This window comes from Sorangium sp. So ce321, assembly GCF_051530195.1.
GTDB lineage: Bacteria > Myxococcota_A > Polyangia > Polyangiales > Polyangiaceae > Sorangium.
The window spans coordinates 5,965,398-6,023,068 of record NZ_CP150329.1 but is presented as its reverse complement, the minus strand read 5'-3'; the positions used below and the strand labels follow the sequence as shown (position 1 = coordinate 6,023,068).

General features: G+C 71.4%; 47 protein-coding genes (2 of these 47 cut by a window edge). 15 read left to right on the top strand and 32 right to left on the bottom strand.

The window, feature by feature from the left end; genetic code table 11:
• Positions 1–62: the 3' portion of an ATP-binding protein gene (locus tag WME89_RS22145; RefSeq protein ID WP_438011113.1), read on the top strand. 3,955 nt of this gene lie to the left of the window's left edge; only the last 62 of its 4,017 coding nucleotides appear in the window; its start codon lies beyond the left edge, outside the window; the stop codon is at positions 60–62.
• 60 nt (positions 63–122) lie between these two features.
• On the top strand, positions 123–1,115 hold the full coding sequence (locus tag WME89_RS22140; protein ID WP_438011112.1) for an alpha/beta hydrolase: 993 nt from the start codon (positions 123–125) through the stop codon (positions 1,113–1,115).
• A gap of 121 nt (positions 1,116–1,236) precedes the next feature.
• Here the strand turns inward: WME89_RS22140 and ureG are convergent, their stop codons facing one another.
• Genes ureG through WME89_RS22105 form a run of 7 tightly spaced genes read right to left on the bottom strand, consistent with a single transcriptional unit; the run spans position 1,237 to position 6,561 of the window.
• Positions 1,237–1,881 (bottom strand): urease accessory protein UreG, encoded by a 645-nt coding sequence (gene ureG, locus WME89_RS22135; protein WP_437627189.1) that lies wholly within the window; start codon positions 1,879–1,881, stop codon positions 1,237–1,239.
• Positions 1,878–2,558, bottom strand: a complete 681-nt coding sequence (locus WME89_RS22130) for an urease accessory protein UreF (protein WP_438011111.1) — start codon at positions 2,556–2,558, stop codon at positions 1,878–1,880. The genes ureG and WME89_RS22130 overlap by 4 nt, the downstream gene beginning before the upstream one ends.
• Positions 2,555–3,286: an urease accessory protein UreE gene (locus WME89_RS22125; RefSeq protein WP_438011110.1), complete on the bottom strand. Its 732-nt coding sequence runs from the start codon at positions 3,284–3,286 to the stop codon at positions 2,555–2,557. The genes WME89_RS22130 and WME89_RS22125 overlap by 4 nt, the downstream gene beginning before the upstream one ends.
• A gap of 1 nt (position 3,287) precedes the next feature.
• The gene (gene ureC, locus WME89_RS22120) at positions 3,288–5,009 is read right to left on the bottom strand and encodes an urease subunit alpha (RefSeq protein ID WP_438011109.1); all 1,722 of its coding nucleotides are present in this window, start codon (positions 5,007–5,009) and stop codon (positions 3,288–3,290) included.
• Positions 5,010–5,021: 12 nt separating this feature from the next.
• On the bottom strand, positions 5,022–5,336 hold the full coding sequence (locus WME89_RS22115) for an urease subunit beta (protein ID WP_438011108.1): 315 nt from the start codon (positions 5,334–5,336) through the stop codon (positions 5,022–5,024).
• A gap of 18 nt (positions 5,337–5,354) precedes the next feature.
• Positions 5,355–5,696: an urease subunit gamma gene (locus WME89_RS22110; protein ID WP_438011107.1), complete on the bottom strand. Its 342-nt coding sequence runs from the start codon at positions 5,694–5,696 to the stop codon at positions 5,355–5,357.
• A 10-nt stretch (positions 5,697–5,706) separates the two neighbouring features.
• Complete coding sequence (locus WME89_RS22105; protein WP_438011106.1) at positions 5,707–6,561, bottom strand: urease accessory protein UreD; 855 nt, start codon at positions 6,559–6,561, stop codon at positions 5,707–5,709.
• A 413-nt stretch (positions 6,562–6,974) separates the two neighbouring features.
• On the opposite strand from WME89_RS22105, the gene WME89_RS22100 reads away from it, so the two are divergent.
• Positions 6,975–9,005 carry a lipoxygenase family protein gene (locus tag WME89_RS22100; RefSeq protein ID WP_438011105.1) on the top strand — a complete coding sequence of 677 codons (2,031 nt, stop codon included), beginning with the start codon at positions 6,975–6,977 and terminating at the stop codon, positions 9,003–9,005.
• A 44-nt stretch (positions 9,006–9,049) separates the two neighbouring features.
• Positions 9,050–10,432 (top strand): cytochrome P450, encoded by a 1,383-nt coding sequence (locus WME89_RS22095; protein ID WP_438011104.1) that lies wholly within the window; start codon positions 9,050–9,052, stop codon positions 10,430–10,432.
• Here WME89_RS22095 and WME89_RS22090 read toward each other — a convergent pair.
• From WME89_RS22090 to WME89_RS22075, 4 genes are all read right to left on the bottom strand, one after another.
• A complete protein-coding gene (locus tag WME89_RS22090; protein ID WP_438011103.1) occupies positions 10,419–11,591 on the bottom strand; it encodes an alpha/beta hydrolase fold domain-containing protein in 1,173 nt (390 codons plus the stop codon). The genes WME89_RS22095 and WME89_RS22090 overlap by 14 nt on opposite strands.
• Positions 11,592–11,667: 76 nt before the next feature.
• Entirely contained in the window at positions 11,668–13,731 is a 2,064-nt protein-coding gene (locus WME89_RS22085) for a lipoxygenase family protein (RefSeq protein ID WP_438011957.1), read from the bottom strand.
• A 46-nt stretch (positions 13,732–13,777) separates the two neighbouring features.
• Entirely contained in the window at positions 13,778–14,833 is a 1,056-nt protein-coding gene (locus WME89_RS22080) for a phytanoyl-CoA dioxygenase family protein (RefSeq protein WP_438011102.1), read from the bottom strand.
• 151 nt (positions 14,834–14,984) lie between these two features.
• Positions 14,985–15,698 (bottom strand): hypothetical protein, encoded by a 714-nt coding sequence (locus WME89_RS22075; protein WP_438011101.1) that lies wholly within the window; start codon positions 15,696–15,698, stop codon positions 14,985–14,987.
• A 1,125-nt stretch (positions 15,699–16,823) separates the two neighbouring features.
• Here WME89_RS22075 and WME89_RS22070 point away from each other — a divergent pair.
• Positions 16,824–18,467, top strand: a complete 1,644-nt coding sequence (locus tag WME89_RS22070) for a cache domain-containing protein (RefSeq protein WP_438011100.1) — start codon at positions 16,824–16,826, stop codon at positions 18,465–18,467.
• A gap of 86 nt (positions 18,468–18,553) precedes the next feature.
• On the opposite strand, the gene WME89_RS22065 is transcribed toward WME89_RS22070, so the two are convergent.
• The 4 genes from WME89_RS22065 to WME89_RS22050 form a co-directional block, all read right to left on the bottom strand.
• A complete protein-coding gene (locus WME89_RS22065) occupies positions 18,554–18,712 on the bottom strand; it encodes a transposase (RefSeq protein WP_438011099.1) in 159 nt (52 codons plus the stop codon).
• Positions 18,713–18,826: 114 nt separating this feature from the next.
• Positions 18,827–20,254, bottom strand: a complete 1,428-nt coding sequence (locus WME89_RS22060; RefSeq protein ID WP_438011098.1) for a hypothetical protein — start codon at positions 20,252–20,254, stop codon at positions 18,827–18,829.
• A 22-nt stretch (positions 20,255–20,276) separates the two neighbouring features.
• On the bottom strand, positions 20,277–21,500 hold the full coding sequence (locus WME89_RS22055) for a DUF2169 domain-containing protein (RefSeq protein WP_438011097.1): 1,224 nt from the start codon (positions 21,498–21,500) through the stop codon (positions 20,277–20,279).
• 13 nt (positions 21,501–21,513) lie between these two features.
• Positions 21,514–21,732 carry a hypothetical protein gene (locus WME89_RS22050; RefSeq protein WP_436618398.1) on the bottom strand — a complete coding sequence of 73 codons (219 nt, stop codon included), beginning with the start codon at positions 21,730–21,732 and terminating at the stop codon, positions 21,514–21,516.
• A gap of 186 nt (positions 21,733–21,918) precedes the next feature.
• Between WME89_RS22050 and WME89_RS22045 the strand changes: the two genes are divergently transcribed.
• From WME89_RS22045 to WME89_RS22025, 5 genes are all read left to right on the top strand, one after another.
• Entirely contained in the window at positions 21,919–23,769 is a 1,851-nt protein-coding gene (locus WME89_RS22045) for a DUF2169 family type VI secretion system accessory protein (protein ID WP_438011096.1), read from the top strand.
• Positions 23,770–24,608: 839 nt separating this feature from the next.
• Positions 24,609–25,253 carry a hypothetical protein gene (locus tag WME89_RS22040; protein WP_438011095.1) on the top strand — a complete coding sequence of 215 codons (645 nt, stop codon included), beginning with the start codon at positions 24,609–24,611 and terminating at the stop codon, positions 25,251–25,253.
• Positions 25,254–25,370: 117 nt separating this feature from the next.
• Positions 25,371–26,012: a hypothetical protein gene (locus WME89_RS22035; protein WP_438011094.1), complete on the top strand. Its 642-nt coding sequence runs from the start codon at positions 25,371–25,373 to the stop codon at positions 26,010–26,012.
• A 269-nt stretch (positions 26,013–26,281) separates the two neighbouring features.
• A complete protein-coding gene (locus WME89_RS22030; RefSeq protein WP_438011093.1) occupies positions 26,282–26,803 on the top strand; it encodes a hypothetical protein in 522 nt (173 codons plus the stop codon).
• A 406-nt stretch (positions 26,804–27,209) separates the two neighbouring features.
• The gene (locus tag WME89_RS22025; RefSeq protein WP_438011092.1) at positions 27,210–27,971 is read left to right on the top strand and encodes a hypothetical protein; all 762 of its coding nucleotides are present in this window, start codon (positions 27,210–27,212) and stop codon (positions 27,969–27,971) included.
• A gap of 51 nt (positions 27,972–28,022) precedes the next feature.
• Here the strand turns inward: WME89_RS22025 and WME89_RS22020 are convergent, their stop codons facing one another.
• From WME89_RS22020 to WME89_RS22000, 5 genes are all read right to left on the bottom strand, one after another.
• The gene (locus WME89_RS22020) at positions 28,023–28,544 is read right to left on the bottom strand and encodes a hypothetical protein (RefSeq protein WP_438011091.1); all 522 of its coding nucleotides are present in this window, start codon (positions 28,542–28,544) and stop codon (positions 28,023–28,025) included.
• A 120-nt stretch (positions 28,545–28,664) separates the two neighbouring features.
• A complete protein-coding gene (locus WME89_RS22015; protein WP_438011090.1) occupies positions 28,665–30,497 on the bottom strand; it encodes a serine/threonine protein kinase in 1,833 nt (610 codons plus the stop codon).
• 145 nt (positions 30,498–30,642) lie between these two features.
• Positions 30,643–30,960: a Rieske (2Fe-2S) protein gene (locus WME89_RS22010; RefSeq protein ID WP_438011089.1), complete on the bottom strand. Its 318-nt coding sequence runs from the start codon at positions 30,958–30,960 to the stop codon at positions 30,643–30,645.
• 11 nt (positions 30,961–30,971) lie between these two features.
• On the bottom strand, positions 30,972–33,416 hold the full coding sequence (gene nirB, locus WME89_RS22005; RefSeq protein WP_438011088.1) for a nitrite reductase large subunit NirB: 2,445 nt from the start codon (positions 33,414–33,416) through the stop codon (positions 30,972–30,974).
• 3 nt (positions 33,417–33,419) lie between these two features.
• A complete protein-coding gene (locus WME89_RS22000) occupies positions 33,420–33,764 on the bottom strand; it encodes a molybdopterin oxidoreductase (RefSeq protein ID WP_438011087.1) in 345 nt (114 codons plus the stop codon).
• Positions 33,765–33,920: 156 nt separating this feature from the next.
• Here WME89_RS22000 and WME89_RS21995 point away from each other — a divergent pair, with 156 nt between their 5' ends.
• Together WME89_RS21995 and WME89_RS21990 are read left to right on the top strand one after the other, a co-directional pair.
• Positions 33,921–35,489: a GMC family oxidoreductase gene (locus tag WME89_RS21995; RefSeq protein ID WP_438011086.1), complete on the top strand. Its 1,569-nt coding sequence runs from the start codon at positions 33,921–33,923 to the stop codon at positions 35,487–35,489.
• 78 nt (positions 35,490–35,567) lie between these two features.
• Complete coding sequence (locus WME89_RS21990; protein WP_438011085.1) at positions 35,568–37,313, top strand: hypothetical protein; 1,746 nt, start codon at positions 35,568–35,570, stop codon at positions 37,311–37,313.
• 96 nt (positions 37,314–37,409) lie between these two features.
• Here the strand turns inward: WME89_RS21990 and WME89_RS21985 are convergent, their stop codons facing one another.
• The 3 genes from WME89_RS21985 to WME89_RS21975 all read right to left on the bottom strand — a co-directional run bounded on the left by WME89_RS21985 (position 37,410) and on the right by WME89_RS21975 (position 41,699).
• Positions 37,410–38,939, bottom strand: a complete 1,530-nt coding sequence (locus WME89_RS21985; RefSeq protein ID WP_438011084.1) for a hypothetical protein — start codon at positions 38,937–38,939, stop codon at positions 37,410–37,412.
• A gap of 37 nt (positions 38,940–38,976) precedes the next feature.
• Positions 38,977–40,392, bottom strand: a complete 1,416-nt coding sequence (locus tag WME89_RS21980; protein WP_438011083.1) for a hypothetical protein — start codon at positions 40,390–40,392, stop codon at positions 38,977–38,979.
• A gap of 206 nt (positions 40,393–40,598) precedes the next feature.
• Positions 40,599–41,699, bottom strand: a complete 1,101-nt coding sequence (locus WME89_RS21975) for a tetratricopeptide repeat protein (RefSeq protein WP_438011082.1) — start codon at positions 41,697–41,699, stop codon at positions 40,599–40,601.
• Positions 41,700–41,990: 291 nt separating this feature from the next.
• Here WME89_RS21975 and WME89_RS21970 point away from each other — a divergent pair, with 291 nt between their 5' ends.
• Complete coding sequence (locus WME89_RS21970) at positions 41,991–43,325, top strand: ferritin-like domain-containing protein (protein ID WP_438011081.1); 1,335 nt, start codon at positions 41,991–41,993, stop codon at positions 43,323–43,325.
• Between the two features lie 275 nt (positions 43,326–43,600).
• On the opposite strand, the gene WME89_RS21965 is transcribed toward WME89_RS21970, so the two are convergent.
• Positions 43,601–44,053 (bottom strand): phosphatase domain-containing putative toxin, encoded by a 453-nt coding sequence (locus tag WME89_RS21965; RefSeq protein WP_438011080.1) that lies wholly within the window; start codon positions 44,051–44,053, stop codon positions 43,601–43,603.
• Between the two features lie 558 nt (positions 44,054–44,611).
• On the opposite strand from WME89_RS21965, the gene WME89_RS21960 reads away from it, so the two are divergent.
• The gene (locus WME89_RS21960) at positions 44,612–44,911 is read left to right on the top strand and encodes a hypothetical protein (protein ID WP_438011079.1); all 300 of its coding nucleotides are present in this window, start codon (positions 44,612–44,614) and stop codon (positions 44,909–44,911) included.
• A 564-nt stretch (positions 44,912–45,475) separates the two neighbouring features.
• Here the strand turns inward: WME89_RS21960 and WME89_RS21955 are convergent.
• From WME89_RS21955 to WME89_RS21935, 5 genes are all read right to left on the bottom strand, one after another.
• On the bottom strand, positions 45,476–45,979 hold the full coding sequence (locus WME89_RS21955) for a hypothetical protein (protein WP_438011078.1): 504 nt from the start codon (positions 45,977–45,979) through the stop codon (positions 45,476–45,478).
• 121 nt (positions 45,980–46,100) lie between these two features.
• On the bottom strand, positions 46,101–46,496 hold the full coding sequence (locus WME89_RS21950) for a hypothetical protein (protein ID WP_438011077.1): 396 nt from the start codon (positions 46,494–46,496) through the stop codon (positions 46,101–46,103).
• Between the two features lie 163 nt (positions 46,497–46,659).
• Positions 46,660–48,225: a DUF1552 domain-containing protein gene (locus WME89_RS21945; protein WP_438011076.1), complete on the bottom strand. Its 1,566-nt coding sequence runs from the start codon at positions 48,223–48,225 to the stop codon at positions 46,660–46,662.
• A 61-nt stretch (positions 48,226–48,286) separates the two neighbouring features.
• Positions 48,287–49,234 carry a DUF1588 domain-containing protein gene (locus WME89_RS21940; protein ID WP_438011956.1) on the bottom strand — a complete coding sequence of 316 codons (948 nt, stop codon included), beginning with the start codon at positions 49,232–49,234 and terminating at the stop codon, positions 48,287–48,289.
• Positions 49,235–49,581: 347 nt separating this feature from the next.
• The gene (locus WME89_RS21935) at positions 49,582–50,250 is read right to left on the bottom strand and encodes a hypothetical protein (RefSeq protein WP_438011075.1); all 669 of its coding nucleotides are present in this window, start codon (positions 50,248–50,250) and stop codon (positions 49,582–49,584) included.
• Between the two features lie 615 nt (positions 50,251–50,865).
• On the opposite strand from WME89_RS21935, the gene WME89_RS21930 reads away from it, so the two are divergent.
• Positions 50,866–51,522 (top strand): hypothetical protein, encoded by a 657-nt coding sequence (locus tag WME89_RS21930; RefSeq protein ID WP_438011074.1) that lies wholly within the window; start codon positions 50,866–50,868, stop codon positions 51,520–51,522.
• 78 nt (positions 51,523–51,600) lie between these two features.
• On the opposite strand, the gene WME89_RS21925 is transcribed toward WME89_RS21930, so the two are convergent.
• From WME89_RS21925 to WME89_RS21915, 3 genes are all read right to left on the bottom strand, one after another.
• Entirely contained in the window at positions 51,601–52,656 is a 1,056-nt protein-coding gene (locus tag WME89_RS21925) for a lipase secretion chaperone (RefSeq protein WP_438011073.1), read from the bottom strand.
• A gap of 15 nt (positions 52,657–52,671) precedes the next feature.
• Positions 52,672–53,571: an esterase/lipase family protein gene (locus tag WME89_RS21920; RefSeq protein WP_438011072.1), complete on the bottom strand. Its 900-nt coding sequence runs from the start codon at positions 53,569–53,571 to the stop codon at positions 52,672–52,674.
• Between the two features lie 507 nt (positions 53,572–54,078).
• Positions 54,079–57,671 carry the 3' portion of a serine/threonine-protein kinase gene (locus WME89_RS21915; RefSeq protein WP_438011071.1) on the bottom strand. It continues 487 nt past the right edge of the window, so 3,593 of the gene's 4,080 nt are visible here — the last part of the coding sequence; its start codon lies beyond the right edge, outside the window — the gene reads right to left on this strand; it ends in the stop codon at positions 54,079–54,081.

The following is a 57,671-nucleotide window of genomic DNA, read 5'->3' as shown; positions in this document are numbered from 1 at the left end:
TCCGGATCCGCGAGCTCGGCGAGCGGCTGGCCGCGCCGGAGCGCGGCGACGCGGCTTCATGACCGAGATCGTGCGGCGCGGGTGCTTCGCGCCGTGCTCTGCCTTACCGTGTCGGCATGACCATGCGCTCTCGAACCATGAAGCAGCACCGCTCCTCGGTCATCGCGGCCACGCTCCTGGCCGCGGCGTCCGCAGGCCTCCCCGTCGCGCGCGCTGACAGCGGCCCGCTGGAGCCCGCTCCGGTGACATTCAGCGTGACGGATCCCTACGCGCGCAGCGTCGAGCGCGAGATCCACGGCTTCCGCGTCGACCCGCCCTGCGCGGCCACGTCGGTCGTGCTGCTGCAGCACGGACTCTCCTACAGCGCCGAGGCCTGGGATTTCAGCCCCGAGGAGGGCTATTCCTACGCGCGCACCCTGGCCGCCGCCGGCTACACCGTGGTGGCCATCGACCGGCTCGGCTACGGCGCGAGCACCCTGGATGACGGATACAGGGCGACGGTGGACGTGCACGCGGACATCGCTCACCAGATCGTCCAGCAGCTCCGCGGGGAGTTCGACCACGTCGCGATCGGCGGCCACAGCGCCGGCGCCGAGGTCTCGGAGCTCGAGGCAGGCCTGTTCGACGACGTCGATGCCCTGATCGCGATGGGGTACCACCAGTTCCCCTCCACGCGGTTCCTCGCCGACTTCACCACCGGCGACATCCCGCGCGCCCTCCTCGGCGATTACGAGTACTTCCTGGGCACGCCGTCCCACCGCGCCGCGATGTTCTACACCGCCGCCGCCGAGCCGTGGGTCGTCGCCGCGGACACCGCCGCCGCCAACCTGACGCCCAGCGGCGAGATCCTCACGATCACCCTCCAGCCCTCGCGCGTCCTCGCGCCGTTCGTCCGCGTCCCGGTGCTCCTGCAGCTCGCCGACGGCGATCGGCTGTTCCCCTCCGCCTTCGCCCCCCTCGCGGCGGCGAGCTTCATCCAGTCACCCTCGGTGACGCTCGATCGCGTGCCGCAGGCCGGCCACACGTACATGCTCCACCGCAGCGGCCCGGCGGCCGGCGAGCGCATCGCCGACTGGCTGCGCGGCCGGCCCGAGACGCCGAGCTGCCTGCCCTGACTCCCCGTGAGGAATGCCAGCCCGCTGGCTCGGGTGCAGGAGGGCAGCTCGGCTTGCCCAGGGGGGCAGGAGGGCAGCTCGGCTTGCCCAGGGTAGACCGCCCCCGGCGTCCGCCAGCCCCTCAGCCGCCCGCCGCGGCGCGGCCGCCAGCGTCGAGGCCGCCCTTCTTCACGATGAAGGCGGCGATCTCCTCGACGCCCTTGTTCTCCTTCAGGTTGGTGAAGAGGAACGGCCTGTCGCCCCGCATCTTCCTGGCGTCCCTGTCCATCACCTCGAGGCTCGCGCCGACCATGGGCGCGAGGTCGATCTTGTTGATGATGAGCAGGTCCGAGCGCGTGATGCCGGGGCCGCCCTTGCGCGGGATCTTGTCGCCGGCCGACACGTCGATGACGTAGAGGGTCAGGTCGGCGAGCTCCGGCGAGAAGGTCGCGGCCAGGTTGTCGCCGCCGGACTCGACGAACACGAGATCGAGCGGCGCCAGGCGCTGCGCGATCTCCTGGACGGCCCTCAGGTTGATGGAGGCGTCCTCGCGGATGGCCGTGTGGGGGCAGCCGCCCGTCTCGACGCCGACGATGCGCTCGGGGCTGAGCGCGCCGGAGCGGGTCAGGAACTCCGCGTCTTCCTTCGTGTAAATGTCGTTGGTGACCACGGCGACGCGCCACTCGTCGCGCATGCGCTTGCAGAGGCGATCGACGAGCGCCGTCTTGCCGGAGCCTACCGGCCCTCCGATTCCGACGCGGAGGGGACCATGGTTCGCTGTTGTCATGACCGGAACAACCTCGTGTGCTGGGTTTCGTGTTGCATCGACGAGAGATCGACCCCCGGCGTCGCGGCGCCGATGCGGTCGAGCGGCGTCTCGCGGGCGCGCCGGGCGGCGTCGACGATGACCGGCTCGAGGGCCGCCACGACCCGCTGGCCGTCCGTCTGGCCGAGCGGGACGAGGCGGATGCCCGCCGAGACGAGGCCGGAGCCGAAGGCGTGCAGGTACGCCGTCAGCGCCGGATCGAGCGGCACGCCGTGCGCGGCCGCGGCGAGGCCGACGGCGACGGGGAGCGGCGCCTCGCCCGCGTGGCGCTCGGCGAACGCGTCGAGGCGGGGGTGCGGCCAGGCGGCGCGGGTGATGGTGAGGAAGGAGGCGCCCTGCTGCGCGCTCTCCAGCGCGAGCTCGCGGGTGCCCCGGAGCGCCGCCCCGAGCTCGGCCACCTCGTCGAGCTCCTGGTCCCGCTCCGCGCGCCAGGCGGCCGCGAGCAGGGCCGCGTCGACCCGGCCGGAGCCCTCGCCGAGGATCGTCGCCACCCAGGCCCGGAGCTGGTCCGCCGTCGTCACCAGGCCCGCCTCGACCGCCCACTCGAGCCCGTGGCTGTAGCTGAACCCGCCGACCGGGTAGGCCGGCGACATCCAGCTCAGCAGGCGGTAGAGCGCTCCCTCACCCACGGCGATCACCCGTGTCCGTCCTCGCGATCGCGCTCATGATCGGGGGAATGCCCATGGCCGTGAGAGTGCCCATGATCGTGGGAATGCCCATGATCGTGGGAATGCCCGTGATCGTGGGAATGCCCGTGATCCTGGGAATGCCCGTGATCGTGGGAATGCCCGTGATCGTGGGAATGCCCGTGATCGTGATCCTGGGAGTCCCCATGATCGTGCTCATGGTCGTGGCCGTGAGCGTGGGAGTGTCCATGATCGTGGGAATGCCCATGCTCATGGTCGTGCGCGTGGGAATGCCCGTGCGGCGACGGCCGATCATAGGCGCCGCGCTCCGGCGTGAAGGGGGCGCGCAGCGGCGTCGCCTCGGCGCCGAGCCCCCGGACCATGTCGACGATCACGTGATCGTGCCGGATGAGGATCCGCGCGACGTCGAAGGCCGCCGGAATATGACGGTTGCCTATATGCCAGGCGATGCGGGCCAGGTCCGTGGCCTCGCGGCAGGTGACGGCGACGAGCTCCTCGTCCGCGGCGCGGACCCGGATCCAGGCGCCGTCGTCGAGCCGGAGGCCGTCCCCGTCGCCGAGCACGGTCGCCTCCGGAAGGTCGAGCAGGAACTCCCACCCCTGATCGGTCGCGAGCCGGATCCGCCGGCGGTGCCGATCGTCGTGGGCGAGCGTCACCCACGCCTCGGCGGCGGCTTCAGGATAACTCCCGCGGGGAACAACCTCGATGGCGCGTCGCATGTCAGAACAGGAAGTAGCGCTGGGCCATGGGGAGCACCTCGGCCGGCTTGCAGGTGAGCAGCTCGCCGTCGGCCTTCACCGTGTAGCGCTCCGGGTCGACCTCGATGCTCGGCGTGGCGCTGTTGTGGATCATGCTCGCCTTCGAGATCCCGGACCGGGTGTTCTCCACCGCGAGCAGCGGGCGCGACAGCCCCGCGGTCGACGCGACCCCGGCCAGGAGCGACGCCTGGCTGACGAACAGGACCGAGCTCTCGATCGCACTCCGGCCGTAGGCCGCGTACATCGGCCGGTAGTGAACGGGCTGCGGCGTCGGGATGGCGGCGTTGGGATCGCCCATCGGCGCCATGACGATCGAGCCGCCCTTGAGCACCATGTCCGGCTTGACCCCGAAGAAGGCAGGCGACCAGATCACGAGATCGGCGAGCTTGCCTACCTCGACCGAACCGATATACCGGCTGACGCCCTGGGCGATGGCCGGGTTGATCGTGTACTTGGCGACATAGCGCTTGGCGCGGAAGTTGTCGTTGTCCGACTTGTCCTCCGGCAGCTTGCCGCGGTCGCTCTTCATCTTGTGCGCGGTCTGCCAGGTCCGCAGGACCACCTCGCCGATGCGCCCCATCGCCTGGCTGTCGCTCGACATGATGGAGATGGCCCCGATGTCGTGCAGGATGTCCTCGGCCGCGATCGTCTCCTGCCGGATCCGGCTCTCGGCGAACTTCAGGTCCTCCGGGATCTCCCTGTTGAGGTGGTGGCAGACCATGAGCATGTCGAGGTGCTCGATGACCGTGTTCCGGGTATAGGGCCGGGTCGGGTTCGTGGACGCCGGGAGCACGTTGGGCACCCCGACCAGCGCGATGACGTCGGGCGCATGGCCGCCGCCGGCCCCCTCGGTGTGGAACGAGTGGATCGTCCGCCCCTTGAAGGCACGGATCGTATCCTGCAAGAAGCCGCCCTCGTTCAGCGTGTCGGAGTGGATCGCCACCTGGACGTCGTACGCGTCGGCGACGGCGAGGCAATTGTCGATGGCCGCGGGCGTGGTGCCCCAGTCTTCATGGAGCTTCAGCCCGCAAACGCCAGCCTCGATCTGCTCGATGATGCCGGCGGGCCGGCTCGTGTTCCCCTTGCCGAACAGGCCGATGTTGATCGGCAGCGCCTCGGCGGCCTGGAGCATGCGCCGGATGTGGAAGGGGCCGGGCGTACAGGTCGTCGCGGTCGTGCCCGCCGCCGGCCCGGTGCCCCCGCCGATCAGCGTGGTAAGGCCCGAGCAGAGCGCCTCGTCGACGAGCTGCGGGCAGATGAAGTGGACATGCGTGTCGATGCCGCCGGCGGTGACGATCTTCCCGGCGCCCGCGATGACCTCCGTGCCGGGGCCGATGACGATGGTCACGCCGTCCTGCACGTCGGGGTTGCCGGCCTTGCCGATGGCGGCGATCCGGCCGTCCCTGAGGCCGATGTCCGCCTTGACGATGCCCCAGTGGTCGAGGATGAGCGCGTTGACGATCACCGTGTCGACGGCGCCCTCGGCCCGCGTCCGCTGGGACTGGCCCATGCCATCGCGGATGACCTTGCCGCCGCCGAACGAGACCTCCTCCCCGTACCCCTGGAGGGCGGTGAGATCCTGCTCGACCTCGATGAGGAGATCCGTGTCGGCGAGCCGCACTTTGTCGCCCAGGGTCGGGCCGTACAGGCTCGCGTAGCTGGAATGAGAGATCGGATGAGGCATCGCCAGAGTCTCCTAGAGTGAGCCGTTGATCTTCCCCTGAAATCCCACGACGATACGGGCGCCGCCGAAGGCCACGAGCGGCACGGCGTCGTACGTCTGGCCCGGCTCGAAGCGCCTCGCGGTGCCGGCCGGGATGTCGAGCCGCATGCCGCGGGCCTCCTCGCGCTCGAAGTCGAGCGCCGCGTTGACCTCGTAGAAGTGGTAATGGCTGCCGACCTGGATCGGCCGATCGCCGGTGTTCTTGACGGTGATCGTGGTGGTGGGCCGGCCCGTGTTGAGCTGGATATCCACCTGTCCCATGGGCGTGATGATCTCTCCGGGAATCATGAGACCTCCTCCTCGTCGCTACGCCTTGTCCTGCGGCGACGCATGGATCCCGAGCCGCGGGCCGATCGGGTTGTGGACCGTGACGAGCTTCGTGCCGTCGGGGAACGTCGCCTCGACCTGCACGTCGTGGATCATCGAGGCGACGCCCTCCATCACCTCATCCTCGAAGATCACGCGCGCGCCCCGGCTCATCAGGTCCTCCACGGAATAGCCGTCGCGGGCGCCCTCCAGCACGAAGTCGGAGATGAGCGCGATCGCCTCCGGGTAGTTGAGCTTCACGCCGCGCTCCAGCCGCCGGCGCGCGACCATGGCGGCCATGGAGATCAGCAGTTTATCCTTCTCTCGGGGGGTGAGATTCATCGACTCCTCCTCAGATCGACCAGAACCGCGGCATGCGCGCCGGATGGCCCGAGCGCGCCGCCCTGAGCCACGAGACGAGATCGGTGAGATCGCGCCGCACGTGCGCCGGCTCCGCGCCGAGCGCGCGGGCCACGAGCGCCCCGCCGACGAGCGTGACGCCCGCGCGGCTCGACCCACCCGCGAGCCGCGCCCGGGCCTCGTCGACCCACGCCGCCGCGTCGTCGGCGACGAGCAGCACGAGCCCCGCCGCCGTGGCGCCCCCGAAGCCCGCAGGGGCCGCGATCTGCGCGGCGATGTCGCCGGAGAGGGAGAGCGCGTCCGCCCACGTGAGCCGCCCGCCGCGCCGGACGCGCCAGACGTCGTGCAGCGCGCCGGCCGAGAAGCGCTCGCCCCGGGCCAGCCGGCCGAACACGACGATATCGAGCGCGAGGAGGCTCCCGCCGGGCGCGACGTCGAGCTCGACGCGCCGCTCGAAGCGGGCGTTGTCGAAGAGGATCGTCTCCTGGGGTAGCCACTCGAGCGCGGCGCCCTCCTCGACGCGAAGACCGAGCGAGAGGCGGCTGGGAGCGCCGAGCGAGGGATAGATCTTCTCGGCCGCCTGGCTCGTCACCGTGGCCGTGGCGCCGCGGCCAGCTTCGACGGCGACCCGGAGGACATCGCCGCTGGCCATCCCGCCGGAGGTCGTGATGAACACCCCGAGCAGCGGCTCGTCCGGCTCTTGCCGCGGGAAGAGCATGCGACACGGCACGCGGTGCGCGAGGTGCACCGGCCTCGTGCGGCCGTGCCGCTCGAAGCGGACCTCCAGGAACCCGTTGTCCCGGCGCAGCCCGAGGAGATGTTCGGGGTGGTCGTTCGGGTCAGCCATGGAGATCCCGCGCAGAGCGTGCAAACAACCCCGTCGCCGCCGTTCGCTTCTCGTCGATGCGGCCCCGCCCTTGTACTTCAGCGCGCGCAGCGTTGTCCATAGGACTTTGGTCCCATACCGATCGTCCACCTCGGCGTGCCACGCTGCGCGCGCACCCTCGCGGCGACGCTCGACGGCTCAGGCCGCGGCGGGCCGAGGTCTCGGGGAGCGCGGCTGTCGTCAGATCGCCATACCGAGCGTTCGATGGAATCTGGACCCTCGATAAAGGCGCTTTCGCAGGCCCGCGCCGCCTTGACACGAGCGAGCGTGTTACGGTTTACTCCACGCCCGAGGGCTGTCGAACAGGGTGCGGCCGTGGATATCACGCGCGCACGCCTTCCGCTGCGACCGCCAGACCGAGGAACGGGGGATCGATGATCGTCGAGTACAAGATCGCAGTCCGCACGGGCAATCAGCTCGGCGCCGGGACGGACGCCGATATCACCGTCATGCTCGTCGGCACGCGAGGCGAGAGCGGGCCGCACCGGCTCGACAGGCGCTTCCACAACGACTTCGTGGCCGGCGCGGAGGACGTCTACGACATCGAGTCCGATGATCTCGGTGAGCTGCTCCTGCTCCGGTTCACCAACGACGGGAAGCTCGCGGGCAGCGACTGGCTCCTTGACTTCGCCCGGGTGACGGCCGGCGAGCGGAGCTGGTACTTCCCGCATTTCCGGTGGGTCCTCGGCGGCTCGAGGACGGAGGTCCTCGAAGGCACGGCGCGGCTCCCCCAGCACGCCCGGAGCGAGCGAGAGGCGGCCGCCCGCGCCGCGCAGATCGAGCGCCGCCGGGAGATCTACGCCTGGCGCCCCGCCGAGGCGACGGCCGAGCTCCCTGGCGCGCTCGACATCAGCAAGGCGCGGCCGCTCCCGAAGGACGAGCGGTACCGGGGCCTCACCGACGGGAGCTACGAGGCCATCTTCGCCAGGACGATGGCCACGCTGAAGCTGAGGATACCCACGCTGACGAGGGCCTGGAACGCGCTGGTGGACATGATCGACGTATTCAAAGGGATCGAGGTCCCGTCGGTCGCCCCGCGGTGGCAGCACGACCTCGAGTTCGCGCGGCAGGCCGTCCAGGGGGTCAGCCCGATCCACATCGAGCTCATCACCGCCCTGCCGAGGGGCCTCCCGCTCACGGACGCCGACGTCCGCGGCGTCCTCTCGCCAGGCGTCTCCGTGGCGCAGGCGCTCGCGTCGAAGCGGGTCTTCCTGCTCGACTTCGAGATCCTCGAGGACATCCCGATGTTCAGGAAGGTCGATGAGGAAGGCGCCGAGGAGCGGCGCTGGGCCCCCCCGGCGCGGTGCCTCCTGTACCGCGACGACGCCGGCCAGCTCCGGCCGATCGCGATCCAGCTCGGGCGCCACCCGGAGCGGGATCCGGTGTTCACCCCGAACGACAGCGAGCACGACTGGCTCGCGGCGAAGATCTACACGCGGTGCAGCGAGGGGAACGCGCACCAGATGGTCGGGCACGCCCTCCGGACGCACTTCGTGATGGAGCCGTTCGTCATGGCGACGATGCGGAACCTCTCGGACCAGCACCCCGTCTACAAGCTGCTGCGCCGCCACTTCCGGTACACCCTCGCCATCAACGAGGGGGCGCGCGTGACCCTGCTCGACGAGGGCGGCGTGTTCGACGACTTCATCGCGACAGGAGGTCCCGACAGGGGCCACGTCCAGCTCGGCAAGAAGGGGTTCACGCGCTGGAAGCTGACCGACAACAAGCCGCGCGTGGACTTCGAGCGCCGCGGCGTGCTCGATCCTGCGGTCCTGCCGTACTACCCCTACCGGGACGACTCCCTCGCGCTGTGGGACGCGATCGAGGAGTACGTCGGCGGCGTGCTCGACCACTTCTACAGGTCCGACGCCGACCTCGCGGCGGACGCCGAGATGCAGGCGTGGTGGGCGGACCTCACGGAGCGCGGGCTGCCCATCGACAAGCTCCCCTGCGCGGAGCTCTCGCGCGTCGCCGATCTCGTCGACCTCCTCAGCACGGTCGTCTTCACGGTCAGCGTCCAGCACTGCGCGGTCAACTACCTCCAGTACGATCACTATGCCTTCGTGCCCAACGCGCCGCTCTGCGTGCGCAGGGCGCCGCCGCGGGAGAAGGGGAAGCTCGGCCCGGCCGATCTCGCCGCCATGCTCCCCACCAAGTCCCAGACCCTCTGGCAGATCGCCATCGGGCGCGCGCTCTCGAGCTTCGGCGACGACGAGGAGTACCTGCTCCACGAGGGCGGGTGGCGCGAGGACTACTTCGTCGAGCCGGAGATGGCCGCGATCCGCGAGCGGTTCTTCGAGCGGCTGCGCGCCCAGCGCGCCGCGGTGGACGCGCGCAACGCGCGGTCCGACGTGCCCTACACGGTGCTGTCCGCCGAGCGGATCCCCTGCGGGATCACCATCTGACGGGCCGCCGCCCGCTCCGACAACCCACGTAAAGGATACAGCCCGTGCCGAACGCCCTGTCTCGAGGCCTGTTCAACGTGTTCTTCGGCGAGAAGCGCAGGGCGCTGGGGGCCCTCCCGGGGCCGGAGCCCGGCGTCCTGGGCACCGCCACGGACTTCTTCGGGTCCCCGCCCTGGGACGTCTGCGCGCGGTACGGGCGCGAGTACGGGGGGGTCACGCTGGTCTGGCTGGGCGGCAGCCCGGCGCTGGTGCTCAACGACCCCGCGCTCATCGAGCAGGTGCTCGACTCCCGGCGGACCGAGTTCGAGAAGACCTCGATCATCGAGCAGATCAGGCCGTCGACGACGGAGCACTCGGTCTTCATCGCGACGCAGAGCGGTAACTGGGCGCAGATGCGCCGGGCCGACCCGTTCGCGCAGCCGTGGACCGAGGCGTGGCTGGCCGCCCAGGTGGGGCCGATGCAGGCGGCGATCAGGGAGTCGACGGACGGCCTCCGCGCGAGGAGCAGCGGCGCGTCGATCGACCTCGTGGCCGCGCTGCGCCGCCTCACCTTCGACGCCTTCGCCGTCGCCGCGGTCGGCGAGGAGCTCCCCGACGCGCTGTTCGACGACTTCATGCTGCTCGCCACGGGCGCCGACGTGCGGATCAAGGCGAAGATCCCCTTGAGGTTCGTCAGGCTGCCGAGGGGCTTCGAGGCGGCCAAGGCCCGCTTCTACGGTCACTTCGCCGGACGGGTCAGCGCCGCGCGCCGGGCCCCGAGCCCGGACGCGACCGACCTGCTCTCGTGGACGCTGCGCGAGATGCCCGGCGTCGACGACGACGCGCTGGCGCACATCCTCGGGCTGATGTTCTTCGGCGGCGTCTTCTCGACGAGCACGACCCTCGTCGGCGCGTTCCACCAGCTGGCGAAGGTCGAAGGCGTCGACAGGCGCCTCGCGGCCGAGGCCGCCGCGCTGGCCGAGGGGGAGCTGACCCTCGAGCGGCTGCGCAGCGCGTGCTGGGTCGAGGCCGTCATGTACGAGGCGATGCGCCTCCTCCCGGCCGTCCGCCTCACGATCCGCGCGCCGATCGCCGACACAGAGCTCGCCGGCGTCACGGTGCCGGCGGGGACGACGATCATGATCTCGAACCAGCACCTGCACCGCGATCCGGCCCACTGGCCCGACGCGGACGCCTTCGAGCCTGCCCGGTGGCTCGACGGCGGCGTCGCGCGCGACCCGCTCGGGAGCGGCCATTTCTTCCCGTTCATGCGCGGCCCGCGGGCGTGCGTCGCCGGGAACTTCGCCATGGTGTGCATGCAGACGGCGCTCGCGACGATCGCCGCCCGCGCGAAGGTGCACGTCGACTCGACGGCGCCGTTCGAGGAAGACATGTTCTTCGGGGTGGTCCTCCCGAAGGGCGTCACGGGCAAGCTCATCGCGCGCTGAGGAAGGCCGCGGCGAGGAACCGCTCCACGGCCCACGTGGTGATCTGCCCGCCGGGGCCGGCGGGGTTGGCGTCGCAGCCGTGGGTCGCCCAGGGGAGCTCGAGCAGCAGGTGGGGGACGCTGGCCTCGGCCAGGCGCCGCTCGAGGCGGCGGCTCTGCTCGGCGTAGACCAGCTCGTCGCGGGTCCCGTGGATCAGCAGCGTCGGAGGTGAGCCGGGGACCACGAAATCGATGGCCGACGCAGCGTCGTAGCGCTCCTTGACCTGCGCAGGGGTCCCCCCGAGGTACTCGCGCAGGGTCTTGGGGCTGTCCAGCACCAGCGGGTTCGTGGGGTGCTCCCAGCTCCAGTTGAGGTCCGAGGGCGCGTAGAGCGCGACGGCGCCGCGGATCGCGGGATCGCCCGCGGTGTACGCGGCCAGGAGGGCCAGCTGGCCGCCAGCGGAGCGCCCGAGCAGGGCGACGCGGGAGGGATCGAGCTCCAGGCGAGCGGCGTTCTCCTGGAGCCATGTCACGGCGGCGAGCACGTCGTCGCGCTGGGCCGGGAAGGTGTGCCGGGGCGCCAGCCGGTAGTCGATCGCCGCCACCGCGAGGCCGCGGGCGGCGAGGTAGCCGTTGAGCCAGGCGAGCTGGGAGCTGTCCCCGCTGTTCCAGGAGCCCCCGTGGATCACCACCACGACGGGCAGAGGCCCGGGCACGTCGGCGCGCCGGTACAGGTCGAGGTGCAGCGCGCCTTCCTCGACCTCGCGGTAGACATACCGGGTGGGCGCCACGCGAGGCGTGGAGACCGAGAGGAGATCGCCAGGGACGATGGGCGCAGGGCGCGCCGGGGCCCCGGGGAGCTCGCGGGGCGCCGCCGCGCCGAACCGCGCGGCGAGCTCCCCCTCGACGCGCTTCGCGCACACGAGGGCTCGAGCCAGGGAGGAGAGCAGGAGGGGGACCGCGAGCGCGGTCAGGCCAAGCGCGATCCACCGCTTTGCCCCTGGCCCGGCAGGCAGCAACAGCAACGCGAGGAGCGGGATGACGGCGAGCGCGTGGCCCCACTCGGTCGCGGCGACCGCGGGCTTCCAGAGGACGCCCAGAGGCACCTTGAAGATCCCCAGCACCGCCACCCCGAAGAAAAGGCCGCCGAGGAGCAGGCGCAGGCTGTCCAGGTGATCCACGCGCGCGAGCATAGGGCGAGGGACGCGCGGTTCACAAGGCGCGCGACGCCGCGCTGGATACGAGCGGTCCTGGCGCTCAGATGTTGATTCGGGACTGCACCGTCCTCACGTCGAGGCCCAGCGCGGCGAGCTCGGCGGCGCGGGCGCGGACCAGCTCCACGAGCCGCGGGTGCACGTCGCCCTCCTCGTTGGAGAGGAGGAGACCGTAGCTGGTCCTGGACAGCATCCAGGAGATCCAGAGCATCTCGGTGGCGTCGTCGGGCGGCGGGGCGACCTCCGGGTCCTCCTCGGGCACCAGGATGTCCCCCCGCCCCCAGCGGAGCCCAAGGCAGGAGTAAAGGACGTCGCCGCCGTCATCCCACTGGAGGTTGTTGGCCCAGGAGTGCCGGAACGTCGCGAAGAAGATGATGTAACGGCAGAGCTGTTTGAGCGCTTCCCCCTCGCCGGGCTGCGGGGTGTCGGTGCGGGTGATCGCGCTGACGGCCCGCGGCGGCGGCTCGGCGGCCTTCGCGTCGAGGTCCATGCGCTCGGACCGCTGGAACCACGGCGCGCCTTTGCCGGGCACCCGCGCCCGCAGCCAGCGACACACGAAGGCGGGCACCGCGTGCGCGACGAGATCGTCCGAGAAGCGCCGCACCTCCAGCCACTGGGCGTCCACCGCGGCGCCGTGCTCGGCGAAGAAGGCGTCGACGTGCTCGCCGATCGCCCGCCAGAACAGCTGCGCGGCGCGGGCGTAGCGGTGCCCCTCGCAGACGGGCGGCGCGGGCGCGAAGCCCCGCCAGTCGTAGCTGCCCAAGAGGTGCTGCAGCCGCGCCTCGATGGCGCGCTCGGTCAGCGCGCTGGCGCGCGTGATGTAGCCGTCCGGCCCGATCAGGAACTCGTTCGCGGCGTGGTTGATGAGGACCACCTCCCGCAGGTGGGGCATGAGCAGCCAGCGCAGCGGGCTCCGCCGCAGGTTCCGGTGCGCGGCGATGGTGTACTGCTCCAGGTTCAGGTGGCACTGCGCGAGGTGATTGCCCAGCTCGGCGTCCAGCGTCGCGCTCACCCGCGCGACGCGCTTGGCGGCCTCCCAGCCGGCCCCGTCGGCCGGCGTGAAGGCGCGGCGCGTGACAGGAGAGCCGGCCGCCGTCGCCCCCGGCTCCCGCAACCCCAGGATGATGCGCACGGGCAGCAGGCGACCGTCGAGGAGCCGCAGCCGGAGATCGACGTCGGGCAGGCAGTGGATGCCGTCCTGCTCATAGGCGTTCCAGGGGAAATAGAGCCGGAAGGCGTCCGGATCGCCGGCCGCCTCGGGATCGCGGTCCAGGACCGTCGCGAACATGCCGTTGAGCAGGCGCTCGCCGAAGAAGGCGTCGCTGCGGGACGAGCCCGGCGCCTGCCGTTCCATGCGGACCGTCAGCGACTCGGGGTAGTCGGCCTGGAGCGCGCGCAGGCTGGGCGCCACGCCGACGCGGATCTGGAGCAGGTGCCGGCGCTTGATGGCCTCGATGGGCGCGACCGCCTTGAGCATCGCCAGCGCGCGCCCGGGGGCGTAGGCGGTCGGCGGGGTGCCCTCCTCGGCGACGAGGAGGCGGGGCAAGGTCGCGGAGGGGTCGTACTCCCAGTAGGGCACCCGGATGGTGCCGAAGTCGTGGTGGAGCTCGCCGTGGTTGTCCGGGCCCCGCTCCGAGCCGATGCGCCGCCACGTATCCACCGCCTGCCCGTCGCTGCGGAAGGCGTGCTGGGGCTCGAAGAAGCGAAGCTCCAGATCCGGCGTGTCCCCGAGCCCCGCGTCGGCGGGGTCGTAGCGGACGGCGAAGCGCCCGTCGGCGCCGGTGAAGCCCTCGCCCAGGAAGTCGTCCGGAGCGCCGAGGTCCCGGTCCCACAGCTCGACCTTGACGTGGTGCAGCGGGATCGGGCCCTCGGGCCCGTCGTGCTCGAACACAAGGCGCCCGACGGCGACGGCGGGCAGGGTGGCGGGATCCCGGGCGGCGCGGGGGGCGCGGACGCGCGCGGCCAGCTGCCGGCTGACGGCGGCGCGCTCGTCGCGGCCGAGGCTCGAGTACCAGCGGGCCAGCTCGTCGGCGTCGAGGAGCGGCGGTTCGAGCTCTCTGGGCCTGAGGCCCAGGGCCGATAGCAGGCGGCGCAGCGCGGCGAGCATCACGCGCGCGCGCTCGACGCCGCGCGGGCGACCGCGAGGCCCGCGTTCACCGTCGGTTGTCCGGGTGGACCATCCGCATGACGGATGGATCGTACGTGAAGAACGCGTCGAAGAGGTTCAAGAACGAGGGCTTCTCCCGGAGCAGCCGGCCGCAAACGTCGGGGGACAGGTCGGCGGGCACCCCGCCGCGCAGGAGCTGGAGGTTGAGGTCGGCGCTCGGGTTGGTCTCGTCGCGGCTCGGCGCGGGCGCGAAGTTCAGGAGCCAGGAGACGCGATCGAACAGGGAGGTATTCGCGCGGCTCCCGTGCCATACGTAGTTGTGCAGGAACAGCGCGTCGCCGGCCCGCATCGTCATCTCGAGGGACCGCTCGGGCGCGTCGAACGGGTCGATGTACATGCACGCCCGCGTCTCGTCGATATCGACGAGGGGGATCCAGAGGTGAACAGAGCCCTTGTGGCGCCTGGAGGCCTCGGAGAAGCCTTCCTTGCCGCCGTCGACGTCCCGATGGCGCCGGGTGGCGTACGATGAGCCCGCGCGCACCACCATGACCTGCTCGTACTCCAGGAACACCTCGTCTCCCAGGATGCGCTGCAGGACCGGGCCCAGCTTCTCGGCCAGCGCCTGGAGGAGGTACGGCACGCCGAGCAGCACCTTCTCCAGGTTGATCTTGTCCCGGTACGCGGCCCTCTCTTCCCGCCATACGTCCGCGATGAGGGGGCTCACGACGGCGCTCAAGGTGCTCACCACGTCCGCGGACAGGACGCCCCGGACCACGGCGAACCCGCGGCGCTCGAAGTGCTCCTGGATCTCGGTCGCGTAAAAGGCGTTGTCGACGGCGCGGATCCCCTCCCACACGTCCACGGGCCCGCCCCGATCGAGCGAGTGGGCAAAGAACCGCTCTGTCCGCTGGGTGCCATCGGCGCGTTGCACCACGTACCGGAACGGCTCGCCAGCGGCCAGCTTGCCTGCGTCGACCGTGTAGACATGCGGCAGGTCGGGGTGCGGCTCGCACTCGACCGACGCGCCACCGCTGGAGCTGGCCACCAGGCGTTCCCCGTGCTGCAGGTGCATCTCGATGAGCCGCTGGCTGTTAAGATTCATGTCAATCCTGGAATGGCTATATACGACCGTGAGATCGGGCATGTCAATGAACGCTCACCGCGTGGCGTCGAGCCTCCAGCGCCGCGCGCATCGCGGGCCCAGGCGCGCGTGGAGACCCGCGAGACCGACGTTCTTCAGCGCGACGCCGTCGTCACCCGGTCATGGACATCGTCGTGGCGAGCCGCGGGTCCGTCATGATGGTCTCCGTGACGTTCTCGAGCATCGCCAGGCAGGCGCCCACGCCGTCCTGTGCGACGACGGACCGGCCGCCCGTCTCGACGGCCACGCGCGCGTATTCCGCTTCGATGGCCGCGCGCCGCCGCGCAGGGGTCCCTGCGCCGACGCGCGCCCGGACGGCGCCAGCGCACATGTGCACGCGCGCCCCGGCGTGCCTGGCGATCTCGATGACACGGCTCGCGGCCCCGATGTCCACGCCCTGCCCCGTCGGCGTGAGGGCGCGGGCGCCGTCGAGCGGTCCGTCGCCGAGAAAGAGGAGGTTGCGGGTCGCCCCAGGCCGCCAGTCGAAGTGGGTCACGACATCCAGGATCGCGTGGCCCGCGTTCCCCTCGATCCCGGTGGACCGCTGTCCCTGCGGGCCGGTGCGCTGCCCCCGGGGGCGGCTCCTGAGCAACGAGCCATCGACGTTGAGCGCCGCGGTCAGGTAGCCGCGCGCCGGGATCATGAAGACTGTATGGGGAAACGCGGCCTCGGTGCTCAGGTACGTGACCCGGAGGCTCGCTCGGTGCTTCATCCTGGCCGCCCGGGTGGCTGTGCCGACCACCTTGCTGAGCGTGTCTGCCAGGTCCTTCATCGATTCGCTGGAGTCGATGAGCACGACCAGGTCGACGACCGGAATTCCGTTCACGGGGCCCATGTCGCGGCAAGGTAGGGGCGCGTCGCCCTCCGCGCCATGGGACCTTGGTCCCATGCCGTGGCCCGCGATCGGGCGTCGAGGGGGAGCGAGGCCTCGGGCCGGCCCGGCGAGGCCGCGCGGCGAGCAGCAGCGCCGTGGGCGGACAGCGCGGCGACGCCGCCCCGGCGCGACCCCGGTAGACGCGGCATCGACGCCCGGCTGCGCCGGTACCTTGCACCGGCACCCCGTGTCGACGAGGACGAGGTGCATCTCTACCGGCAGGACGTCGAATGCGCCTTCTACCGCCCAGTCGCCGGTTGTCGGGGCGCGTCGGGTCGGTCGGCGCTGCGCGACCGAGCGCGTTGGCCCCGAACCTGTGGCGCGGGCAGCGCCGCGGGCGCACGTCGGCCTCGACGCCGGCGTTGCAGGCGCCAGGGGGCTTGGCCTGCGGCGCTCACGCCGCTTCGCAGCTCGGGCTCCGCGCACGCGCGACGGGAGGCGGCTCCCTCGGCAGCCCGAGATGCTTGAGGATGGCGACGATGACCTCGCGCTCGGAGCCTCTACATCGTGCGCTGGATCGAGGCCTCGCACAGCGGCGCCGTCCGCGTCGAGAGCGAGCCGGGCGCCGGCGCCACGTTCATCGTGGAGCTCCCTTTGCATCCGGCGGAGACGGACGCAGCTGCGGATCCCCAGGACGCCCTACTCCCACACACGTAGTCGTTCACCGGCGCCTCTGCCGGCGCTCCACCAGCCGCGCTGCCCCACCGCTCGGACGCCTTTTTGCCGGCGCGCATGGCAATGCATCAGCCAGAGGCTGGTCGCCACGCTACGTCTCGGTCGATGTCAACCGCCTCTTCTCCGTACGGTGCTGGACAGCTTCATCTGTCCCGGTCGAGAGTGCTCCCTCGCTGACGCCTTCGCGACTCTCCAGCAGGCATTTCCGCAGGTGAGCGTGATAGACGTGCGCCGGCAGGTGCCCTAGGCTCCACCTGACAGTCGTATCTTCATCGCGCCGGGAGGTGTAGAACCGCTCCATGCGACGGGCGTATGGTTACGATCCGTCTGCGGGTGCCCGGGCGGCGGCGCGTCGCACGCGAGCGCCGCTCCAGGCGAAGCCCGCGGCGCCGGAGGAGGCTCATGGAGGATCGAAAGACAGTCCGCGCGAACGCGGACCAGAACGTACGTCTCAGAGTGCTCGCCCCTCTGGTGCTCGCGCTGGTCCTTCTGCTCACGTTCTATGTGGCAACCACCTACAACGCGTTCGCCTCACGGCGCGACGAGGCGATCCGGCAGGCAACCGAGCACACAGCGGAGCTCCTCCGGCGGGCGACCATCGACAACATCGAAATCCTGAGCTCGCTGATGAGCGCCATCCAGCGGGATCCGGTCCTCGAAGATGCCATGATCCGTCAGGATCGCGAAGCGCTCCTCGAGCGGGGGGCACCGCTTCTCCAGGAGATCGAGGCGCGCGCCGGGATCACCCACCTCTACTTTCATGCGCCCGACCGCGTGAGCTTTTTGCGGGTTCACGAGCCCGCCCGCTTCGGCGACACGATCTCCCGCGTCACGCTCCTGGAAGCGGAGCGGACGGGGCAGCCGAGCGTCGGGAACGAGCAGGGGCCTCTCGGCACGTATACCCTCCGGTACGTCGTGCCCTGGCGCTCCGGCGATCGCCTCCTCGGGTACATCGAGCTCGGCAAGGAGTTCGAGCACGTCGCCGCCTCGTTGCGCGAGGTTCCGGGCGTCGATCTCGCCATCCTCGTCGACAAGAGGTACGTGTCCCGAGAGCTCTGGGAGCCGACCGCCCGGAAGCACAGGCTGCCTCCCTGGGAGGCGCTCCCCTCGATCGTCTCCGTCTTCAGCACGGTGCAGGCGCTCCCTGACGAGCTCTCCGCGACGCTGTCGCGGCGAGGCCTGGCCGTCGATGAGCCGACCGTGACCATCCGGGCGGACGGCCGCGTCCTGGAGTGCACGCTGTTCCCGATAGATGACGTCCGGGCGCTCGAAACAGCGAAGTTGCTCGTGATGCGCGATGTGACGGGCGTCGCCACCGCCGCTCGCGCGCAGCTCGTGGCGGGCTGCGCCGCGTTTGCCGGCGTGAGCACGGGGCTGTTCGCGATGTTTTATGTCCTCCTCGGTCGCATCCAGCGGGCGCTCCGCGAGCGGTCGGCGCTGCTGAACAGCGCGAAGGAGGGTTTGGAGCGGGAGATCGAGGAGAGGAACGTCGCGCAGCGGGAGCTCGAGGCGGCGCTCGGTACGTCCGCGGCCGCGTCGCAGGCCAAGACCGAGTCGCTCGCCCAGCGCGAGGAGGCGCTCCGCGAGCTGCGCGCTGCCAAGCTCGACCTCGAGCAGCAGCTCCAGACCATCGAGCGCCAGCGCATCACCATTCGCGAGCTGTCGTTGCCGATCGTGGATGTATGGGATGAGATCCTCGCGCTGTCGATCGTCGGGCCGGTGGATGCCGCGCGGGCGACGGACATGATGGAAGGCCTGCTCCGCCGGATCGTCGAGGTGCAGGCCCGCTGGATCATCCTCGACGTGACCGGGCTGCCGGCCATCGATGAGGAGGTCGCGGCGCGCCTCGCCCGGGTGGCCAGGGCCGCGCGGCTGCTCGGCTGCTCCTGCATCATGACAGGCATCAGCCCGCACATAGCGCGCATGTTCATCACGCTCGGCGTCGAGCTGGACGACATCCGGCCATTGCGCAGCCTGAAGGAGGGCATCAGGCACTGCATGTCCGCCCGCCAGGCGGCCCCGCTTCGCTCGACCCCGGCGACCTGAGCACCCCGCGGACGGGGCCAAGCCCGCCCCAGGGACCGCACCACTGGATGTCTGGCTCTCGGTGGTCAGCTCCGGGAACAGGACCTCTACGGACTGGCCATGAACGCGATGGACTCGAGCACGAGGCGTGTGGCGCCCTTGCGGCGTGGCCTCCGAAGCCGAGTTGCGATGCGGCCGTCGGGCAGCAGAGCGAGGCGCTCCAGGCTGAACGGCGGGCGCGCGCCGTAACGGCACAACTTCTCCAACCCCTCGCGGTCTCACGCTCTGCGCCGGCAGCCGCTATCAGACGCGCAGCTTGTGCTGCCAGAAGTGGTGGAAGTCGCTTCTGGCAGCGCGAAGGGATGCGGGAGCGTTTGGTGCTAGCTCGCGATCCACGCGAAGCGATCGCCCGCGCCCGCGCCGCTCCCGTCGTCGTCCTGCGCCGCCCACGCGAAACGCCCGCGCCCGCGTGCCTTCGCGCTCGCATCCGCCTCGCCCCGCCAGGCGAACCGGTCGCCGCCCTTGGTCTTCTCGAGCTCGACCTCTTCCTCGTCCCCCTCGATGTCGTCGTGAACGCCGCTCCGGTCTCCGAGCGCGAACGGCCCGAAGCTGTACCCATCCGAGCTCGCGTCGAGGTCCCCTATGTCATGGTACTGCGCGTCGATGGAGCTGTAGGCCTTCCCGCCGACCTTCTTCGAGTACTTGAACCCGTTCGCCAGCGCCGTGTACTTGAGGATGCCGCTCACCTTCCTCGACTGGAGGAGGCTCTGCTCGGTCACCTTCTTCCACGTCTTGATGGCGAGGAGCGTGTCCTTCGCCGACGTCGCCGCGGACTTCAGGCTCTTCCCCACGCTCTTCAGCCGCTCGCCGGCGCCCTCCCCGAGCTCCGCGGCGCCCTGCTTGAACGACTTCCACAGGCTGCCGTCGGCGGCCTCCGCGAGCTCCTCGAGCAGCTCGTCGCTCTGCGACCGCAGCCGGCCCAGCGAGTCGGAGAAGCTCTCCGCGGCCTGCTTGCCCAGCCTGGAGGCCACGTCGTCGGCGGCCTCCTCGGCGGACTCCTTGAGGATCTTGGTGAGCGTCTCCTCGGCGCTCTCCCGCATGAACGCCTTGCCCGCCCGCTCGACGAACGGCTGCGCGAGGTTCGCGGCCCCCTTGCCCGCCATCTTCGCGCCCTTGAGCACCCCCTTCCCCGCGGCCTTCGCGCCCTTCCACATCTTGCCCGCGATCTGGCCGCCGAACTTCATCAGGATGTCCATCGCGATCTCGATCGCTATGTCGACGAGGCACGCCACGAAATCGGCCCAGGTGAAGCCGGCCTTGGCGGTGCCCCAGACGACGGTGAAGTCGAGCGGCAGGCTCACCGGGCTGTTGCACGCGAGGTGGATCGAGAAAGGCACCGTCTTGAACGGCGAGCACGCGAGATCGCAGGCCGTCTCGCCGAAGATCGGGTTGTCGCACCCGATCGCGACGCCGCTCGTCCCCCACACGGAGATCGAGCTGCCGAAGAGGATGGTCCAGGGCAGGAGCGGATTCCACCCCTGCACCACATCGACGTGCGGGACGACGAGGCTCGCGTCGCTCCCCCGCCCCATCCAGTGCACGCCGTCGAGCTGGATCTCGCGCTTGCCCTGGTCCGACCAGAACGAGAAGAGGTGCGTGCCGCTCACCAGGCCGAACGTGAGGTGCGGCCAGTACTTCTGGGGGACATAGGCCCCCGGCGGCGGCATCGGCCACCAGAACAGGGCCTCGTGCCACGAGAGGCCGATGAACACGTTCCACCGCGTGACGGTCAGACAGCCGTATCCCATGGTCAGCGCTCCTTCGTCGAGCTCATCGAGCCGCCGAGGTCCAGCGCACCTCGCGGCGCAGGTTCATCCGCTGCTCCTCGGTGAGCTCCATGGCCACGGGGGCCCGCGCGCTCCACACGACGACGACCTCGCCCGGCACGGGGCGAACGACGACGGAGCAGAGGTGCGTCTCCACCTCCGTGAGCCGGCCAGGGTCGAGCTCCAGCTGCACCCGGGGCGCCTCGCCGGGCAGATGAAAGGAGTAGACTTGCCTCGTCGGGTGGAGGTTCCGCAGCTCGAAGTACTCGCCCGGCGCGAGGTCGGAGACGCTCATCCCCGGCGACGCCGTCTGGGCGTGCTCGAGCCGGAGCGGCGCGCCGGGGTCCTGGTAGAGGGGCGGTATCGTGAGGAGTTCCCGGGCGGCCCAGCCTCGCTCGACCTCGGCGACCCTGGCGTCGGGCTGGCATGAAGGCGCGAGCCCGAGGTACGCGATCCGGGGGAACCAGGCCATGGACTGGAAGTCCCACCCCGCCGGGAGCGGGGCGTGGATCCACCGGGTCGGCTTGCCCACGGCGAGGCGCTGCGGCGTCAGCGGGTCGAAGGGGTACTCGAGGTTCGGGATCGGCAGCCCCGTGAAGCTCTCCGCGTCGAGCTCCATGAGATAGCCGTAGCCGCAGGGGTTCCTGGGATAGTGATACGGCGTGTCGGACAGCGTGCTCATTCCCCGCCTGGCGTCCTGGATGAACTGACCGAGGATGTCGCCGTTGCGGCCGAGCGCCGTCAGGTCGACGCCGCCATAGGCGTAGTCGTAGCGGACCGGGACCACCTCGATGGGCGTCGCCTCGGAGAAGCGCGGCTTGCCCGCGCGGTCGAGCTCTCCCACGCGGTCGCCGTGGACCACGATCTCGCGCTGGTGCTCGCCGAACTGCACGCTGGCGGTGAGCTTGCGCGTCCCTGGCTTGTAGGCGTGCGCGAACGCCTGGACGACGACGTCCGTCGCCCGCCGGAACGGGAGCAGGTCGTCGACGACGAGCGGCGGGGAGACGCGCGGCGGCTTGCGCTTGTCGTTGTAGGGGATCTCGTCGTCGTGCAGGACCTCCTGCCGCCCCGGGGTGTCGAGCTCGCAGCGCCCGTTGTGGATGCGGTAGGTGCGCTTCATGACCCACGCGATCCACCGCTGTCCGTCGGGCTCGCCCTGCAAGAGCATCTCGGTCCTGCGGCGCTGTCGCGGCGCCGACGCCGCGGGCGACGTGTCGCTCTCCGTCACGGATGCCTCCCGCTCACTCGGCCTCGTAGATGCGCCATCGGCCCCGCCAGTGGTTCTTCTCCGGCTCCGCTGCGTCTCCCGGCTGGCGCCGCGTGTCGGTGAGCAGCGGCTCCATCTGGTCCCAGAAGGCCTGACCCAGCGCGGGGCCGAAGATCGCCGTGACCGTGTCCTTCATGAGCTCGTGGCGCTGCTCGTCCGGCAGCAGATCGAACGGGTCGGCGGGGCGCGGCATCGCGCCATCGTACCCGGCGGCCGCGCGGCGGAGGGGCATTTCGCGGCGCAGCGCAGGGCGGCGTGCTCATCCCACGTTGAGCCACGTCCGTGCGCTCACCGGCTCAGCGCCCGCGCGGCGCCGGTGGTCCGGTCCGCTGCGCCGGCGTTTTCACCGGCTGCTCTCGCGGGCGCCGCGGAGAGGCGCTTGACCTTCCACGGCTCGGTTGCGACCGTGCACATCGGCGACATGAGCGAGAAGCAGGCGACACTCCCGCTGGCCCCAGCGCAAGCCGAGCAGCTCGCGGCGCAGACGCTGCCGTTCTCCCCGGACAGCGCGAGCGGCGGGATGGGCGGGGTCGTGTGCGCCTCGCTCACGCCGTCGGCGTCGGCGACGGCGGCGCGGGCGGCGGTCGACTCGATCCCGTGGCGCCACGAGGGCAAGCTCCGGCTGACCGTCGTCGTCAAGGCCAGCTTCTCGATCGACGCGTCGCCGATGCGGCCCGCGGAGACCGTGGAGCCGATCCACGCGAAGGACGTGCACCATCGCCGCAGCCCGACGGCGCACGCGGTTGCGACCAGCGACAGGGTCCCGTACCGCCAGTACGTGGACGTGACGGCCCTCGGGCACGCCTGCGCGCCAGGAGGCCGCCCCGTCGCCGAGATGACGGCGCGGTTCGCGCTGGTGCAGCGCGGCGCGCCGGGGCTCGACAAGGCCGTGCGGGTCGTCGGCCGCCGCGCGAAGCCCGGGGAGCCGCCGGATCCCTTCGCGCGGCTGGCGATCACCTACGAGCGCGCCGCCGGCGGCCTCGGCGCGCCCGACAACCCGGCGGGCTGCGGCGAGGACGACGACGAGCTGCCGAACGTGCTCGATCCGGTCGATCCGCGGAGGCCGGCCGGCTTCGGCCCCGTCGCGGCGAGCTGGCCCTCGCGCAGCAAGCGCCTCGCGGCGAGCGCGCGCGCCGGGCTCGACGCGGCGGTCATGGAGGTGCCGAGCGGCGTCGACTGGACGTACTTCCAGTGCGCCCCGCGGGATCAATGGGTGAGCTCGCTCCAGCCCGGCGCGGTGGTCGTGCTCGAGGGCTTCCACCCGGAGCGCCCGCGCATCCAGAGCGCGCTGCCGGACGCGCGCGTCGACGGGGCGGTGTACGGCATCGACGACGCCGATCCCGACGCCCCGAAGCGGCTCGTGTTTCACGCCGACGGCCTCCACGTCGACGCCGATCGCCTGCTGTGCACGATCACCTGGCGCGCCCACGTGGACCTGCGCGACCTGGCGCGGCGCGAGCGGCTGATGGTGGTCGCCGGCGTGGGCGTCGGGAGCGCCCCGCAGGTCCCCCCGCGGCGACCGCCGCGCCCGACCCCCGCGGCGGCCGCGCCGTCGCGTTCCGGCGAGCCGCGCGAGCCGCGCGAGCCGCGCCGGCCCGAGGGGGGCGCGGGCGGCACGCTGGGGATCGACGAGGTGCGCGCGCCGGTGCGTGCGGCCCCACCGCCGGGACCGCCGCCGCCGAGCGCGCCCCTGCCGAGCGTGAGCGTGCAGCCGCCGCCGAGCGCGCCCCTGCCGGGCGTGAGCGTGCAGCCGCCGCCGGCCCCGCCGCCGCCAAGGCTCGAGGAGCAACCGGCGCCGGGCGCCGGGCCCGCGGAGGACCCGGTCCCGATCGAGCGCTACGCCGCCGTCGCCTCGGAGCTCGCCGACGAGGGCGCGGTGCGCGGCAAGGTGCTCTCCGCGCACGAGCTCGACGAGCCCACCTGGCGGAAGGCCGAGCGGCGCTGGCGCGGCGAGCTGGAGCGCGAGCTGAAGCGCGGCGAGCGCGCCCTGCGCGAGCGCTTCGACGACGCCTACGTGAGCGCCTGGGAGCAGCGCCACCCCGACCGGTTCGGCGTCGCGCAGTACGCGCGCCTCGTCAGGGCCACGCGGCGCGGCACGCTCGCGCTCGAGATCGCCGACCAGGGGCTCGATCCGTCGCTCGGCATGCGGCTCAAGCGCGTGTGGCAGCGGCGCGCCGCCGCCCGCGCCGCGCTGGCGGAGCAGGTCGAGCGCGCGCTCGCAGCGCTGTGATGTCGTCGCATCGTCGGCGGTCCGCGAGCGTGCCGCGCCCCTCGGCCCGAAGCCTCTTCACCGCCGCGTAGGCCCAGACGTCCGAGGCGTGCCTACGCGCCGGTGTCTCGGTGCGCTACCAACGAGCATTCTCGAGGTGAACCGCACGCACCGCTCAGCCCCCGTCTATGCCCTGGAAGCGAAGCGAGATCGTCCGCGCCCGGCCGCGCGCGTCATCGCTTGCGCGGGACGTCCTGGACATCGCGCGCGTGCCTCGGTGAGCTCGACGCGCTCGCTCGCGGCGCCCGGCCGCGACCATGTGCACCGATTCATCGAAGAACGACAGCCCTGCCTGTATCCTCCTGCCTCCTTCTTGAGGCAAACGCGAGAGACCCCACCAGATGCCCCTGAGAGCAAGAACCTATGAACGCAGCACTTCGTCGTTCAAGGACAATCCGTCCCGGCCTCGCCCAGATCATTTCCGCAACGGTACTATCCCAAACCGGATGCACGATCTTCGACGAAACACCAGCGCCGACGTGCATGGATCCATCCCCCACGTGCCAAGCGCTGTGTGCACCAGAAGACACATGGGCTCAACTAAGCGGCTGCACAAGAACGACACCGTTACAGAACCAATTCGTGGACACGGTAAACGCGAAGACGTGCCATCAATGGCGCGAGTCACTGCAGCCCGTCAGCGGCATCAAGCTAATCATCACCCCTGAAGACATTGGAATAAGGCCGATCAAGAAGGATCCCTGCCACTTTTAGCTCATGCCACCCCGTAGACTCATTCCCACCACACCGACTGACCTTCGGACAACGATCATTGTCGCCACCACGCAGACATTCGACGCATGGGAACATCACCGAAGCCGACAACATGGATTGGATTAGGCACCATCGCGATCGCCGCCTTGGCGGCGGCATACAACCTGGGAAGAACCTCGGCAGAGAGCGGCAGCCGTCATCAACGGCACCAGGATGCCGCCAGCAAGGACGATCCCGATCTTCGGTCAGCTCTGAGCGCCGCCCAGAAGAGGTTGGCCAGCTGCGAAAAGACCCTCCAGCGTCACGACCAGCATCTTCAGAAGAGAGAGGAAACGCCCCCCACCAACGAAGACAACCCCACACCTTCACCTGAGCCAGCGCTTCCGAAGCAATGCATTGTCGCGTCGCAGGTGAAGGAACTGCATATGCTGGCCGCGAACTGCAGGAGTCTCAGGAGACATTTCGATGCATACAAGACAATACTGGGCAGCAGCACGATCGACTGCGAAATCATCTTGGACATTCAAGCCGTGGCCCAAGTACAGTCCTCCTTCTGTGCCGCCATCATAAGAATCAGCGAGGGCACCACCTACCAAGATGCCATGAGCGACCCGCTCGCAATTGCCGCGGCGGAAGACGCCCATGCGACCAGGAACGAATATGGTGATCTCGACGATGTCGATGAGCTGGTGAAAAACCCAGAGTGCATAGCCCGCATGCGGACCCGATGAATCGAACCCATTTCACGCCGTCGTTCATCTCGCGGGAGCACTCGCCCCGCTGGTCGGGCAGGCCACGGTCGCCATTCTCACGCACGCACCAGGACTTTAACCCGTAACGTTCGACACATGGGAACATTGCCGAAACCGACAACATGGATTGGATTTGGGGCCATCGCGATCTCGGCGCTGGCGGCGGCATACAATCTAGGAAAAATCTCTGCAGAGAGCAACAAACAGCCAGAGTCGCGCCAGGACGCCGCCAGCAAGGACGATCCCGATCTTCAGTCGACCCTGAGCGTCACCCGGAAACGGTTAGCCAGCTGTGAGAAGGCCCTCCAGCGTCGCGATCACCATCCTCAGGAGAGAGAGGGACATCCCCACACCAGCGAAGACAAGCGCACACCTTCACGCAAGCCAGAGCTCCCGGAGCAATGCAGAATCGAATCGCAAGCGAGCGAGCTAGAGATGCTAGCGGTGAACTGTAGGAACTTTAGTGGGACGTTCGGCGCATACAAGGCAATACTCAGCAGCAGCACGATCGACTGCGAAACCGTGTTGAGCATTCGAGATCTGGCTCGGGACCAATACTCAGATTGCTCCGACGTCGTAAGATCTCTTGAGGACGCGTCGCGGCCGGATGTTACGAGCGATCGTCGCGGCATCAGCGCGATGGAAAGCGCTTATATGTTCAAGAGCTACTACGGCGACGTCGACATCGATGGGCTGGTGAAGAACCCAGCGTGCATAGCTCGCATGCAGACGCAATGACTCGAACATATTTCGCGCCGCCGTTCATGTCGCGGGCGCCATCGGCCCGCCGTTCGAACAGGCCAGGGCAGCCACTGTTGCGCGCGCTGTCAGGGCTTGGAGTGTTGTCCCTCGCCGCTCTGGCATCAGCGCAAGAGCCACGGCCCCCAGAGAAATTCCATTGGGATGGCCTCCGTCTCAACGGTGTCGTTCAGACGAAGCTCCCCCATCTCGCGAGACTCGGAGCCACGTATGGCGGCGGAACGGCTCCGGGGGCTGTCCATACAGTCATGGTGAGCTTCGGACAGACCGCGAGTCCAACTCAAGAGCTCAACATCGGGTACTTCATCGGCATTGGATTGGGCAAGGAGAGCGTGCCGACGATAGAAGACAAGAATCTAGGGATCCATGCCACGTTCGAAGCCGGACCGTTCCGGGCGAGCGCGGCCACCAGCCTTCAACTCTACAAATTGATCGGAGCCATTCTTCCCATGTTCACCACGACCTTGAGGCCGCAGGGGACCCTTGTCCGGACCACGCACGTCGATCTGTTCCTCGGCGGAGACGTCTATTCCCGTAACCTGAACGTTCAGCTCGGTATCACGTGCGGATTACGATTCAGGGACATAAGAATCTTCGAGCGAGGCATGGCTGGGCTCCTGTCGATAACGGAGATGAATGCTTGGACCAGCGTTCCAACGCATGGAACCCTCTGGACGGCCTACGTCGAATCGCGCCTCGGGATCATCGTCGATCTGGAGTCCGACAACGGAGAAAAACGTGACCGAATTCATGAGTATGGGCAGCTCTGATCGGTCGCGGCAGGGACGCCGCCCGGGGCAGCGCCTCGCGCATGGCAAACAGGAACGCCCGGGCGAGGTCCGGCAGCGAAAGGAGCTCGTGTCCAAAACCACACCCTCCCCCTCGCCTTGCAGCCCATCGTGGGTGCCAGCCCACACCGAAGTCCAGCAGAATAGCCTGACGCTCCAGCGAACGAGGGCGGTGGAGGGCGTCTCAGGGTCGCCTGGAGATGCGCCTGGCTGGTAGGGTTGCGTTGACATGGACGTTGTCATCCACCAGCCCGCTCCGGGGCGCAGCGCGCGCATGGCCGTCCCTGACGGGTGGCTCTCGGCTCATCTCCGTGTGCAAGGCGACCTACCCGCTCACCCCAGGCGTCGCTAGGCTGGCCGCTCCAGACCAACCCGAGTTGCGCTGCCGATGAACCCCACCCTCGATCTCCGTGACCTCCACGTATCCTATGCTTATACGACCGCTGTCCGGCTCCTCAGCCTGGACAGGGTAACGCCCTTCTGGCCCGATCTCGGGCTCCAGCTCGACGGCGTCGAGGAGGTGAAGGCGGCCGCGCGTCGCTGCTTCCGAGCGGAGATCGAGCTCGAGGCGCTGGAGGACGATGAGCGGGACTATGACGACATGCTCGCGGTGCACATCGCGGCGTTCCTCACCGACGTGGAGCGCACCCAGGGCACGACGGCTGCGGCGCAGCTTCGCGCGTGGATCGAGGAGCGCTTCTTCGTCCTCGGACAGGAGCCAGATTGGCGGACCCTGTGGCACGTGCTCGTCGCGTGGCTACCGCGCCGCAAGGAGCACCGCGTCGCGAGCTTCGGCCTGCCGCTCGGCAAGGTCGCCAGGCTCTTCGAGATCGCCCGAGCGTGGGCGGAGACCGCAGACGCGCTGGATCGGCGCATCGGCGAGGCGGAAGCGCTCCCGCTGGAAGGATGGGACGCCGAGGCCTACGCGGCTTACCGCGGCGACGACCCCGACCTGAGCCCCCTCACCGGGCTATCGCTGCACCTGGCCGCGCTCGCGTTCGAGCGCACCTGGGGCACGATTCAGCGGCTGCTCAGCCCGGCAGAGATGGACGCGCTCGAGCGCTGGGGTCAGGCGGAGGTCCTGGCCCACATGGATTCGATCTCGCACCACTCGGCATGGATCCCGCCGGAAAGCCGAAGCCTGTCATGAGCACGACGCTCGCCGTACCTCAGGAACCGGCAACACGCTCGGAGCAGGCGCTCAGCAGTTCAGCTTGATCCGCTCGCCGAGCAGCTGCACGTCGTCGTTCGCCACGAGCTGCACGTCGCCGCGCCTGGCCTCGATCGTCGCCTGGCGGGCCTCGGCCCGCAGCTCGCCGCGCACCCGCGTCGTCGCGTCGCCGGCGACCGTCTGCGCGAGGTCGCCGCCGGTCTCGTGCACGATCCCGTGCTCGGCCCGCACGTGGAACCGGTCGCAGTCGACGCGCACCGCGCCGGGCGACGAGAGCTCCAGCTCGGCCGCGCGGATGCGCAGCACCGGCCCGCTCGGGGTGAGGCGCACGTCGAGCTCGACCTCTCCCGACGCGCTCCGGATCGTCACGCGCTCCTCTTCCCCCGCCGCGGATCGCACCTCGACGACGCGCCCCGACGGCAGCTCGACCCGCCGCTCCGCTCGATCGCGGTGCGTCTCCTCCGCGATGCGCTCGATCAGCGCCGGCAGGCGATCCACCTGCTGCGCCTCCGTCACGATCTCCGGCACACGCGCTTCGTACGTAGGCTTCATGGCGGCGCGCTCGAGGGACCGTCCCCCTCGTCCTTCGCTCGAAGGAGAGCGTACCCGCGCGCGGGGGGCAATCAGGCGCCGACATGCGCCGCTCTCCAGCGGGCGGGGGGCCCCGTGCGCTCACCGACGCATCAGCGTCTCGGTCCCCGCCAGCGTGCCGCCCAGGCTCGCCCAGCGCCCCACGAGCTGCCGGCCCTCGATCGCGTAGCTCACCACGCCGACCTGCTGGCCCGGAGACCAGCCCACGACGAGCTGATCGCCCGAGCGGATGCCCACCCCTTTGAGGGCGCCGGTGCTCAGCAGCCAGGTCACGGCGTAGGTGTCGCCCGCCGGCGCGATGGCGACCGTCCCCTGGCGGTCGCCCTCGACGATGCGGTAGCTGCCGGCGAGCCCCTCGGGGCCTTGCAGCTCCTCGGCCGTCACCTGGCCGGGCCTGTCCGTGGAGATCCACTGCCCGCGGAGGCGACCGCCGTCGATGCGGTAGGCGGCCGCGCCGTAGGGGCCACCGCTCGCCCAGCCCACGGCGAGGGTCTGCCCCTGCACGAACGCGATCCCCTCGTACCCGGCCCCCTTCGTGATGATCCAGGCGATGCGGTACGTGCTCCCGGTCCTCGACAGGAGGACGTTGCCCGCGTAGCTGCCCTGCCCGCCCGGGTTGCGCGACGAGACGATGTCGTACGTGCCGGCCAGGTCGAGGTCGGCGCTCGCCGCGGTGCTCGGCAGCTGGACCGGCCTGGGGGCGGTATCCGTGTCCGCGCCGCCGCGGCGCGGCGTGACCTCGGAGCGCTTTGTCGCGCTCATGCGGTAGACAAGCGCTCCGCCGACCGTCAGGGCGGCGAGGCCGAGCAGCCCGCCGCCGACGATCGCGAGCACGAGCCCCGGCGACGTCCTGCGCCGCGGCGGGACCTGGACCAGCGCCAGGGGGCCGCCCGTCGCGCCGCCCACGTCGGTGCGGGAGACCGCCGGGTAGGTCGGGCCGGAGTAGACGGGCGGGACCGGCAGCGACGGCGCGGGCGGCGGGGGCGCGCTCCGGTACGAAGCCGCGGCGAGCACGGGGTCGAGCGCCGCCATGGCCTGCCCCGCGTCGGCGAAGCGGGCGCGGGCGTCGCGGGCCACGCACCGGGCGAACCAGGCGTCGAAGCCCGGGGGGATCAGATGCGCGCAGCCCTGGAGCGCGGCGCGGGCGGAAGGCGGATCGAGCGGCCCGAACAGCACCTCGCGCAGGAGCGACATGACCGAGGCGCTCTGCCCCCGGCTGGGCTCGACCCAGTAGAGGCGCGCGGTGAGCAGGTAATAGACGAGCAGCCCGAGCGCCCAGACGTCCGACGCCGGGGTGACCTGCGTGGCGAGCTCGGTCTGCTCGGGCGCCATCCAGAGCGGCGTCCCGACCGACGCGGTCATCAGCGAGTTGGCCCGCGTCTCGGCGACGACCTTCGCCACGCCGAAGTCGAGCACCTTCACCTTGAAGCGGACGTTCTGCTGCCTGGGCCGCGCGATGAAGATGTTCTCGGGCTTGAGGTCGCGGTGCACGACGCCCGCGCGGTGGGCCGCCGCGAGCGCGTGGCACAGCTGCCCGGTGAGCTCGCGGACCTCGTCGGGCGGCAGCGGGCCGCGCTGCGCCACCATGGCCGAAAGGTCGGACCCCTCGAGCAGCTCCATGGCCAGCCACGGCGTCTGCGTCGCCGGCTCCACGCCCGCGGCGACCACCTCCACCACGTGATCGCTCTCGATGCGCGCCCCCACCCGCGCCTCCTGCTCGAAGCGCTCGCGGAAGCGGGGGTCCTGCGCGAGCTGCGCGTGCATCAGCTTCACCGCGCGCGGCTTGCCCGTGGAGATCTGCTCGGCGACGAGCACGGCGCCCATGCCCCCCTGGCTCAGGGCGCGGACGATGCGGAAATCGCCCCCGAGGACCGTGCCGGGAGAGAGCGGTGCGGCTGTCGTTGTGTTGACCATGGGGACCCTGCAGGCGACGTCGCGCGGCGCGCCCCGGTAGCGTACCCCCGAACGCGCGGCGCGGGGCGTCGGAGCGCACCGCAGCGCGCCCAGCGCGGCAGGCCGGGCTGCCGGCGCCGGATCTCCCCCAGCGCACGGGGCGCGCTCAGCCCCCGTCCTCCTCGATCCGCACCAGGATCTGGTCCGTCGCGCTGACGCGGACGGGATAGGTCCTGAGCCCCTGCGCGCCGTTGAGAGCCTCTCCCGTCTCCACGTTGAACTTCTGCGTGTGCAGCGGGCAGATGAGCGTGCAGCCGCCGAGCAGCCCGTCGGCGAGCGGGCCGCCCCGGTGCGGGCAGGTCGCCTGCGTGGCGAACACGCGGCCGTCCCGCGCCACGAACACCGCGATGCGCTCCTCGCCCACCGCGAACGCGCGCCCCTCCCCCGGCGGGATCGCCGAGATCGGACCCAGGGTGATCTCCATGGCAGCCCCTTTCATTGCACGATCGGCAAGACCGTCCTGAACTGGTTCGGCGTCGCCGGGGCGTACGCTTCCCTCCACGGGTCGCGGTACGCCGCGGCCGTCTTCTGCACCTCCTCGTCGAGGCGCGCGGCGATCCCCTCGCTGTCGTCCACCACGACGGCGCGGATCTTCTGGATCCCGACCCGCTCCACGAAGCCGTACGTCCGCTCCAGGTACCTGGCGTTCTCGCGGTAGTACTGGATGAACCGGCCCATGAGCCTGAGCACTTCGTCGTGCGCGTCGACCGTGCAGAGCACGTCGCCCTTGCGCACGTGGGCGCCGGCCGCGCCGCCGACGTAGATCTCCCACCTGCCGCCCTCCACCGCGACGGCGCCGACGTCCTTCACCATCGCCTCCGAGCAGTTGCGCGGGCAGCCCGCCGTCGCGAGCTTCAGCTTGGCCGGCGTGTCCATGCCCTGGAAGCGGCCCTCGATCTTCATCGCGAGCGCGATGCTGTCGCCGAGGCCGAACCGGCAGAAGTCGGTCCCCACGCAGCTCTTGCACGTGCGGTACGACTTTCCGTACGCGAACCCCGACGGCATCTCGAGGTCGCGCCACACGCCCGGCAGGTCCTCCTTCCTCACGCCGAGCAGGTCGATGCGCTGGCCGCCGGTCAGCTTCACGAGCGGCACGCGGTACTTCTCGACCACGTCCGCGATCCGCCGGAGCTGCGCGGCCGACGTGACGCCCCCGGGGATCTGCGGGATCACGCTGAAGGTCCCGTCCTTCTGGATGTTGCCGTGCACGCGGTCGTTGATGAAGCGCGCGTCGCGCTCGTCCTCGTACTCGTGGTGCCAGAGCGTGCGGAGCAGCGAGGCGAGCCCCGGCTTGCTCCCCGGGTCCTCGTTGCCCCCGGCGAGCTCCCGGAAGACGGCGGACACCGACCTGAGCCCGCGCTCGCGGATCGCCCGCGCGAGCTCCGGCTTGCTCAGCGGGACGCCCGGCACGTAGTAGCCCGCCGCCGGGTCCTGCTCCGCCGCGCCCCCGCACGCCCACGCCACGACCTCCGAGACGAGCTGCTTGCACGCGCCGCAGCCCATCCCCGCGCGCGTCGCGTCCATGATCGTCCGCAGGCTCCGCTTGCCGGAGCGCACGCAAGCGACGAGGTTCTCTTTGCTCACGCCGTTGCAGTTGCAGACCTGCATCTCGGCCGGCATCTCCTCGATCGTCGCCGTCGTCGAGGGCGCCCCGATATCGAACAGCAGCGACAGCCGCTCCTCCGGGAGCGGGGTGCTCCTGTCGAACGCCTGCATCAGGTACGCGGCCTTGCTCACGTCGCCGAGGAGGATGCCGCCGAGGAGCCGCCCGTCGCGGATGATGAGCTTCTTGTACGTGCCCTTCTTCGGCTCGATGAACTGCACGATCTCGTCCCGGTCGTCGGTCGGCTCGGTGACGCCCATCGAGGCGAGCTGGACGCCCATGACCTTGAGCTTCGTGGCGACCTTCGAGCCCGAGTAGGTCGCCTTCTCGTTGCGCTTCGTGATGTGGTCGGCGAGCACCTTGCCCTGCTCCCAGAGCGGCGCCACGAGCCCGTAGACGTGCCCGCGGTGCTGCGCGCACTCGCCCACGGCGTAGATCCTCGGGTCGTCGGGGCAGCGCATGTGGTTGTCCACCACGATCCCCCGCTCGACCGTCAGCCCGGCGCGCAGCGCGAGGTCAACGTTCGGCCGGATGCCCGCGGAGATCACCACGAGGTCGCAGTCGAGCGTCTCGTCGTCGGCGAAGCGGAGCCCTGTCACGCGGCCCTCGCCGAGCACCTCCTTCGTGCTCCTGTCGAGGTGGACGTTCACGCCGAGCTGCTCGAGCGTGGCCCTGAGGATGGCGCCCCCCGTGGCGTCGAGCTGCTGCCCCATCAGGTGGCCGCTGATGTGGACCACGTGGACGTCGAGCCCGAAGTTCTGCAGGCCGCGCGCCGCCTCGAGCCCGAGGAGCCCGCCGCCGATGACGGCGGCGCTGCGCTTCCCCTTCGCGTAGGCGGCGATCCTGTGGCAGTCGTCGAGGCTGCGGAACACGAAGACGCCCGGCTTCTCCCGGCCGCCCTCGAGGCGCACCCCCTGGATCGGCGGGATGTACGGCGAGCTGCCCGTCGCGATGATCAGGTTGTCGTAGGGCGCCACGACCCCGTGGTCGCCGGTCACCTGGCGCGAGTGTCGGTGGATGGCGCGCGCGCGCACGCCCGCGTGCAGCTGGATGCCGTTCTCCCGGTACCAGGCGAGGGGGTTCAGGAAGATGTCGCTCGCCTCCTGCGAGCCGTTCAGCACCTCGGAGAGCAGGATGCGGTTGTAGTTCCCATAAGGCTCGTCGCCGAGGATGGTGATCTCGAACTGCTCCGCGCCCCCGCGGGCGAGGATCTCCTCGACGGTGCGGACGCCGGCCATCCCGTTGCCGATCACCACGAGCTTGCGCTTCTTCTGCATGGCTCAGATCTCCGCCAGGCCGATATCGATGGTCGCGAGCCCGCGCACGCCCTCGGGCGCGCCGACGGACAGCTCCAGCACGCTCTCCGGGTGGATGTCCTCGACGATGACGAGCGGCACGTGGATCGCCGCCTTGGCGCCGATCGGGAAGTAGCGCATCGGCTGGCCGTCGCGCTTGAGCAGCAGGTAGATGAGCTCCGCGCTGGAGTTGCCCGCGCGCAGGTAGATCAGCTGAGCGCGCTTGTCCCGCGGGACCGTGTATCCGATCGCGGGACGGAGGGGGACCGGTCGCTCCAGGCCCTGCCCCTCGAACGAGTAGACGCCCTGTATGAACCTCGGTGTTTCCAATGGGACCTCCCGGGCGAGTCATCGAACGGGCGCGCCACGAGCGCGCCACGAGGGACGCTCTGCAACTCTCTGCGACTGCACGGAAGTCATACAGCGCAGACAGTTTCGAGGGCACGTTGCCCGGCGGCGCGAACCCGTGTAGGTCGTGTTTCCAAGGTGTTTCGCTCCTCGCCTTCCTCTTCGTCCCGCGCGGCGAGCGCCGCGGAGCTCGTCGTCGTCGGGGCCGGCTCGTCCGGCGCCGTGATCGCCGCGCGCGTCACGGAGCGCGCCGATCGCGAGGTCCTGCTGCTCGAGGCGGGCCCGGACTACCCGGACCCGGCGCGCCTGCCCGCCGATCTGCGGGACGGCACGCGCAACTCGTGGCTCCTGCACGACTGGGGCTATCGCCACCGGCCGACGCCCGGGCAGATCATGTTCCTCTTCCCGCGCGGCAAGGTGGTCGGCGGCTCGTCGGCCGTGAACACGTGCATCGCGATCCGCGGCCAGCCGTACGATTACGACGAGTGGGCCGCGCTCGGCCTGCCCGAGTGGGGCTTCGACGCTTGCCTGCCCTATTTCAAGCGCCTCGAGGACGACCGCGACTTCGGCGAGCCCTGGCACGGTAACGGCGGCCCGGTGCCCATCCGCCGCGCCCGGCGCGAGGAGCTCGTGCCCTGGCAGAGGGCGTTCGTCGACGGGTGCAGGGCGCTCGGCCACCCCGAGTGCGCGGACACGAATGATCCGCGCGCGACCGCGGGCGTGGGGCCGCACGCGATGAACAAGATCGACGGCCAGCGCATGAGCGCGGCGCGCTGCTACCTGACCGCCGAGGTGCGCCGGCGGGAGAACCTGCGGCTGCGCCCGCGCACGACCGTGCGGCGGGTGCTCGTGCGGAACCGCCGGGTCGAGGGGGTCGAGATCGAGACGGACGGGCGCGTCGAGGTGGTCGCGACGCGGAAGGTGGTGCTGAGCGCCGGCGCGATCGCGACGCCCGGGATCCTCCTGCGCAGCGGGATCGGGCCGCGGGCCGAGCTCGCGCGCCTCGGCGTGCCGCTCGTGTCCGACGTGCCCGCCGTGGGGGCGCGGCTCCTCGATCACCCGGGGACGGTCATCGGCCTGTGGCCGCGCCGCCGCGGGCTGATCGACGCCCTGCGCCAGCCGCTGGTCCAGACGGTGCTCCGCTACACGTCGCGCGGCAGCCAGTACCCGAACGACATGCAGCTCCAGCCGGGCTCGTTCTTCCCGCTGCACCCGCGGCTCACGATCCCGGCGTTCGCGATCGCTTGCTGCATCGGCAAGCCGCGGGGCGTCGGCCGCATCGAGCACGTGAGCGCGGACCCCCACGCGCGGCCGCGCATCGTCTCGAACATGCTCGTCGACCTCGACGACCGCGCGCGCGCCGTCGAGGCGATGCAGCTCGCGTACGAGGTCGCCCGCACCGCGCCGATGCGCGAGCTCGGCTGGTTCGTCTGGCCCACGGAGCGCACGCTGATGCGGCGCGAGGCGCTGGAGCGGTGGATCTACAGGAGCTGCGGCTCCGGCTATCACCCGTGCGGGACGGCCCCGATGGGACCGGAGGGGGACGCGGCGGCGGCGGTCGACGGGCGCGGGCATGTCCGCGGCGTCGAGGGGCTGCTCGTCGCCGACGCGAGCATCATGCCGACCATCCCGAGCGTGAACACGAACCTGACCGCGCTGATGATCGGCGAGCGGTTCGGCGAGTGGCTCCGCGAGGGGGCGGCGTAGCCGCGCCCGTGGCGAGAGGCGTGAGCCCCGAGCGGATCCCTCCTTCACCTCGCCCGCGCGCGCCCCCATGATGGCGCCATGCTCCGCTTCCCGCGCGCGCTCTGGATCGCTCTGGCGCTCGCGATCCTCCTCCCGCTGCCCTCGCTCTTCGCCCAGCTCTACACGGACGACCAGATGATGGTCCTCCGCCTCGAGGGCACGATGGCCTCCCCGGTGCCGGGCCCCTTTCATCTCTACACCTTCGCGGACGGCTCGGCCGAGCAGCGCGCCCAGCTCTTCGGCGGCGGCACCTTGCCCTGGTGGACCCTGCCCGAGCTCCGCCTCTCGTTCTTCCGCCCGCTCTCGAGCGGCCTGCTCGCGCTCGACCACGCGCTCGCCGGCCGCAACCCGCTGCCCTACCACGTGCACTCGATGGCCTGGTACGCGGCCGCCGTGCTCGCCGCGGCGCTCCTCTTCCGGCGCCTCCTCCCCGAGCGGACGGCCGCCCTCGCGGCCCTGATCTTCACGATCTCCCCCGCCCACTGGATGGCCGCCGGCTGGCCCTCGTCGCGCCACGTCGCGATCATCGGCGCGCTCGGCTTCAGCGCGCTCGCCCTCCACCTCCGCGCCCGCGAGCGCGGCGATCGCCGCGCCGCGATCGGCGCCCTCGCCTGCGCCGCGATCGCGCTCCTCGCGGGCGAGGCCGCGCTCGGCGTCTTCGCCTACGTCTTCGCCTACGAGCTCCTCGGCCGCGACGAGCCGCTTGCCCGCCGCGCCCGCGCCTTCGCCCCCTGGGTCGCGCTCGCGCTCGTCTACGCGATCACCTACAAGGCGCTCCACTTCGGCGCCTACGGCTCCGGCGGCTACCTCGACCCCATCACCGAGGCGTCGACCTTCCTGCCCGCGCTCCCCGTGCGCCTCGCCGTCTTCGCCGAGGCCGCGCTGCTCGGCGTCCCCTCGGAGGTCTCGGCCCTCGACGCCCGCGCCGCGCGCGTCCTCGCGATCCTCGGCGTGCTCGCGCTCCTCGCCTTCTCCTTGCTCCTCCGCCGCGCGCTGCGGCGCATCGCGCCCGAGCACGCGCGCACCCTCCGCTGGCTGCTGGTGGGCGCCGTGCTCGCGCTCCTGCCCGGGGCCGCGAGCATCCCCGGCGATCGCGTCCTCTTCCTCCCCAACCTCGGCATCCTGGCCGCGCTCGCCACGGTCCTCCTCCACGCCGGCCGCGCTCCGGACGAGCGCGCCCTCGCCGCGGCCCCCGCGCGCGCCGGCGTCGCCCTCTTCGGCCTCCTCCATGTCGTGCTCGCCGCGCCGGTCTTCCTCTTCGGCATCCTCCACCTCACGACCACCTCGAGGACCGCGCTCGACGTCCTCGCTGGCGCCGAGATCCCTCGACGCGAGGGCATGCGCGTCCTCGGCATCGGGCTCTCGGATCCGCTCGTCGGCATGTACCTCGCGTCCGGGCTCCAGCTCGCGTTCGAGCCCCCGCCCGCGACCGTCGATCTCCTCAGCATGGCGGGCCACGACCACCGCGTCCGCCGCGTCGACGCCCGCACCCTCGAGATCGCGGTCGAGGGCCGCCTCCTCGACGGCGCCTTCGAGAACGTCGTCCGCGCCAGGCGCCACCCCCTCCGGGCGGGCGACGTCGTCCCGCTCGGCGCCTGGTCGGTCCGCGTCCTTGCCGACGACGCGGGTCAGCCGACCCGCTTCGCCGTCACCTTCGATCGCGACCTCGAAGACCCCTCGCTCGCCTTCCTGCACTGGAAGGACGGCGGCCTCCGCGCCCTCACCCCCCCACCGATCGGCGGCGAGGTCGTCCTCCGCCACGAGCCGGGCCCGATGGGCCTGTAGACCTGAGGTATCCTCTCAAATTCTTTGGAAAATTCACAGGGAGGCGGGGAGACGGCCGCAGCGCCGCCGAGGGCGGAGCGGCCGCGGGCGGCACCCCTATTCAGGAAACCTGAGCGTCTCGATGGCGTTGCCGCCCTCTGCCACCGTCGTGCTGCCATCGTGGTTCCAGCTGGTGCCCCCCTTGCCCGGCAGTCCTGTCTCGATGGTGACGCCCTCCAGCGTGAGCTGGTCCTCGTCGAGGTAGGCGACGCCGATCGAGTCGCCGCCGCGCCCTGGGCCGCCGTAGCCGCCGGGCCCTCCTTGGCCGCCCCGGTCGCCGAAACAGGCAGAGAAGCCGTCCCCCAGCGCTCCGCCCGGCGCACCTCGGCCGCCTCGGCCGCCGTCCTGGGGTTCCCCGCCGTTGCCGCCATTGCCGCCAAAGTCCGCCGTGATCTTGGTGTCGCGCACGGTCACCCGGGCGTGAAGCGCGAGGACGCCGATGGACGGCATTCCGTTCGCTCCCCCGCGGCCCCCGCGGCCTCCGCAACCGCCGGCCCCGCCCGAGCCTCCTCCTGGGCCTCCCAGGGAGGCCACGCCGCACAGGGCGATCCCGCCTCGACGACCGCCACCGCCACCGCCGCCCTGGCCCGGCGTGCCCCAGGTCCCCTCGCCCCCCGCGTCGCCCTCCCATCCTGTCTCGGTGAGGCGCCCGATGCCCTCGCCGGGCGCGCCCACCGTCCCCGGAGCCCCCGGGCCTCCGCTGGATCCGGTATCGCAACTGCGGTTGTCCTGCTCCCCGATACCCCCGTGTGCGGGCGGCAACAGGTCGGCGGGTCCACCATCGCCCCCATCCTCGGCGCTGTCGGGCCGCCCGTCCCCTCCCTTGCCTCCGGTGCTCGTGGTCCCGTTCTCGCACTGGTTCACGACCGCAGGCCCGCCGGCGACGACGGCGGCCGAGCACGCGTCCCCACCGAAGTTGCCGTCCGGTCCGCCCTGTGGCCTCGACTGCCACTTCTCGCCAGCCAAGCCTCCCAGCCCTCCGTCGGCGGAGATCTCGCTCCGCAGGATCTCCACCGCCGTGTTGGACTGAGCGAGCACGCCGACCGGGCCCCAGCTCGGGATGTAGAGATCGGCGAGCGTCGAGACCCCGTCCGCGGCCCCCGTGTCCCCGGGGGCCGCGGGCTCGACGACCACCAAGGGGCCGAAAACCCGCCGAGGAGAAAACTGGGTCCGCGGGAGCAGGGGGTCGCGCACCCATCTCCAGCAGTTGAAGCCGCCGCGGAGATCCACGCCGGAGGGCACCGTGATCTGATTCACGATGAATCCCTCGTTGCAGAGGAACACGCGCCCTCGTCCAGCGCGCGCGAGCTCGACGGCGCGCGCGACGGTGTACACCGGCTTCTCCTTCGTGCCGGGGTTCCTGTCGTCGCCGCCACCGACGTTTCCGGCGAGGAACACGCCGCAGCCGTCGTCGAGGATATCGGCGGCGACGTGCTCGACGCAGACCGACTCCGGAGGCGGCTCGTCCTCGCACGAGGTGCCTTCACAAGGTGTCACGCCAGGATCGTTCACGCCGGGCGCAGTCCCGCAGCCGGTCGCCCACGGGGACAGCAGAAGGACCAGGGTAGCCGCAGTGCTCTTTTTCATGTGCGTCTCTTGACCGGTGCCGCCAGCACAGGGCGGTTCATTGAGGCGGTTCGGGGGCTGGCGCATCGAACCGGTACCAGAACAGCGTGATCCCACCTTCCCCGCTGCCGAGCTTACTTTCCGGGGCTGCATTGGCGCCGAGGCCACCCACGCCAGCTTGTCCGGGCAAGACCGTCGCATTCTGCACGATGGCCACGGAGGCGCCCACGGAGCCGATGCCGAGCGAGTGGCCCCCGAGGCCGCCGCCCGCATCGCCCCCTCGGCCGCCGTCGCCGCCATCGCCGCCGGTGCACCCTCGCGACGTGCCGGTCAGAAGCTTGTTACCGCCGAGGCCGCCCCCGGCGCCAAGGCCTCCCCACTGGCCCGTTCCGCCGACGCCGCCATTGCCGCCCTTGGCTCCGAGGACCGTGCTGGCATCGACCGTGAGGTCGCTCCCCTGCAACGCGACGATCCCGATGCTCGCGCCGCCGTAGCTGCCCCCCTTGCCCCCCTTGCCCCCGCAGCCGCCGCTGCCCCCCGATCCGCCGGCCGCACCGCCCTGGGGCCGACCAGCCGGACACGCGTTCATGGGACCTTGCCCCTTGCCGCCGCCACCCCCCCCGCCGCCCTGGCCGACGCCGCCCCTCTTCCCGTCCTCCCCGCGGACGCCGACCCATCCGTCGACGCCCAGGAGGCCATCGCCAACCGCTCCGGCGGCGCGCCCCTCGTCGGCGCTGTTGGCTCCGTTCTCCCCATCGTTGCAGTCCATGCTGACCGCGCCGGAGCCGCCCAGGCCGCGCTCGTCCGGATTCCCGACCGGTTCCGGCAGCCCTGAAGTCCCGTCGCCGCCCGTCTCGAGGCCGCCATCGCCCCCGTAACCCCCCGTCGACTCGATGCCATCGTCGCACACGGTCACGACCGGGCGGGCGCCTGCGGCGGCCTCCGCCGTGCACGCGTCCGCGCCATCGTTGCCCACGAGGCCGTCCGGCGCTCGCTCGCTGAACGCGTCCTCCCCCGGCTCGCCATCCTTGCCGTTGCCCGCGATGACCTCGCTCGACACGACGCTCGCCTTGGCCCCCTGGCTCAAGATCATCGCGATGGACGACTTGCCGTCATTCGCCGAGGCGTCCGCCGCCACCACGCGCACGCCGAAGATCGTGGACGTTTCCTCCCCCTGGGTCACGCGCAGCGGGATGCCCACGGGAGGAGCGATGGTGGTCAGCTGATTCGGTCCAACATACGACCAATCGTCGCCAGCACACAGGCGGGCACCCCAGATATCGACGCCCGAGGGCAGCGTGATGGCCTCCTTGAACGCTCCGCCGCAAGCGTACACGCGCCGGGGCAGCCCCCTGCCGTCGCCTCGTTGGCTGCCAGCGGCCAGCCGGATCGCACGCTGGAGCGTGTTCACCGGCTCTGCCTTCGTGCCTGGGTTCCTGTCGTCGCCGTCCTCGCTGACGAACACCCCGCACATGTCGAGCGCTGGCGCCGTCGCCGGGTCGCCGTCACAAGGAGATGGCTCCGGCGGAGGGATCTCGCACAGATGGCCTTCCGCGCAATTATCAGAATAGCACCCAGAGACTCCGGTGGCGCCGGCCAGGCCGAGCGTCATGAGCACGAGGGAACGCAGGACGTCTCGACCTCGATCCCTGGACCCAGGACGCATCGCCATGCCTCCCCTCACCACGCTCCTTCGAGGAGCACACCGGCCCGTTCGCTGGTCGTCACGGGCACGATGCGGACGCCCGTAGCTTCTGGCGCGGCACCGAAGAACGCGGCCTCCGTGAGAAAGGAGGCCGCTGTCGCCACGCCGAACACAGCGCTCGTCGCCAGCGACACCTTGCCCAGGGTGGCGAGCAGGTTCCTCTGGTCGACCTGGCGATGGATGTCGGCGCACGCTGCCGGCGCGCTCGCTTCCCGGCAGGTGTGAGACGTCCACCCCTGCTGCAGACGCACGACGTTGCCCTCGCGCAGGTTGGTGTGGATGACGTGAGCGCGCAGGAGAAGGACCGCACCGGTCGCCGCCGTTGCCGTCGTGATCGCGATGCCGCCTATCCGCAGCGTCCCCGGCCAGGACGCCCAGGGCCCGGGAGCCTGCGCGCGCGCGGCTGGCGAAGTGCTCACGGGCTCCGGCGTCGCCGACGAGGCCTCCTTGGTGCTGCTCACGGCGGCGTGCGGCAGCCGCATCGTGATCTCTTGCTTCGCGCCCCGTTCGCCGCTGAACACGTGGACGGCTTCCTCGCGGCCCGGCGCCCGGGCCCGCACCACGTGTCGTCCGCGCTCGAGGAACACCTTGTAGGTCCCGGCGATCCGACTCACGCGTTGGCCGTCGATGAACACCTCGGCGTCCGGCGGGTCGACAGAGAGCAGGAGTGTGACGACATAAAACGCAGCCTTCAGCTGTGCCACCTTGAACCGCCTCTGGGCCTCCAACGGCAGCAGCTCGCGTCGCTCAAGACTTCGGGTCAGATGCTCCGCCGCTTCACGATAGTTGTGCAGCGCCAGCTCACAGAAGCCGAGCTCGCCGGCGATTTCCGCGGGGTCTACCTGCGCGCTGGGGGACTGTTCCGAGGCTTCGAGGGCCGCCTTGTAGGCGTCGCGGGCCTCGGTCCACCTTCCGGCGTCGCGCGCGCGCCGAGCACGGCGAACATGGCCATTGACGGTCGAGCCGTCGCTCCTTGCCGGGACCGAAGAACGTTCCTGTGCATCGGCCGGACTGGCAAAGCCTGGTGAGGCGCCAAGCGTCAGCGAGATGATCAGCAGGTGCGCACCGCGACGCATGCGCGGACGGTACCTACGCCGGTCGCTCAGCGTCAACCGGCAAAAAACGCGTCGAAACAGCCCTTTGAATGATAATTATCGATCTGACGACGGAATGTCTCATCCCTCGCCGGGCCCAGGCGTAACCATGTCCCGCCTCGCCGACCGCCAGCTTCGCCTGCCGGACGCTGGCCCGGGTTCGCCCGTCTACGATCCCGGGCCGCGGCACCTCTCAGCGCCCGGACGCGCTGAGGTGATTTCGTCACGGCCGCCTCCAGCGTCCCTCGCCATCCTTTTTGGAAGGGGGTCACCATGGATTCATCAGATCATGTCGGTCGTGTCCTGCGCCGCGTCCTCGCGCTCTCGCTCGCGCCGGTGCTGGCCGGAACCTGCGCGGGCATCGACACCAGCGGCTTCGCGGCCGTCGCCTGCCGGGATGGACGGGAGCCGCGGTACCTCGAGGGCCTCAGGCCCGGAGCCGCCGCCGGCTACCTCGAGCTGCGCGAGCACCTGCATCTGCACGGTGAGAGCCACGCGCCGCGCGCGATCGAGACCTCGGGCACCCCATGCGCCCAGGCGACGGCCCCGACGGCGTGTGCGGCGAAGATCGCGGCGAGCTCCTCGACCGAGGGCTTCAGGCTGGGCGAGTGCGTGCAGATCTGCCCCCGGCACGTCCTGATCGTCAATGCGGGCGACGACGTGGACGTCCTTCGCTCGAAGGAGGAGGTCAAGGCGTGGCTCGGGCGCGTGGACTCGCCAGAAGAGGCGGTGCTGGTCGCCGCGCTGGAGGGCTACGAGGTCGCCTGTGGCGGCAGCGCGCCGGGCGGGGTGCGGCCCGCCGACGAAGGCTACGAGGTGCTGGCGACGCGTTTCACCTCCCTTTGCGCGCCCGTGGAGACCACCCAGTACGTGCTCCGGGTCGGCGCGGACGGCCACCTCGGCGAGGTAGCGTCGGAGGTGATCCGCTCCAGCGCCGGGGTCTGCATCGGCCGGCGCGCCGCGGGGCTCGTCGAGCGCGCGGCCGGCGGCGCGACGGTGGTCGGGGCGTGGTTCGCAGAGGTGGCGCAGCTGGAGGCGGCGTCGGTGGCCGCCTTCGAGGTGCTCGGCCGCGAGCTCGCCCACCACGGCGCGCCGCGGTCGCTCATCGAGGGGGCGAGCGCCGCGCGGCGCGACGAGGTGCGGCACGCGCGGGTGATGCGCGCCGTGGCGGCACGTCACGGCGGGCGCTGGCGGGCGCCGGTGGTGGCGCCGCAGCCGCTGCGATCGTTCGAGGAGCTCGCGGTCGAGAACGCGGCAGAGGGCTGCGCGCGGGAGACGTTCGGCGCGCTGGTCGGGATGTGGCAGGCGCGGTTCGCGGGCGACCGCGCGGTGCGGCGGGTGATGGCCCGCATTGCCCGGGACGAGGTCCGTCACGCCTCGCTGGCGTGGGCGATCGATCGCTGGGCCCGTCCGCGGCTCTCCCCGGCCGCGCGGCGGCGGACCGAGGAGGCCCGGCGGAGCGCGCTCGACGAGATCGCCGCGGCGGCGCAGCGCGACCCGCATCCCGACCTCGTCCGCTGGGCAGGCCTGCCCGGGCCGCGCGCCGCCCGCAGCCTGGCGACGCATTTCACGCGGAGCGTGGCGGCGCTCCGCCTCGACGCCCCGTAAGACCACCGCGGGGCCGGCCCGCTGTCGCGAGCCATGGAGGGTATGGCCAGCCAGGTGACGTCGTACTGGCGGCTGCCAGGTGACGTCGTACTGGCGGCTGTCGAGAGGGTAATGGTCAATTTGACCAACCAACCCCTGGCGACCTCGACGAGCCATCCGGTCGCTGAGCCACGCCATGGCGCGGCCTCCTCCTCCTCGTCCCATCCTTCCGCCTTCATCAAGTCGACGTGCGCCATGTGCGCAGCCGCGTCGACGCGAGCGGCGGACCCGTCGGGTCAGGTGCTCCGACCGAGAGCGCGCGCGAAGTCACCAACCGCCTCTTCCTGATCGCTATTCTCGATGGCCCCAGGGCGGCAACGCCTCACGGCGGCGATCGCGTCGACCGGCGCGAGCCCACGCTTGACCAAGCAAGCTGCCGCGACGAGCCCCGTCCTGCCCAGGCCGGCCCAACAGTGGATGATCGCGGCGCGCCCCCGCGCGGCCGTGTCGAGGATCCGATCGACAGGCGCATGAAGGGACGCAGTGTCGGACGGTACCGAGAAGTCGCCGAAAGGCCAGCGCAGGACGACCATGCCCCGTTCCGTTGCACGCTCGGCCAGATCCTGGATCCCCAGAAGCTCGAGCTCGTGGTTGCTGACCAGCGAGACGAGGAGGCTGGCGCCATGGAGATGACGGAGCTCGTCGAGATCCTCGACCAGCGGCCGGCCTCGCCCCGGCGCCGCCATCATCCCGATGCCCGCGGCGAGGCCGGTCATTGCAGGGGGCATGTAGTCGACGCGCACGGATCAGCGATGAGTCTAGGACATCAAACAGGTTGAAATCCCAAGAAAATCAACCACAGAGGGCACAGAGTTTTTGTTGTTCCTCTGTGTCCTCTGTGTCCTCTGTGCCTCTGTGGTTCAAATCTCTTCATTCCCGGGCGTTTCAAGCTGATCGATGCTCTAGCACGTCCAGTGGAGCCGGAACGTGCCGCTTCGTCTGCCGGCGGTCTCCGGCGACGCATCACGCGCACGGGCGCTCGGCGAGGAGGAGACGGCGCGCCCATGCCGCGACCGCTCACCCTGCCGGCGCAAACCGGCCCGGTCCGGCAGCTCCCGGGCGGGAAGGGGTGGCTCCGGCTCGTCTCGGGCGGTCCGCATCGGCAGCGCCCGCTGCCCCGCGACCGCCGCCGCCTGCCTTCATCGCTCCCTCCTCATCTCCCATCGGGACACAACCGCACCCTGAACGCCTGCCGCTGGACAGGCGGCTAGTTACGGCGTCCACGCGCCTCATGTAATCGTCTCGTCATGTGGATCGACTTCCCATCTGATATGCAAACACAGCTGAAAACGTCCCATCCAAACGCCGTCGAGCGAAGCCTCATAGCTGCTGCCATAACAACACACTATCAGGTTCTTCAGACATCAACGACGCTGCGCGCGAGCGGGCGGTACTCCGAACAGGAGATCGAAGAAGATGTCCTCGAGCAACTCCATCACTTTGTCACCGAGTTTTTCGGCCAGTATGGGATAGAAGTTCGTACTGGGTCGGATCCCCTTGGCGTGCGGAACTATAAAAAATCGGCGATTCCAGACGAAGAAGCCTGAGGTCGTGCTCTCGTACTCGTATGTTTCAGGGTCGCTATCCAGCGGAGCGGTACTACAGCGATCGTCCACGAGAGTGAGCCACCCGCGCCCGTTCGGAGGCCGCCGCCGCGTCATCGCGCCGCCTCCGCGCAAGGCGCCTGAAGTGCAGCACCGCCCTTTCGAGGGCCGCCGTGGAGAATTGAAATTCAGACCGGGAGCTTCACGCAGCCGTCGCGCCGAGTGATTCCGGTGACTTTGTGAGAAGGCGATCCCGGGGGAGCGGTATCGCATCACCCGGCCGGAGGGGTCGGTGCGAGAGCGAGCGCTCGACGGACAAGGGCTGGCGCGGGCGGAAGGGTTCGAGCCGGTGCAGTGTGAGCGACGTTCCGGCCCTGGATGAGGGCGCGTCGGAGAGGGTGTGATGGGCCAGAACAAGAGGGAGCCGCCCCCGGCCTACCCGACTGGCAGATCATCACCTGGCCGCGCATCTCGGCGAGATCCTCGTCGCTCGGCGGGCGGTGCCGTCCGAGGAGCAGGTCGCCTGGCCAGAGGAGGTTGGCCAGCCTCCCCGGCGGGCCCGCCGCCCTACGTGGCCGCCTGCATGCTCCCGCGCGCCGCGCGGTAGTCGGTGATCAGCGACCCCATGATGTTGGCGGCGCCTGTGGCAATTTGAATCATCGACGCGAGCGGCGCGCGCTTTCTGTACCCGAGCACGAACGGCGCCGCGATCACGGACGCGCTCCACGCATAATCGAGCACCTCGTGCATCTCGATCGGGATCAGCTTCGCCAGGCTCAGCCGGTAGTCGGTGAGCAGAGACACGGAGATGACCGATGCGCCCAGGAGCGCGCCGGCGACCTTTGCCTCAGTCCGGCGCGAGGCGAGCCCGGCCATGGCGACCATGAGGCCGTTCGAGTAGTCGAGGACGGAGTGGACGTCCTGGGGGATCAGGCGCTTGAGGGGCAGGACGCCGAAGAGCAGCTTCGAGGGGATCGCCGCGTTCTGCTGGACGGCCGGCGCGGCGGCGCCGGGCCTCACGACCTCCGGCGAAATCACGTCTTCGGTGCTCGGATAGATGGCGGATTGCATCGTGTGAAACCTCCCGCTCCGCGCCCTAGCAATTCGTAGACCGGCGACAGGCGCCGCAGAGCCCGGGCGTCATGGAGCGGACCCATCAAGGCCGTGCTCGGCCGCCCGAGGTCCGGCGCGCTCAGCGCACGGAGGCGAGCCAGGCGCGCGCCGCGGCGGCGTCGGGGAAGTACTCCTGGACGAGGTCCTTGCTGGTGACCTTGGTCATGGTCCCCCTGAGCGACATGCGCGAGATCGCCGACTCGGGCACCACCACGCCCATCCAGCGCACGCCCTGGGCGATCACGCGCGGGAACCAGACCTGGCTCGTCCACTGCTGATCTTCCTGCGTGCTCGGCGGGCCACGGCGGGTGTCCGCGAGCCACCGGGTCGCCATCTTCTTACGGGCGAGGGAGAGCCCCGCCTCGAGCCCCGCGCGCAGCTCCTTGCTCTCGGCGAACCCCTTCCACTCGGCCACCACGGCCTGGAGACCCTCGTCCCAGGAGATGGTGATCCATCGCTCGTCGAAGTAGATCAAGCGCGCCTCCTGCCACCGAGCGTACGACGGCCTGCGCGCCGAGCGCAATCGTGCTCTTCCTGACGGCGCTTGTTCAATCCACGTTCACCGCACGTTCATCCCACGTTGATCGCACGTTGATCGCACGTTGATCGCACGTTGTGATCGCACGTTGATCGCACGTTCACCGCAGGATCTCCTCCAGCAGCGCGTTCGGCTCCCCGCGGAGATCGTCGCCGAACGACGCGACGCCCAGATCGTAGTACTGGTTCATGATCGTGAACCAGAGATCGCGGAGCTGGCGATCGCTCCCCAGAGGGTCATAGGCGACATGCGCGTCGTTCAGGAAGACGCCGTCGCCGCCCAGGAGGACGATGGGCAGGTCGTACGCGTCGTGATCGTGTGTGCGCATCTCGCTCATGTACACCATGACCGAGTGGTCGAGCACCGTCCCGTTGCCCTCGCGGATCGCGTCGAGCCGCTGCGCCAGCCGCGCGGCCTTCTGGCCGAGCCAGCAGTTGATCGCCGCGAAATCGAGGTTGCTCTCCTCGATGATCCTGTAACGGCCTCCCTCGGTCGCGCGGTCGAGGTTACCGGCGCCGTGCTGGGAAGCGTGGAAGTGCAGGCTGCTCTCTTGCCGGTACTCGAGCCCCACCTTCGCCCGGACGTCCTCCGGGATGCACCTGTATTCGAACTCGGAGCGCGAGTCGTCGAGCATGTGGGTCACGACGCGCGTCACGTCGCACTGGATCGCCATCACGAGGAGATCGGTCATGACGTTCGCGTGGTCGTCATGCCTGTACTCGCCGGCCTCCGTGCTGTCGTTCTCGTTGAGCCCCTCCAGCGGGCCCGGCGGCTCGGGGACCACCCCGGGCTCGGGGACGGGGCTGCACCCGATCATCGTCGCCTCGACGCGGGTGACGTTCTTCTCGATCTCCCGCAGCGAGTCGAGGTATTGCTGGACGATCTGGCGATCTTCCGCGCCGACCTTGCTCATGAGCGAGCTCGCGTCCGCGAGCACGGCGTCGATGACGCTCTTCTCCGTCGCCGCGCGGCGCTCCGCCTCGATCCTGGCCTGCGCGGCGGTCTGCCCGGGGACGGGCGCCGCGCCCGCCGCGCCGGCGTTGATCAGCGCGTCGAACACCGCCTTCGGGTTGACCGAGCGCTTCAGCGGCTCGCGCGGGCTCTTCCAGGAGATCGCCTGGTTGTACGCGTAGCTGCGCTCGTCGAAGAAGCCGGGCTTGACCCCGAGCCCCGTCTGCAGCGACGGGATGCGGGTCGCCTGCAGCGGGCCGGCCTTCTGGACGATGAGCTGATCGACCGAGACGCCGTTGCCCACCCACTCGCCGAGGTCCTGCCCCAGGTCCCTCCCCAGCTGGTCGGCGTCCACGCAGGTCGACAGCGCCGCCGTGAGGCGCGAGTGGGACGGCTCGATGAACGGGCTCTGGTCCTTGCTCCAGGTGTAGTTCCCGAGGCGGCTTATCATGAGCAGCTTCGACTTCACCGGCGCGAAGTGCTCGAGCACCCTCGGCAGCTCGAAGTCGGCGCCCCGCAGCGTCTTGCCGAACGCGGGCGCCGTCTCCCACCAGTGATGAGGCGCGCCGTTCGGGAAGGTGCAGAGCAAGAAGCGCTTCGGCGTGCCGGCGTCCCCTGCCCGAGCGCCGCGCGGCGAGAGGCTCTCCAGCCACGGCAGCGCCAGGCAGACGCCCGCGCCCCGCAGCAGGTTCCTGCGTGAGAGTCGCCGCTTCATGCGCACATCGCTCCTTCGTGCCCGGGCTCCCGCGACACAGGCGCTGACGCCCCTCGCCGCCTCACTGCGACCTTCCCTTCGCGTCGCGGAGGCGGAACGCCTCGCTCGTCACCACCCGCTTCACCAGCGCCGCGATCGTCCCGCTGTCCCAGCGCGCGGCGATCTCCGTGATCTCGGGCCTGTCCTCGGGCGTCGGGCTCCGGCGCAGGGCGTAGGCGAAGAGCTGCTCGGCGGGGCACGTCCCGGCCCGGGCGGCCTTCTGGAGCTCCGGCACGAGGCCGGACACGTCCTCGAACGCCGCGCCCGCGTACACGCCCGTCGCGTCGACAGCGTCGCCGTTCGGGTACTCGGTCCGGTAGGCGCCGATCGCGTCGAAGTTCTCGAGGCTCAGCCCGATGGGGTCGAGCAGGTCGTGGCAGCTCGCGCAGTCGGGAGAGGCGCGGTGCTTCTCGAGCTGCTCGCGGACGTTGTCGGCAGGGCCCGAGCCCCCGCCCGCGGCGCCGAGCTCCGGGATGACCATGTTGGCGGGCGGCGCCATGGGCACGCAGAAGAGCTGCGCCAGGATCGTCTTCGCGCGCGAGGTGGGAGAGGTCCTGTCGGCGTGCGATGAGAGCGTGAGGAACGCGGGGAGCGTGAGGAACCCGCGGCGCACGCCCGCGGGATCGCCCGCAGTGAGCGGGGCGACGAGCGCGCTCTCCGGGTGGGGCGCCGTGAGGAACTCGGCCCATGTCCGCTCGCCGGTCGTCACCTCGGCGAAGTACGCGTTGGCTTGCTCGAGCATCGCGCCCTTCAGCTCCTGGCTCCACAGGGGGAACAGGGTCGTGTCGGCGTTGTGGCTGGGGAGCGTGCGGGTCCCGAGCCACTGCCCGAAGAAGTTCTGGAAGAACGCGGCGCTCTTCGGGTCGGCCAGCATGCGATCGACCTGCTGGAGGAGCTCGTCCTCGGTGGCGAGCGCGTCGCGCGACGCCGCGTCGCGGAGCGCGTCGTCCGGGAGCGAGCTCCAGAGCAGGTACGAGAGGCGCGACGCGATCTCGTGGCCGTTGAGGGCGCCCGGCGCTCGCGCCGAGTCGGGGCCGAGCTCGGGAAGCCGTCCGCCGGCCGGAGCCGGGTCCCCAGGAGGTGGGCGACGGTGCTGTTGTACTCCGCCGCGATCATGTGGTGTACGGGCATCCCGACCCGAGCGGCGGCGCGCTGCTCTCGCTCCTGGGCATCACCGCACCCGAGGACGCCCGCGCACGAGAGGCTCAGGAGACATCCCGCGGCGGCGGGCCCCAGACCCGCTTTGACTCGGACTCGGTCGGCTCTGGCGACTCTGGATGTCATCGTCGTCTTCCGCGCGTTGCACCGGCGCCGGCGCTAGGGTGGCGGCAAGGTGCACGTGCCGAGCGAATCGTAGCAGAGGCCGAGCACGCAGTAGGGCTCGCACCCGTCCCCGTCCGCGGCGCAGGCGCGCCGGCCGCACGTCCCGTCGTCCGTGCAGTCGAAATTCGCGGGACAGTCGGCCGGCGCGGCGCACTCCTTCGCCGTGCAGTGGTGATCGGGCGCGCATTGCTGGCCGATCTCGCAATCGCTGTCCGCCGTGCAGCCCTCGATGCAGCCAGGCTCGCACATGCAGTCCTTGGTTCCGCAGATCGATGTCGGCCCTACCCTCTCATGGCATAGTGCATCGTCGCTGCAGGTGATTTCGGGTTGCATACAGATGCCGCACCGAGGCGCCGTGCCGGGCGCGTAGCACGGGGCGGACTCGTCGGCGCAGTCCTCCTGGACGCGACACTCGCCGGGGGGCGCGCCGCCGGAGCCGGTCGTGGCGCCGCCCGAGCCGGCCGTGGCGCCGCCGGAGCCGGCCGTGGCGCCGCCGGAGCCGGTCGTGGCGCCGCCCGAGCCGCCCTGGCCTCCCAGCCCGCCGTTGCCGCCACCATCATCGTTGCCGGTGCAGCTCGTGGCCAGCGCCGCGGCCGCGAGGAGCGCGAGGGGCCACCGCTTCACAAGTCGATAGATCGCGTGCATCCAGGAGAGAACCTCCATAGGTCCTCTCGAAAGTCAAGCGCCTCGCAACGCCCAGCGCTTCTCCGGTTTCCTCACATGGAGATTCTTTTCCGCCAGGACGAGAACCGGAGCATCACGGCGCTCACGCGAGAAGGAGTTGAACCGCCAAGGACGCCAAGGACGCCAGGAAAAAGAAAGCCCTGGGTTCTCCGGGCGTCCTTGGCGTCGTGGCGGTTTTCCTTCCCCGGGTCGCTGCCTGAGGAATCCCCTCATTGCGCAGCCATTTCAGAGGGGAAGTTGAACAGGGAGGCGGGGAGACAGGGAGTATTTTGAAGATTCCCCTCCCCGCCTCCTCGCCTCCCTGTGAATTTTCCGAAGAATTTGAGGCGATGCCTGAGGGTCGCTGCACCTGATGCACCGAGCGCTGTTCGAGATCCCCCTCTGGACGCAAGAGTGGATATTCCTTCCCGGAAATGGAATCGCGGAAACGCAAAGGACTCGTGTGGAAATGCCCTGCGCTCTCCCTTCTCTCTCCTCTGCGACCGCCGCTCGAGCACACGGATTTCTGTCGATGGGCGCGCGCCGTTCATGGTGAGGGGGTCCGGAGCTTGCTCTCTCCCTCGCAGGTGCGCGTTGTGGCACCGGGAGGGGATCATGCGGACTTCGAAGACGGGGAGAACCAGCCGTACATCAACAAGGGGGAGAGGCGTCGTCCACGGGCTCGCCGGGATCCTCGGGATCGGCCTGTGTCTCGGCATCTCCAGCGCTTCCGCGGCCGACGCGACACAGGCCATCTCGCCTCAGGCCTCGACGCAGGGCGCCCTCAGGCCGCAGCGGACCACGACGGCCGCGCAGCCGCCCGCGACCAGCACCTACGCCGCGAACCCCCAGAAGCGGCGCTGGATCATCGCGGGCGCCTCGACCCTGGGCGGCTTCTGGACGGCATCCGCCATCGCCGCAGCCGGCCTCGCCCTGGAGCGGCCGGAGGCCAGGCCGGCCGTGCACTGCACCAAGTTCGCGTGCTCCCTCACCCGGCGCCACGAGAGGACCGGGCCTTCCCCCGCCTCGCTGATGATCCCCCTCGCCGGCCCCTGGATCCACCTCGGCACGGCGCGCCCCTCGGCGGCCGGCGCTGTCGGCCTCTCCGTGCTCGGCGTCGGGCAGGCCGTCGGGCTCGGGATGCTGCTCGGCGGCATCGCCATGCCGACGAAGGTGCGCGTGCCGATGCAGCACGGCCGCGTGCTCCAGATGGGCGCAGCCCCGCTCGTCGGCGCCGACGGACTCGGGCTCTCGATCCACGGCTCGATGTAGCCGCGCCCGTCGGGATCGATGGTGCCGCGCCCCTCGCCGCGGGCCCGCGCCTCCCGGCGCGAGCCCGCGGCGCGCTCATCACGGCGCGAGGCCCAGGATCGCCCGCACGCGCAGCCGCTCCTCGGGCGTGAACGCGCCCGCGAGCAGCGCCTCCTCGGCCGCGCGCCGCTCCTCCGGATCGGCCACGGTCGCGGCGAGCGCCGCGCGCGCGCCGGCGAACGCGTCGAGGCGCCGCTGCCAGGCCGCCCGCCGCCGATCGAGCTCCGCGAGCCGGTCCGCCGCCTCGGGGCCCACGGCCGCGACCCGGTGCGCGTGCAGCGCCTCGTCCGAGGCGCCCGCGTCCCGGAGCGCCTGCTCCTCGGCCTGCTCCACGAGCGGGCGCACCGCCGCCTCGCGCGCCTCGCGGATGCCGTCGGGCAGCGTCGCCTCGACCGCCGCGATCCGCGCGTCGCGCTCCTCGGGCGACAGGGTCGCGTCCGCGAGGATGCGCGCCTCCTCGATCGTCGCCTCCCCCTCCCGCTCCTCGTCGCCGAACAGCTGCGTCGCGGCCGGCTCGCCGAGCTGCTCGCGCCGGATCTCGCGCAGCGCGGCGAGCCGCGCCGCCGGATCGGCCGCCACCTCCACGTCCGCCGCGCTGACCGCCTCGCGGTAGCCGAGGTACCTGTCGAGCAGCGCGGTCGCCTGGTCCACCGCCGGCTCGGCGGCCCGCGCCCGGATCGCCCCGATGATGCGGGCCCTGATCGCCGCCTCCGGCTCCTCGCCGGCGGCGCTGAGGAAGTAGTCGAACAGCGCGAGGATCTCGGGGCCGACGACGAGATCGCCGCGCTCGTCGACGAGCACCGCGCCGTCGACCTCGGCGCCGCGGAGCGAGGGCGGCGCGGGCCCCGCCTCCGGCGGCGCCGCGGGGACCGGCGTCACCGACAGCGCCCGCTGGAGGCGCGCGGGGGCCGGCGCCACCGACACGGCCGGCAGCGCCCCCTTCCGGGAGGGGCGCGCGGCCGCGCCGATCGACCGGGCCGCCCGGGCGGCCGAGGGGACCGGACGCTGCCGCTCACCTCGGGCGAGCCACCCGGCGCCGACGAGCGCGGCGAGCGCCAGCGCCGCGAGGAGGCCTGTCGTTCCACGACGCTCCACGTGCGCCCCGGCGGCTCAGAGACCGGCGCCCTTGAGCCGGCTCGCGTGCGCCCGGAACACGGACTTCGGGTTCGGGCCAGATAGATTGATGAACCCGAAGAGCTGATTCACCTCGTCGAGGTGATTCATCCCGTAATCGTCGCGCAGCACCTCGCCGAAGTGGGAGCTGCACTGGCCGACCATCCCGTCGTTCGACTCCGAATACAGCCTGGAGATGAGGCCGAGCGACAGGTCGGTCGGATCGAGCCCGCTGGTGAGGATCCCTGTCCCCGACCACGAGAAGAAGCGCACGCCGCCCTCCTCGGCGGCCCCCTGCCCGCACCGGCTGGCGGGCAGCCCGGCCGGATAGCGCGCGTTGAACTCGCGCATCCCCTCCGCGGAGAGCGACCACAAGGCGGCGATCGAGTCCTGAGGCGAAGAGCGCCCGGTGAGCAGGCTGAGCACCGTGCCGAGGCTGTTGGCGAGGAACGAGAGCGCCCCCTGGGCGAACCCGCCCTCCCGCAGGTTCTCCTGCAGGTAGCTGGCGAGCTCGGCCCCCTGGTGCGGCGAGCCGATCGTGGTGACCGAAGCGACGAGATCCGGCCGCACCGCGGCGACATACCGGACGTCGAGCCCCCCATGGCTGTGCCCGATCAGGTTCACCTTCCCGCTGCCGGTGCGCGCGACGATGTCCTCGACCTGCGCGAGCAGCGCCTCCCCGCGCGCCTCGGTGCTGTCGAACTGGGGCACCGCCGTGGCGTACACCTCCGCTCCACCGGAGCGCAGCGTCGACGCGACGCCACCGAAGTAGTCGACCACACCGAACATGGCCTTGAACCCGGCCATCCCGTGACAGAGCACGATCGGATATTGCGTCTGCGCATAGCTCTTCAGCGCCAGCGCGCTCTCGCCGATGTCGGCGCGCTCCGCGTCCACCGCCTCATCCGTCGACGCGACGCATCCTTGCGCGAGCAGCGTCACGACAACCCCTGCCGCACAGCGCAATGCGTCAATTCGCAGTCGGCCCCCGGTCCCTCGTTTTCTCTCGACTCTCTCCTGATTTCGAGCAGGTGTAACGGTGCTTGGTAGTACAGCGCGTGAGTTGGAGGAATGAGCTCGTCTGATCACCTTTCACCTCTGATAGAGTATTTTTTTAATTCGAATCAAGCAGAACTCACAGGCTCTCGGCACAACAAGCACGTGGCGTATCCTGGACAATCGGCAGGCCGGTGTCCTCGCCATCACCTGTCGCGTCGATCCCGGCGACGCGACAGGCCATCAGCGCAGCGGCGCCAAACCGCCGTGTCGCGCGCCGCTCGCCGGCGGAGCGCCCGAGAGGCGGCCCGGGCGGGCGAGGCGGAGGGGGCGTTTGCCCTCGGGCCGGCCCGCTCCGCCGCGCCGCGCGTCACGCGCTCGCGGCGGGGTTTTCCGCGGCCGCATCGCCTAGGAGGCCCGCGCGGCGCAGGGAGGGCTCTCCTCGCCCGCCGGCGCGCCGCCGCCCTCCTCGGTCGCCGCGACGCCCCGGACGACGCGCGCGTTCTCCGGCACCGCCGTCAGGAACCGCTCGCGCCGCCGCGGGTCGGCGATGCGCTCGGCCCGCGCGAGCAGGCTCTCCCTGGCCTCCGCGAGCACCGCCGCCGCCTCGCCGTGGGCGCCGGACGCGGCGAGCGCATCGGCGTACGCGAGCCGCACGAGCGACTCGCCCTCTTCGAGGGACCCGAGCGCCGCGAGCTCGCCGAACGCCGCCCGCGCCGCGCCGAGCGCCGCCGCGACCTCGCCGAGGGCGAGCAGGGCGCGCGCGCGCACCGCCACGGCGGGCGCGCGCAGCCGCGGGGCCACGTGCAGCGCCGCCTCGGCCGCGCGCGCCTCCCGCTCGGCGGTGGCGGCGTCGCCCGAGAGCAGCGCGATCTTCGCGAGGTAGGTCCGCGCCACGCCCTCCATGCGGAGGTCGCCCCGCTGCTGGAACGCCTCCACCGCGCGCCGCTCGGCGAGCTGCGCCTCGTCGAGCTTCCCGAGCTGCCCGAGCACGTGGCCGAGGTTGTGCAGCGCCACCGTGGCGAGCTCGCGCAGCCCCATCCGGTCGGCGGCCTCCAGGGCGGCGCGCAGGACGGACTCGGCCGACGCGAGCTCGCCGAGCTCGGCGTAGATGAAGCCGAGGTTCGCGCCGATCACGCACGCGCTGCGCCGATCGCCGGCCTGCTCGAAGGCCGCGAGCGCCGCCTCCAGCCCCTCGAGGCACGCCTCGGGATCACCGCCGGCCGAGGCGCGGATGGCGCGCAGCTGCTGCGCCATCGCGACGAGCTCGGCGTCCGGCGCCGGCAGCGCGCGGAGGTCCTCGTCGATGCGCGCGAGCAGCGCGTCGGCCTCGGCGTAGCGGCCGCCGAAGACGAGCTGCGCGCCGCACTCGCAGAAGCACGCGACGCGGGCGCGGCGCCGCCCGGCGTCGCTGGAGGGCGGCCCTGCGGCGGCGCTCGGGGGCGGCCCTCCGGCGAGGCCCTCGGCGATGGCGGCCCACCGCGCCACGCGGTCGACAGCGCCGAGCTTCCCGGCCGCGGCGGCGATCTGCGTGACCGCGCGGAACCACCCGGGGCAGCCGGCGGGGAGCAGCTCGGCCGCGGACGCGCCGAGCTCCTCGGCGGCGGCGAGGTCGCCTTCCCACACGTTGGCCTCGGCCGCGACGAGCCGCAGCGCGGCGAGGTCCTCGCCGGCCGCGCCGCACGCCTCGCCGCACGCCGCGCGCTCGATCGCGGCGCGCAGGTCGTTCGCCTCGAGCGACTGCTCGGCCGCGCGCCGGTACCAGCGCACCGCGCGGCCGGGCTCGCCGCCCTTTCGGAAGTGCTCGGCGACGACCCGCGGGTCCGCGGCGCCGCCCCGCTCGAGCCACGCGCCCGCGAGCCGGTGGCCGAGGGCGCGATCGCGCTCGGTCAGCATGGCGTAGGCCGCCTCGCGGACGAGCGTGTGGCGGAAGACGTGGTCGGGGGCGTCGCCGAGGCCCGCCGACGCGCCGAGCGGCGCGACGAGCTCGCGGTCCGCGAGCGCCGAGAGCCAGGCCTCCACGTCGGCGAGGCGCTCCTCGCCGCCGAGCAGCGCCGCGACGCCGCGCTTCGAGAAGCGATCGCCGAAGATGCTGGCCGCCCGGAGCACGCGCTTGCCCTCGTTGCCCTCGGCGTCGAGCCGCGCCTCCACCGTGCCGAGCACCGAGTCGGGCGGGAGCTCTCCCTTGCCGCTCGCCGCCGCCCGGATGAGCTCTTCGAGGTAGAACGGGTTGCCGCCGGCGCGCTCGACGAGGCGCGCCACCACGCCGTCGGGCACCGACTCGCCGAGCGCCGCGCGCACGAGCTCCGCGCCGGCGCGGCGCGGCAGCGGGCCGAGCTTGATCGTCTGCACCTCGCGCTCGGCCCACAGGCTCGGGAACTGCCGGTGCACGTCGGGGCGCGCGAGCGCGAGCAGCATCAGCGGCAGCTCGCGGAGGTTCCGCAGGGTCGCGTCGAGCAGGCGCACGGTGGCGGCGTCGCCCCAGTGCAGGTCCTCCAGCGCGAGGAGCACCGGCCGCGCGGCGCACTCGGCCGCGAGCCAGTCCTCCCACGCGGCCCGCGCGCCGTCGCTCATGCCGGCCGCGCTCTGGCGCGCCGCCCGCAGCAGGCGGGCGTGCTCGGGGGCCGGCGCGCCGGCGATCTCGCCGAGGAAGGCGGCGGCGCGATCGAGCTCCGGACCGCCGAGGTGGCGCCCGAGCCGCTGCTTCAGCTTGCGGTGCCGCGCCCGCGTCGGGTCGCGATCGCGGAGGCCGGCGGCCCGGCAGAGGACGTCCGCGATCATGCCGAACGGCGAGCCGGACGAGCTCGAGTCGGCGCGACCCCACAGGATCTCGACCGGCTCGTCCCGCCGCTGCAGCGCGGCGAAGAGCTCCTGGCGCAGCCGGGACTTGCCGGCGCCGGGCGGCCCGAGGACGAGCACGGCGCTCGCGAGCGACTCGGAGATGCAGCCGGAGAGCACGCCGTGGAGCATCGAGAGCTCGCGGGCGCGGCCGACGCAGGGCGTGCTCCTCCCGAGCAGCGCGGGGGCGATCTCGTCGACGGCGCGCTCGCCGGACAGGACGAGCGCCTCGCCCGGCGGCGCGCCGGGCGCGACGACGAAGCGCGGCCCGAGCATGTCGGCGGTCGCGCGGTCGACGCGCACGGCGCGCGGCTCGCGCGCCTCGAGCGCGGCGCGGAGCTCGGCGACGCCGCGGTCGATGACGTCGCCCTCGACGAGGCCCGCGGAGACGACGCCGCGCCCGGTGATCACGCAGAGCGCTGCGCCCGGCAGCTCGGCGCGGAGGCCGAGCGCGCACTGGGCGGCGCGCTCGGCGCGATCCACGGCGCTGCCGGGGCCGGACATCATGACGAGCTCCGCGCCCGGCACGAGCTGCGTGAGCCTGCCGCCGTGGAGCTCGACGAGGGCGCGGACCTCCGCGCTCCGGCCGGTGGACGCGGGCGGCGGCGGCTCGTCCGGGGCGGGCGGCGGCGCGTCCGGGGCGGGTGGGGCCGGCAGGGAGGGCGCGTCGTGGTCGGCCGCGCCGAGGAAGATCAGGCTGACGAGGCGCTGCTCGCCGAGCGTGAGGGCGACGCGCTCGCGCGGGGCCGGGCCGCGGGCCGGCGCGTCCGGCGGGGGCACGCTCCCCGCGAGCGTCGGCGCGTCCGGGGGCGCGGTCCACGCGCCGCCCGCGGCGGCGATCCGGTCGAGCTCGGCCGCGACCTCGGCGGCGTCGCGCGGGCGCTCGCCGGGCACCCTGGACAGCATGCGCGCGACGAGCTGGTCGAGCGGCGCGGGCGCGTCCGCGCGGAAGTCGCGGAGGCGGGGGGCGTCCCTGAGGAGCATCTCGCTGAGCGCGGCCATCGGGCTCGCGCCGGCGAAGGCGGGGTAGCCGGTGAGGCACTCGAACAGGACGCACCCGAGGGAGAACACGTCGCTGCGCGGATCGGGCGTGGTCCTGGCCTCGATCTGCTCCGGGGCCATGTACCCGGGCGTGCCGAGGACGCCGCCGGTGACGGTCACGC

What these genes read in the sequence shown, in the direction of transcription:
- WME89_RS22140 (WP_438011112.1), top strand. Translation starts at nt 123, where the DNA reads ATGCGCTCTCGAACCATGAAGCAGCACCGCTCCTCGGTCATCGCGGCC.
- ureG (WP_437627189.1), bottom strand. Translation starts at nt 1,881, where the DNA reads ATGACAACAGCGAACCATGGTCCCCTCCGCGTCGGAATCGGAGGGCCG.
- WME89_RS22125 (WP_438011110.1), bottom strand. Translation starts at nt 3,286, where the DNA reads ATGCGACGCGCCATCGAGGTTGTTCCCCGCGGGAGTTATCCTGAAGCC.
- ureC (WP_438011109.1), bottom strand. Translation starts at nt 5,009, where the DNA reads ATGCCTCATCCGATCTCTCATTCCAGCTACGCGAGCCTGTACGGCCCG.
- WME89_RS22115 (WP_438011108.1), bottom strand. Translation starts at nt 5,336, where the DNA reads ATGATTCCCGGAGAGATCATCACGCCCATGGGACAGGTGGATATCCAG.
- WME89_RS22110 (WP_438011107.1), bottom strand. Translation starts at nt 5,696, where the DNA reads ATGAATCTCACCCCCCGAGAGAAGGATAAACTGCTGATCTCCATGGCC.
- WME89_RS22105 (WP_438011106.1), bottom strand. Translation starts at nt 6,561, where the DNA reads ATGGCTGACCCGAACGACCACCCCGAACATCTCCTCGGGCTGCGCCGG.
- WME89_RS22100 (WP_438011105.1), top strand. Translation starts at nt 6,975, where the DNA reads ATGATCGTCGAGTACAAGATCGCAGTCCGCACGGGCAATCAGCTCGGC.
- WME89_RS22085 (WP_438011957.1), bottom strand. Translation starts at nt 13,731, where the DNA reads ATGCTCGCCGCGCTGCGCCGCCTGCTATCGGCCCTGGGCCTCAGGCCC.
- WME89_RS22080 (WP_438011102.1), bottom strand. Translation starts at nt 14,833, where the DNA reads ATGAATCTTAACAGCCAGCGGCTCATCGAGATGCACCTGCAGCACGGG.
- WME89_RS22070 (WP_438011100.1), top strand. Translation starts at nt 16,824, where the DNA reads ATGGAGGATCGAAAGACAGTCCGCGCGAACGCGGACCAGAACGTACGT.
- WME89_RS22060 (WP_438011098.1), bottom strand. Translation starts at nt 20,254, where the DNA reads ATGGGATACGGCTGTCTGACCGTCACGCGGTGGAACGTGTTCATCGGC.
- WME89_RS22050 (WP_436618398.1), bottom strand. Translation starts at nt 21,732, where the DNA reads ATGCCGCGCCCCGCCGACCCGTTCGATCTGCTGCCGGACGAGCAGCGC.
- WME89_RS22040 (WP_438011095.1), top strand. Translation starts at nt 24,609, where the DNA reads ATGGGAACATCACCGAAGCCGACAACATGGATTGGATTAGGCACCATC.
- WME89_RS22035 (WP_438011094.1), top strand. Translation starts at nt 25,371, where the DNA reads ATGGGAACATTGCCGAAACCGACAACATGGATTGGATTTGGGGCCATC.
- WME89_RS22030 (WP_438011093.1), top strand. Translation starts at nt 26,282, where the DNA reads ATGGTGAGCTTCGGACAGACCGCGAGTCCAACTCAAGAGCTCAACATC.
- WME89_RS22025 (WP_438011092.1), top strand. Translation starts at nt 27,210, where the DNA reads ATGAACCCCACCCTCGATCTCCGTGACCTCCACGTATCCTATGCTTAT.
- WME89_RS22020 (WP_438011091.1), bottom strand. Translation starts at nt 28,544, where the DNA reads ATGAAGCCTACGTACGAAGCGCGTGTGCCGGAGATCGTGACGGAGGCG.
- WME89_RS22015 (WP_438011090.1), bottom strand. Translation starts at nt 30,497, where the DNA reads ATGGTCAACACAACGACAGCCGCACCGCTCTCTCCCGGCACGGTCCTC.
- WME89_RS22010 (WP_438011089.1), bottom strand. Translation starts at nt 30,960, where the DNA reads ATGGAGATCACCCTGGGTCCGATCTCGGCGATCCCGCCGGGGGAGGGG.
- nirB (WP_438011088.1), bottom strand. Translation starts at nt 33,416, where the DNA reads ATGCAGAAGAAGCGCAAGCTCGTGGTGATCGGCAACGGGATGGCCGGC.
- WME89_RS21990 (WP_438011085.1), top strand. Translation starts at nt 35,568, where the DNA reads ATGCTCCGCTTCCCGCGCGCGCTCTGGATCGCTCTGGCGCTCGCGATC.
- WME89_RS21985 (WP_438011084.1), bottom strand. Translation starts at nt 38,939, where the DNA reads ATGAAAAAGAGCACTGCGGCTACCCTGGTCCTTCTGCTGTCCCCGTGG.
- WME89_RS21980 (WP_438011083.1), bottom strand. Translation starts at nt 40,392, where the DNA reads ATGTGCGGGGTGTTCGTCAGCGAGGACGGCGACGACAGGAACCCAGGC.
- WME89_RS21975 (WP_438011082.1), bottom strand. Translation starts at nt 41,699, where the DNA reads ATGCGTCGCGGTGCGCACCTGCTGATCATCTCGCTGACGCTTGGCGCC.
- WME89_RS21970 (WP_438011081.1), top strand. Translation starts at nt 41,991, where the DNA reads ATGGATTCATCAGATCATGTCGGTCGTGTCCTGCGCCGCGTCCTCGCG.
- WME89_RS21965 (WP_438011080.1), bottom strand. Translation starts at nt 44,053, where the DNA reads ATGATGGCGGCGCCGGGGCGAGGCCGGCCGCTGGTCGAGGATCTCGAC.
- WME89_RS21960 (WP_438011079.1), top strand. Translation starts at nt 44,612, where the DNA reads ATGTGGATCGACTTCCCATCTGATATGCAAACACAGCTGAAAACGTCC.
- WME89_RS21955 (WP_438011078.1), bottom strand. Translation starts at nt 45,979, where the DNA reads ATGCAATCCGCCATCTATCCGAGCACCGAAGACGTGATTTCGCCGGAG.
- WME89_RS21945 (WP_438011076.1), bottom strand. Translation starts at nt 48,225, where the DNA reads ATGAAGCGGCGACTCTCACGCAGGAACCTGCTGCGGGGCGCGGGCGTC.
- WME89_RS21935 (WP_438011075.1), bottom strand. Translation starts at nt 50,250, where the DNA reads ATGGAGGTTCTCTCCTGGATGCACGCGATCTATCGACTTGTGAAGCGG.
- WME89_RS21930 (WP_438011074.1), top strand. Translation starts at nt 50,866, where the DNA reads ATGCGGACTTCGAAGACGGGGAGAACCAGCCGTACATCAACAAGGGGG.